Consider the following 57,671-nt stretch of genomic DNA (forward strand, 5'->3'; position numbering starts at 1 on the left):
GTCTAATCCCCGCAACCAAGTTTCTAAAGAGGCTCACAACTAGGTGGGCCTTTTTGCACAGTGGATATTGGTTTTACTGTGCAAGAATAGGGGCGATTACGCCCTTTTTTATTGGCTATCGTGTAGTGTCGATACAAGCCGTGCGCGGCCTAAAGTCAAAGTGTCATGTTTCACTACTACTATAGTTTGTATGAATGTGTAGTGGTCAAATAAGACCATTGAACCGCAGCAGAATGACGAGAGTAAATGAAGCTATCAAATAAAACTCAAGCACTTCAGGACTTAATTGCGCCAGCAGTGCAAGCATGTGATGTGGATCTTTGGGGAATCGAGTTTATTCCACAAGGTAAGCGTTCTTTGTTACGTATTTATATCGACAAAGCTGTCGATGAAAATGCAGAACCTGTCTTAAATGAAGATGGCGAATTAGAGCAAGGTCGCGGTATTGGTGTACAAGATTGTGTACGTGTAACCCAGCAAGTTGGTGCAATGCTTGATGTGCATGATCCAATTTCAGGTGAATATGCGCTTGAAGTGTCATCACCGGGTTGGGATCGTCCATTTTTCCAATTAGAGCAATTGCCTGCATATATTGGGCAAACCATTGCGTTACGTTTAATCAGTGCTGTAGAAAACCGTCGTAAATTTCAAGCGAAATTGGTTGCTGTAGATCTGGAAAATGAAACCATTCAGGTCGAAGTGGAAAAACAGCAGGTATTGGAGATTGACAGTCACAATATTGATAAAGCAAACCTGATTTACCAAGATTAATCAAATTAATAAGAATCTGAACGAATAGGTGACTTATGGCACGTGAAATTCTTACCGTCGTTGAAACGGTTAGTAACGAAAAAGGTGTAAGTCGTGAGGCAATTTTTGAGGCGCTTGAACAGGCTCTTGTTGCTGCGACGAAAAAGAAATTCTACGAAGGCACAAACTCAGAAGAAGCACGTTTACGTGTGGAAATTGATCGTAAAACAGGTGACTACAGCACTTTCCGTCAGTGGGAAGTGGTGGCAGATGAAGATCATGAAATGCCTGCATGCCAAGATGCAATTTCTGATGTAGACCCTGCAAAGTGGTCAATTGGCGATATTCGCGAACTTGAAGTTGAGTCAATTGACTTCGGTCGTATTGCTGCGCAAATTGCCAAGCAAGTGATTGTGCAAAAAATTCGTGAAGCAGAACGCGCATTGGTTGCAGATGCTTATGAAGCCAAAGTAGGCGAGCTGATTTACGGTGAAGTGAAAAAGCAAACCAAAGATGGCTTTATTATTGATTTGGGCGACAATGCAGAAGCATATTTGGCGCGTGAAGAAATGATCGCCAAAGAAATTTTGCGTCCTAAGCAGCGTGTGAATGCAATTTTGTACAGCGTGAACCGTGAAGGTCGTGGTGCACAATTGTTGTTGTCACGTGCCAAGCCTGAAATGCTGATTGCATTGATGAAAAAAGAAATTCCAGAAATTTCTGAAGAAATCATCGAAATTAAAGCAGCAGCGCGTCAGCCAGGTGTACGTGCAAAAATTGCAGTAAAAACCAACGACCATCGTATTGACCCTGTAGGTGCATGTATTGGTATGCGTGGTACACGTATCCAAGCGGTACAGCAAGAGTTAAATGGTGAGCGTATTGATGTTGTGGTGTGGTCTGATGATCCAGCACAATATATCGCCAGTGCTTTAGAGCCAGCCGATGTATCGGGTATTGTGATTGATGAAGAAGAACGTACTGCCGACATTATTTTCGCAACCAGCGATCAGTTGGCACGTGCAATTGGTTCACAAGGTCAAAACGTACGTTTAGCGTCTGAACTTACAGGTTATAAGCTGAATATGATGCTTGAAGAAGAGTATCACGCACGTCAGCAAAACGAAGCACAACAGTACTTAGATTTATTTGTTTCACGTTTAGACATTGCTGAAGACTTGGCAATGGCTTTGGTTGAAATGGGCTTCACTTCATTAGAAGAAATTGCGTATGTTCCTGCGGAAACATTTGACGAAATTGATTTAGATGAAGAAATCGTTGAAATGCTACAAAGCCGTGCCAAAGAAGTGGCATTGGCAGATGCATTGCAACAGCAAGAAAATATTCAAGATCCGAGTGACGAACTTCTGGCAATGGAAGGCATGACACAAGAGATCGCTTATGCGCTTGCCGCTCGTGGTGTCATCACAGTTGATGATTTAGCTGACCAAGCAACTGACGATATCGAAGATATTGAAGGTTTAGGTTCAGATAAAGCGGGTCAATTGATTATGAAAGCGCGCGAATCATGGTTTAACTAGGAGGTAATGTATGACGGACAAGTCGATTAAAGAGTTAGCGCTCAGTGTAGGTCGTCCAGTTGAGAAGCTCCTGGAACAGGTTCGTGACGCAGGTTTACCACAGCGTAAGGCTGACGATATTATTTCCACTGAACAACAAAATACCCTAGTGAACCACTTGAAAAAGGTTCACGGTCAAGAGGGTAATGCAGGACAAATCACGTTGAAACGTAAAACCACCAGTACGGCTAAAGTGGCAAGTACTTCGGGCAAGGCGAAAACGATTAATGTAGAAGTTCGTAAGAAACATACGTTTGTAAAGCCAGATCCTGAACAAATTAAAGCGGAAGCACTGGCAAAAGCACAGGCTGAAGCGGCTGAAAAAGCTCGTGCAGAACAGCAATCGCAAGCGACTGCAAAAGTACAAGCGAAAGCTGATGCGCCGCAAGCAGGTGCAGCAAAAGCAAAACAAGCTTTAGATGCAATGCGTGCAGCAGCCAAGCAAGAAACAGCCAAGCAAGAAGTTGCGAAAGCTGCGGTTGTGGTGAAACGTAAGTCAACCAACAAGCCAATTGTGAAGCAAGCAGTGAAGGTCACTGAAACGCCTGAGCAAAAGAAAGCACGTGAAGCGCAAGCAGCTCAGTTGAAAGCGACTGAAGAAGCAGCACGTCGTAAAGCGGCTGAAGAAGCGCAGCAACGTACGCTTGAGCAAATGCGTCAGATGGCATCTAAATACTCAAATGAAGATGCAACCGCTACCATTCGTGTGGTAGATGATTCTCCATTGGCGGCTGGTCTTGTGGGTCAGGCTTATGAAGATTCATTTGCCAAAGAAGACCGTGAAATCAAGCGTGGTACCAGCACCACCAATACACGTTCACCGAAAAAAGGTGGTCGTCGTGGTCAGGAAGAACAGTCTTTCAGCCAAAACTCACATAAACGCGGTTTGAAAACGAGCCAAGCCAACAAGCACGGCTTTGAAAAACCAGTTAAAAAACAAGTTTATGATGTTGAAATTGGTGCAACGATTGTGGTTGCGGACTTGGCTGCAAAAATGGCAGTTAAAGTACGCGAAGTTATTAAATCACTCATGAAAATGGGTGAGTTAGTTACGCAAAACCAAGCGATTGAGCAAGAAGTTGCAGCACTTGTAGTTGAGGAAATGGGCCACAACCCAGTTCTAGTATCTGATACGCAAGCTGAAGATAACTTACTCGAAGCGGCTGAAGAGGCACGTGGTGTTCAAACGACACGTCCACCAGTGGTGACCATCATGGGTCACGTTGACCATGGTAAGACATCATTACTTGACCGTATTCGTCGTGCCAAAGTGGCTGCAGGCGAAGCGGGTGGTATTACCCAGCACATTGGTGCATACCACGTACAAACCGATAAAGGCATTATCACCTTCTTAGATACACCGGGACACGCAGCGTTTACTGCAATGCGTTCACGTGGTGCGAAAGCGACAGATATCGTGGTATTGGTCGTTGCGGCAGATGATGGTGTGATGCCACAAACTGCAGAAGCCATTGACCATGCGCGTGCAGCGGGTACACCAATTATTGTTGCCATTAACAAAATGGACAAAGAATCGGCTGATCCAGACCGCGTATTGAATGAATTGACCACCAAAGAAATCGTACCTGAACAATGGGGCGGTGACGTACCTGTTGCAATGGTTTCGGCGCATTCAGGTCAAGGTATTGATGAACTTCTTGACTTAATTTCAATTCAAGCAGAAATGATGGAATTGAAAGCATCTGAAGAAGGTGCAGCGCAAGGTGTGGTGATTGAAGCGCGTGTAGATAAAGGTCGCGGTGCAGTGACGTCAATTCTGGTACAAAACGGTACTTTGAATGTAGGTGACTTGGTACTTGCAGGTTCATCTTATGGTCGCGTACGTGCCATGACTGATGAAAACGGTAAGCGTATTAAATCTGCAGGTCCTTCAATTCCAGTTGAAATTTTAGGTTTACCTGAAGCGCCAATGGCAGGTGACGAAGTTCTTGTTGTAAATGACGAGAAGAAAGCACGTGAAGTTGCCGATGCGCGTATGGATCGTGAGCGTCAAAAACGTCTTGAGCGTCAAAGCGCAATGCGTCTTGAAAACATCATGGCATCAATGGGCAAAAAAGACGTTCCATTTGTCAATGTGGTATTGAAGACCGATGTACGAGGTACTTTGGAAGCCTTGATTGTTGCATTGGGCGAGTTGTCTACCGATGAAGTACGTGTACGTGTGATTGGTTCAGGCGTAGGTGCGATCACTGAGTCTGACGTTACGCTTGCAGAATCTTCAGAAGCTGTATTACTGGGCTTTAACGTACGTGCTGACAATACTGCGCGTCAAAAAGCCGATGCCGATGGTATTGACATTCGTTACTACAGCATCATCTATCAATTAATTGATGATGTGAAAGATGCGATGAGCGGTAAGCTTGCACCTGAACACCGTGAAACTATTTTGGGTGTTGCAGAAGTGCGTGAAGTGTTCCACTCAAGTAAGTTCGGTGCAGCTGCAGGTTGTATGGTACTTGAAGGCGTACTTCACCGTAACAAACCAATTCGCGTATTACGTGATGATGTGGTGGTATTCCAAGGTGAGCTTGAGTCACTTCGTCGTTATAAAGACGTGGTGGAAGAAGTTCGCGCAGGTATGGAATGTGGTCTTGCAGTAAAAGGCTATAAAGACATCAAACCACTTGATAAGATTGAAGTGTACGATGTTCAATTGATTAAACGGAGTCTTTAATGGCGGGTAGTCAACGTCTGAAGCGTATGGCGGATACAGTACAGCGTGAGCTGTCAGAACTGATTCGCCAAGAGCTGAAAGATCCACGCTTAGGTGGTCTTGTGACCATCTCTGCAGTGAAGGTGAGCCCAGACTTAGGATATGCGGAAGTGTACGTGACCGTCATGGGACGTGAATTAGGCGATGAGCAAAGCGAAACGGCAAATAAAGAAACCTTGGATGTGTTGAATAAAGCATCAGGCTTCTTGCGCCATGAGTTAAGCCGTCGTATTAAGACACGTATTACCCCGCGTTTGCGTTTTCACTACGATAAAACCAATGCCTATGGTAACTATATGTTTGGTTTGATTGCAGAAGCGGTAAAAGATTTACCTCCTGCAGCACCTAAGCAAGATGAAGAATAAATCAGTGATGATAAAAAATGCCACCTTCGGGTGGCATTTTTTTGTCTATCATGTTTGAGCTTTTGCAATGTAAGCAAGGTTATATCGGATACGATGCTTTTTTTAATGCCTGACTAATATTCTACACCAAATCATCATTAGATTTTTTTTCGTAGCGACGTAAATTACGACGTTGGCGTTGCCACGGTAATGGACGATCTAAGGTTTCAGGCACATTACCACTCATCGAACGTAAACGTAAATGAAGTGCGGCCTGCGCCATTAAATTGGCAGAAACAGGCGCGGTAATAAACGCAAATAGGGTAATTAACACTTCAGCAAAACCAAAACGACCTTCAAATGCTGCATAAATAATTGCGGCAATTAAAAAGCTCCCTAATCCTAAAGTACTGGACTTGGTTGGTGCATGTAAGCGCATGAATAAGTCAGGCAGACGCACCATGCCAATGCCGCCGACTAGCATAAAAAACGCCCCAATAATTAAAAAGAATGACACCGAAATTTCCATGAGTAATTGCATGTGTATTCTCCTTAATCAATCACGTGGCCACTGGTGAAGTAGCGCGCAAGTGCAGCTGTCGATACAAAGCCCAACATCGCCACCAATAAAGCACCTTCGAATAATGAGGTACTGCTCCAATAAATGCCCAATACCACCACCAAGCAGGTTGCGTTTAAAAACAGGGTATCTAATGCCAAGAGTCGGTCTACAATTGAAGGGCCAAGAATCAGGCGGAACAAGCACATTAACATTGAGATGGTGATCGCAATCATACAAATCCCAAGGGCATAGGGTAGGATGCTCATACCTTCTCTCCTGTTTGTGCACCAAAAATTTCAATTAATGGTTTTTCATAACGGTTTTTAATGTCCTGAATATCCACATTTTCATCTTCAGTGCTCAGGGCATGTACCAAAATATCACCACGATCTTGATCGATACCTGCGGTAACAGTACCAGGAGTTGTGGTGATGATCATTGCCAGAATACTGTTGACTTGCTCATGTTGAGTTTCCAATGGAACACGGAACCATTTTGGCTGCATTCGGTCTGTCGGGCCAAGTACCAGTTTTGCGACGCGTACATTGGAAATAATAATATCCCATAGCACCACAAAAAATAGGTGAATAGCTGCAGTCCAGTTGATGTCTGGTGTACGCGCAATAAAGGGCTGGATCAGTTTGGGAATCAAGAGCGCCAAGACCAGTGCCATCAACAGATTCCCTGCAGAAACACTATGCGCCAACATCAGCCAACTCAGTGCCACCAAGACAGATACAAACGGGTGTGGCAGCAGGTTATCCCAAAACGAAGTTTTTGGTCTCGTTTTTTGCATGTTTAGGGCTCCGCAGGTTTGAGTTGAGTATCGCTAGGTTGCTGTGCTTCCTCACGATTTTGCTGTTGAATCTGACGTTGTTTATAGTCAGAAATATGCTCGCCTTCCAAGGTGTTTGGATCAATCACATAGGGAATTAAATGTGCATTGGTGTCAATTGCTTCGCCACCGTACTTGGTTTCAGGTAAGTACAATGGATCATAAGGTTGTACGCTAATCACATTTGCAGCACGGTCTTTTTTCAGAATCAGTGCTTCATAGGCCGCATTATGTTGAATCTGCTGTGCAGTATTCAGCATATATTGTTGAATTGGATTGGCAAATACCACGTACAGCACTAAACCCGTTAGGAGAAAATAAATGACACGGTCATTACGGGGCGGTGCAATCGCAGGTAGTGCCTGATATTCATAATAGGCTTCAGTTTGCGCATCATCTTCAGGTTTGGTCGCGCGCCAAAATAAAATAAAGCCGACACGGGTGAATGCAATAATACTCAGCAAGCTGACCAAGAGAATAATGCCAATAATCCAGCCTTGATGTGCCATATTGGCGGTGGCTTGCAAAATAAAGACCTTGCCCAAAAAGCCACTAAACGGTGGCAAACCTGCCATCATTAAGGCAATCATGAAGTATGTGATTGCCAGTACTTTGTGTTGCTTCATTTGCGGGGCAATATTGAAGTGATCTTTAAATGCGCCACGTTGTGAGGTAATCCAGCCACACAGCAAATAGAAAGCCGCTGCAATTAAGGTACTGTGTACTAAGTAATACAGTGCGGCTGACCATGCCTGTGTGTTCAGCATCGAAATGGCGATCAGGATCGTACCAATCGAAGACAGCACCATAAAACCGACAAAACGACGTAAGCGCTCTGCACCAATTGCGCCAATGACCCCATACAGTGAGGTAATTAGACCAATCGGCAGCAACCAGTCTTGTAGGATTTTATGGCTCAGCGCATCATCAAATACGGTTCCATTGACCCGCAAAATGGCATACACACCGACTTTGGTCATGATAGTGAATAAGGCTGCCACAGGGGTTGTCGCCACGGCATAGGTTTTAGGTAGCCAGAAACCGACAGGAAGCATGGCGGCTTTAATACCAAACACCACAAATAACAGTAAGCCACCTGCCACCGCAATTTTATGTGCATCAGCATCGAGTAGCGGAATCAGACGCGCCACATCGGTCATGTTTAAACTGCCGACACTGCCGTAAATCATCCCCAAACCAATTAGGAACAGGGCAGAGGCCAACAGGTTGATGGTGACGTAATGAATCCCGAGTTGAAAACGTGCTTTGCCTTGACCGTGCAATAACAACACATACGAGGCGAGCAACAAGATTTCAAAAAATACGAACAGGTTAAATAAGTCGCCTGTGAGGAATGCACCGCAAAGTCCCATGAGTAGGAAATGCACCATGGTATGAAAATAGCGACCACGTTCATCCCATTTTTTGCTGGAAAACCACAGTAATGGCAAGGCAAGTGAATAAGTCAGTACCAACATGAGGGCAGACAGTTGATCTAGCACTAAAATAATGCCAAACGGGGCGGCCCATTCGCTCAAATTATAAATAATAATTTGCCCACTGCTGACTTGAATTAAATAGCTAATTGCAGTGACTAAACCGAGTGTGGCAGAAAGATAGCTAATGCCACGACGCCATGGCTGACGCCAGTCATGTGAGAGTGAACCAAAGCCCGGATTGCCTAATAGCACTAAAATAAATGCGGTAAAGGTTGGAATCAGGATGCTAAAAATAGGTGAATGCTGTAGCCAAAATTGGAGGAAATCAGTCATTATGGCTCATCCTCACGTGGGTCAAGCAGTGGATGTTCTTCTTTGGCATCGACGTGGTCTGTCCCTGTTTCATAACGGCTACGCAGCGCCAATTGCACAATAAATGCGGTGGTGGCAAAACCAATCACAATTGCGGTTAATACCAAGGCTTGTGGTAATGGGTCGGTGACTTTTGAAGCTTCAGTCAAAATTGCAGGTGCATTGAGCTGAATACGCCCCATGCTGAATAAGAAAATATTGACGGCATAACCAATCATCGCCAAGCCCAAAACCACAGGAAAGGTACGGGCACGTAAAATTAAATAGATTCCTGTCGCGACTAACATTCCAATGGCAGACGCAATTAAAAACTCAATACTAATCATTGCATTACTCCTTTGGAAGTGGGCCAGACATGCCTGAGTGACGTGAGTCGCCCAAGACAGAAATCATCAACATTACTGCGCCAACCACTGTGACATACACGCCTACATCAAATAAGGCAGCCGAAGCGAGGTGCATTTCACCAATAATCGGAGGATTGACATAAATATGTGCACTGGTGAGGAATGGACGTCCCCAGAACCATGCGGCAAGTCCTGTCAGACCTGCAATACTTAAACCCACACCAATCCAAATTTCGTATAAACGTCCAGATTTGGCTTTGAGCATTTGTTCGGTCTGGTCTTGACCAAGCGCAATGTATTGGATAATCAGCGCCATTGCGGTAATTAAGCCTGCAATAAAGCCACCACCTGGTAAGTTATGACCGCGCAAGAAAATATACAGACTGACCACAAGGGCGATAGGTAAAATCCATGAGGCGGTAATACGTAACATCAACGGTGAAGGATTAAAACGATAAGTTAAACCCTGCGTCATGATGGTGCCGTGAGCACGCATACCATCCATTAAACACAGCGTACCAATCGCGGCAATGCCCAAGACGGTAATTTCGCCAAAGGTATCGAAACCACGGAAGTCCACCAAAATGACGTTGACCACGTTGGTTCCGCCACCGAGTGGAATGGATTGCTGATTAAAGAACCATGAAATTGAATTGTGGTTGCGAGTCATAACCAGCCACGCAATCCAGCCGATACCAATGCCGCCACCAATCGCAATGAAGGCATCTCGCCAACGACGTGAACGGCTAGATTCATACGGGGTCAATTGTGGGAGCAGCGATAGACTCATCAGCAATAAAACAGTGGTGACGACATCAACCGTGATTTGAGTTTGTGCCAAGTCGGGAGCAGACAGTCCGACAAACATCATGGTGACGACCAAGCCAACTGCACCGCTGATTAAGACAGCTTTGATGCGCTCATGGTGGAACCACAGCATCATCCAACAGGCAGAGAACAGCAATAACCATAAAACAATGGCAATCATAGGCGCATGTGTGAGTTCACGTGTGCCAGTTGTTAATCCCTGATTGAATAATGGTAGCGCGACCATGAATACCGTAAAAGCAATGATCCACACCAAATAGCTTTGCAGTGAACCATTTTCGGTTTTACGTTTGATTTTGCGTGAAACTTGTAGCAAATGTTTTAAGAATAATTCAAACAGCAGTTTGCCTTGGAATTGACCTAAATGTGGGTCGAGGTCAATTTCACGGATTTTTCCACCTTTGGCGAGCGAGAAATAGAAAATGATCCCGCCAAGCAGTGCAATAACACTCATCAGCAGGGGAAGATTAAAGCCATGCCAAATTGCCAGATGTGTGCCTTCAAACTGCGACAGTTGGGTACTGGCACGAGTCGTGCTATTGACAATATGCTCGACCAATAAGGCAGGCATCAAGCCGACTAAAATACATAAAACAGCCAATAAAGTTGCGGGTGCACGCATGCCAAACGGAGGTTCGTGAGCTTCTTTGTTTGGGACATCTTTACCAATTGGACCATCAAAGAAAACGCCGTGTACCAAACGTATTGAATAGGCCACTGCAAAAATACCCGCCAGTGTCGCAACAATTGCAGAAACCAACAGTACAGGGCCAGATAAGTTTGCTACCAGTTCAGTGAAGAACATTTCTTTGGACAAAAAGCCGTTGGTCAACGGTACGCCAGCCATAGAGGCCGCGGTAATCATAGTGAGGGTGGCGGTAAAGGGTAATAGTTGCCATAAGCCACTAAGTTTACGTAAATCACGTGTGCCTGATTCGTGGTCGATAATTCCTGCAATCATAAACAGGGCCGCTTTAAAGGTGGCGTGGTTGATGATGTGGAAAATTGCAGCAGCTACTGCTAACGGTGAACCAATGCCGAGTAAGCACATGATCAGACCTAAATGACTGATGGTGGAATACGCCAATAAGCCTTTTAAATCTTCTTTGAAAATGGCAAAGAATGCTGCCATACACAGGGTAAATAGACCAATAAAGGTGACTAGGTTGTGATATAACGCTGCGCCTGCAAAAATTGGCAATAAGCGCGCCAGCAAGAAAATCCCTGCTTTGACCATCGTTGCCGAATGTAGATAGGCAGAAACAGGCGTGGGTGCAGCCATGGCATTGGGTAGCCAGAAGTGAAACGGAAATTGCGCACTTTTGGTAAATGCACCCAATAAAATCAGCAATAAAGTTGGTACAAATAAATGATGACTTTGAATTTGTTCAGTCATCATTAAGATTTGGTCAATTTGATAGGTGCCTGTGATTTGCGCCAATAACACAAAACCACCGAGCATGGCGAGTCCGCCCATGCCTGTAATGGTCAGTGCCATACGTGAGCCGCGTTGTGCTGCCTCGTAATTGCTCCAATAACCCACCAATAAGAAAGAGGAAATACTGGTCAGTTCCCAAAAAGTCAGCAACAAAATCAGGTTATTGGAGAGCGAAATTCCCAACATGGCAGCCATAAACAGCATGAGGAGAACATAGAGTTTACTGAGCGAGTTTTGTGGACTTAAATAATAATAGGCATAAATAAAAATGAGTGTGCCGATCCCCGTGATCAGCAAGGAGAATAATAAACCAAGCGCATCTAGACGAAAGCTTAAATCAATCCCCAACTGTGGCAGCCAAGACCATGTTTGAATGATCGTTTCGCCATTAAAGACTGCTTTTGCTTGAGTCAGGAGCAGAATAAGACTGCTCAGACTGACGCCAATCGCCCCTAAAGCCGTTACCCCGCGTGAAAATTGTTTCAGCCACGAGACAAGGGTTGTGCCCAGTACTAACGGTAACAATATAATAATCGGTAGCACACTCATATCCATTGTCGTGAATAGGTTGAAAACCTAAAGGATGAATCTTATCTTCCAAGGATTACAGGACAGCAACACACCATCCAAAAGATTCAATCTTGAAAGCCAATCAGTCGTGTCAGTAAACACGTAGTCTATTGTTTTGATGAGCGTATTGTCGCAACTTAAACTCAAAACAAGATCATGCAAAAATAATTTTACATGGCTAGGCGGCTCAAGCAGCAAAAAATATGCTGATCTTTCGCTGACGATGCAGCGAATAAGGTTGTGCTTGGTTTGGTTAAAGCTGTGTTAAAAATATTTAGATGCGTCAATCTACAACCTAGTTGAACTATGGATGAAGTTGATCTGCATCTGCTGCATTTTTACAGCATTCACCGTGTTTGAAAGGTCAATAGACACTATTCAAGGTATAAAAAAAGTTGTATTGCGCAACTTTAAAAACTACAGCAAAATCGGATTTTACTATAAAAGTTCAAAATTAATCTGATTTTATTACATGAATAAAACAACATCAATTTTTTTTGCATACAGCAAAGTCATTATATACCGTCTGTTATATGCGGGATAAAGTATTTCCTTGCTTTTTGCCCAAGTATGCCTTGAAAGACTTCGGCAATTAAGATTCAGGCAATTGATCAGGTGTTGGCTCACTATCCAATTGCTGTAAGCGTTGCAGCAATTCCTGTTTTTGTTCGGCAGTTAAATGGTTTTGAATCTGCTGCAAAATTTCAGCCGTGCCTAATTGTGTTGGATTTTGTTCTTGTAGGCTGACGTCTTCTGTCGTGTGAGTGGTTTCTAGCACATCAGCATAAATTTCTGCAAACTGCGGTTGTAAACTTTGCCATGCGATGGGATGCAGCTGTTGATGTTCCAGTTTTAAACATTGAAAGCGTTCCGCTTGTTCCAAAAGTTCGCTGCGGTTGCCTGTGGCAATAATTTGTAAGCGCGGAAAAGCTTGATGTAAACGGGTCAGTATTTGTGCGGCCTGTTGTTGATCGAGCTGATGATCAATCTGGTCAATCAACAAAATACCATCTCCCTCGCGACACGGATACAAACTGTTTGGGTTTAGCAAACAGAGGCGACGTACAATATCGCCTACCAGAGCAATCCAGTTGCGCTGACTGTTCGACAATTGCTGATACAGCATATCTTTGCCCTGACAGCGCACCATGAGTTGTAATTTAGGCAGATGTTGTAGATATAGGTCTTCAATTTCAGGCAGCACGATTTGTAAGGCATCTTTCAGTGCTTGTAAACTCGGTGCATGCATTTGGGTATAGGCATGCAATAAGGACTGATTCAGGGTTTGTGCGAGTTCGCTTTGTTGTTGCTGATATAGCTTGTGTAAAAGCTGCGCACTTTGGGCATTTTCAATATCGGAAATTTCCCGCAACCATTCAAAAAAACGAGTAAATGTCGTGAATGGAATCGCAGCAATTTCGTAGGCATGTCCAGGTTGTAAAATCAGCGGATTATTTTTATTGAGTAAATTAACTTCATTCACGAAGCGTTCTGCAGGGTAGTAGGCAATCAGCGGTAGACCTTGCATCGGGTCATGTTTAATGGCGTGTTGATAGAGCTGCACCATTTTTTCAAGCTTGGCGGTTTCTGCTTTGCTTACTCCTACGCCGCTACTATTCAGGGTTTTATATAATTGCCAGTCACAATGTTGGGTGCTTTCAATTTGCGTGTTGCTTGATTCTGCCAAACTGCCTATTTCTGCTGGAATTTCCACACAAACATCAATTTTAGCTTGCAAGCGGTTGAACAAAATATCTTGATCTTGCATCACCAAACCCGCAGTGCGTAAGTCTTTATAGCGAGCGGCAAACCAAGTCAGTGCTTGATAACTAAATCGTAACAGCGAGGTTTTACCCGCGCTTTGGTTTGCCAAAATAAGCGTAATGGGCAGGTCGTGATAATTGAGTTCGAGTTTTAGGTCTGCAAAATGGGTGATGTGTCTGAAATGAACCGATGTAATTTTCATAGCGCACCTGCTGCAATTACCCCACCGCTTTGCGTAACGATGTCGGCATTTTTATTTTCAGTTGTTGTACCAAATCGTAAATATGATGAATATTTAAACTGACTTTAGCACGTGTGCATGCCACGTACAGTAATCTTAATTCTTCATCGCTAATTTTATGCTCTTTGTCGTTCAGTTTAAATTGGTAGTCGTCTTCAATATGTACCCGATTCCATTCTAAACCTTTGGCTTTATGCGCTGTCGAAATAATATAGTCGGCTTGGTCAATTGGGGTGATTTTTGCCAACGCCCGTTTGAGTGGATTAGTACCATGATCATCCACCAGTTTGACCAAAGGTTTAATGTCGCTGCCATCGTTGGTTTCACAATATTCATGTACATCATGCCAAGAGTTAAACCATGCCAGTTCCGGAACGTCGGTCACACGTTTGCCTTGTTTGAGCATCGCGGCAGCATCCACAAAACGGTTTAAGCGCACATGGTCGGCTTGCAGACTGACTTTATCGCCATGCACTAAACCTGCCAGTAGCAGTTCCATGGCACGGGCGTTGGTACGGCATAAAATCGCATCACGCATTTTGGTATGGGGTTTGTTGACCACTTTGGAATGTAATTCTGGATTGCCCAAGAGTGGCACGGTTTCATTCAGCCCACCTAAAATGGCATTGGCGGTCAGGGCAATTTCTTCACCAAAACGGAACGATGTGGTCAGTCGTGATTCAGGCAAAGGTAATTGCTGCATGGCATTGATTGCACCACGCCAAGCATAGATTTGCTGATGCGCATCGCCCACATAAATCACTTGAGTATTACGTTGCTTGAGTAAAATGCCCAGCATGAGCGGGTCGGCATCTTGAGCTTCGTCAAACAGCACATAATCGGCAGGAATGTTGGGTTCAGACAAGGCCCAAAGTTTCAGATAAATATCGTGTCCAATGCCTGCCTGATGATTCGGGTCAATTGACTCCAACCAGCGTCGTTCTACCGCAGGATAAAGATGCTTTTGTAAGGTGTCGATGTCATCTGGATGCAACCAACTGGGTGCTTGTAAGTGTCGTGGGGCAGGGTATTGCGAACTGGTCGAGCAGAAATGACTCACGGCATTGGCCACCAAACTGGCTAAACGACTTGGCATCAACACATATTTTTCATAGCGTCCGCCCATCATACGTCTAAGGGTAATCGGTTCTAAACGATACTCTTTGGCAATAAAACTTGGACTTAAACGGGGTAGGCGTAATTTGTCGGTGACTCCACGTGGAACGCTGCGATATGCAAGCGAGTGAAATGTACGACAATCGACCTGACGATGAAATTTACTTTGTGCTTCTGCGGCAATGGCTTTGTTAAATGCCAAGTACATGCCACGCCGTTCTGGCATGGCATCACTGATCATTTGCAAAGTCGTGGTTTTACCTGTGCCTGCATAGGCAATCACTTTAAAAGATTTGCCCAAACGTGCATTATCTATAGCAGTGGCTTGCTCATAGGTCGGGCGAGGCTTGGTGATTACAGACACAGATCAGAGTTAGCTTTTCACGTTAATGGCTACGGTTGGCTTTTTCAACCAAGCCTGATAAACCTTGACGACGAGCCAATTCATTCAGTACCACTTGCGGTTCAATATCGAAATAACCCAACATGACAATGCTGTGGAACCATAAATCGGCCACTTCATAAATCAGGTCATTTTTGTTGTTGGCATTGGCTTCGGTGTTGAAATCTTTGGCGGCAATAATTGCTTCCACGGTTTCTTCACCTACTTTTTCCAAAATTTTATTCAAGCCTTTATGGTATAGCTTGGCTACATAAGATGAGTCAGGATTAGCGGTTTTGCGCTCGCTCATCATTTGCCCTAAATAAGCCAAAACTTCAACTTGTTCAGCTTGTGCTTTTGATTGGCTCATGGCTAAGGTGTGAGCATTGGCGGCTTGTTCACCATAAATTTGATTCGGGTCTTTCAGCTGTGCATCTACAATTTCCCAACCATTGGCGGTGAGTTTGCGATAGAAACAAGATTCACGCCCTGTGTGGCAAGCAATTCCACCATGTTGTTCAATTTGCAGGATAATCACATCGGCATCGCAGTCTAGACGAATCTCGTGCACAGTTTGAAAGTGTCCAGATTCTTCACCCTTGTGCCACAATTTATTGCGTGAACGTGAAAAATACACCGCCTGATTTTTTTCGGCAGTCAGTGCCAAGGCTTCACGGTTCATCCACGCCACCATCAACACACGTCCTGTTTGATGATGCTGTGCAATGGCAGGCACTAATCCTTGTTCGTTAAATTTTACTTCATCGAGCCATTGCAAGTTATTCATGAGTTGTTCACCAAAATTAATTTAAATTGTATGGACGCTATTTTCTGAGCGCACGATTTTGCATCGTCCCTATAGTGTACGTGATTCAAGACAATTTACCTAAATTATCTTGCCAGATTTGTACTGTCAAAGCGTTTGCATAAATTGAGGGAAGTTTTGTTTTTCCACCATTTCCAGAAATTCATCGCCCAAACGCTGACTTTCTGCCACCGATTGTTTCCATAAGCGAATGCGCTGTGCCTGATCTAAACCTTTTAAGGTGAAGTCTTTACGATCGGGCAAACGGCCTAAAGGCAAGCTGCTTAAATATTCTGCCGAAGGTGATAGCAAGAGTGTCCGGGCCTGATTTTCAGGATTGGCTTTACGATGCTTCAACATTTTATCAAACCAGCCAGGGGTAATGCTGTCGGTAAAGTGTGGGTACAGCACAATGCCCTGACTTTGGTAAGGTAAATCTAGATGGTAGTCAATTAAGCCACCATCCCGATAACTGCCCACGGGCGCATCAGGAATGTCACGAATAGCAGACATCACCCCGGGAATAGACGCTGAGGCGAGCAGCCACGGTGCGACATTCTGCTCATTCAGGGCTTGGTAATGGGTGACAAAATCATCCTCTACCATAAACTGCTGACCTTGCGCAGGTTGGCTGATGACACGCTGCATAAATAAGCGGTTGTGTTTGCGCGCAATGGCATTGCTGCCAATAATTCCAGCCACAGATGCTAGCAAAGGCAAGGCTTGGTCACTTTGGAAAATATGTTGAGCTTTGACGGAAATGACCGTGAGGTGATAGTCAGGATGCTGAATCAGTTGTTGTTGCTGTCCCTGAATCAGTTCAAACAGCATATTTTGACAAATCTCAGCGACTTCTTGGCGCGACATTTTTTTATGAAAATACAAGTTGGTATATAAATCGGACAGGCGTTCAGTGCCTTGTTTTGCGCCCCACGCCAAAATACTGGCAAAGCGCCAACTGCCAATTGAAGAACCGACCACAGTACGACGCTTTGGGGCTTGGGCAAAAAACTCGCCAAAAATAGCTTGGTCTAAGCCTTGAATGCCAATACCTTTGGGGCCGCCTGCTGCACCTGGAATAATATCGACGTGTTGGGCATGTAAGCCTTCTTGTTCAATCAGTTGGCGTGCCAGATGTCCTGCGCGAATATTGAGTGCAGGGGCACGTTTATGCAAAATCTGAGTCATGCTTGATCTATAACGCTACAAATGTGCATTAATTGTAGGTGTGGTGATATTTACAACAATGGCGAGAGGCATCACTTGGTGACTGATGAGTCATGCGGTAGTTTTTAGGATGAGTTAGAGAAAATCAGCGTGATAAAAAAGCCTGCTTTAAAACAGGCTTTCTAATTTTTTTATCGTCTAATCAGTTTGTTATCAAGCAATGTAGCTTTATTTGGCTATACGCCAAATCGCCAAGAAACTTGCCAACGCGATTAAAACAATAGAGACATACCACGGTGCAATAATCGCAATGGAGAGGAAAATGGCCATAATGCTGCCAAAAATCCAGCTGCGTTTTTGCTGATGTTCCATTTGTAGACGCATGCTTTGTAATTCATGCAATTGTTTGGAATGCCAAGCCGATTGGTTTTTTAAACCATTTAAACTGTCAATCATTAAACTTGGTAAGTCTTGCGCACCCAGTAACAGGTCGGGAATTTGCTGCCCAATTTCTTTGACATTTTTGACTGGATTCATATTGGCTTTAATCCAATCCGTTAAAATTGGTTTTGCCAGTTTCCAGATATCCAGTTCTGGATATAAGTCTGTGCCCAAGCCTTCAACATGCACCAATGTTTTCAGGAGTAGCATCAATTGCGGTGGAATTTCCAAATGGAAACGACGTGCAATATCCATGACCTGAATCAGAATGCCTGCAAAGTCCAATTCGTGCATCGGTTTAGACACCATTGGCCCGACAGTACGGCGCATTTCACGGGCGAGAGCATCTTGATCTGTGCCCGGTGGAATCCAACCTGCTTGGTGCACCACTTGAATCAGCTGCATAAAGTTGCTGTTCATCACCGCCAGCAACATACGTGCTACGGTCATTTGGTCATGCTTGGACAGCTCGCCCATAATCGCACAATCTAGCGCAATAAAACGCGGATTATTCGGATTGATGGTTTCCACAAAGACGTTGCCAGGATGCATATCGGCATGGAAAAAGTTGTCACGGAACACTTGGGTAAAGAAAATCGTGAGGCCTTTTTCTGCCAAATCGGCACGATTCATCCCCAAACGATCAAAGGTTGCCGTGTCGGAAATTGGCACACCTGTAATGCGCTCTGCCACCATCACATCTTTACTGTCCATATAGACTTCAGGCACGTACATCATGCTTGAGCCTGTAAAGTAGTGACGCATGCGGCGGGTGTTATCCGCTTCTAAGGTCAAATCCAGTTCGTTGAGAATAATTTGACGATAGTCCTGAATAATTTCAGATAAATGTAGAGCGCGTGCCGCTTCCAGACGTTTTTCCAGTGCTGCACCGAGCCATTCCAGAATTTCAAAATCTTGTAGAATTTGCTGGCGAATATCGGGACGGGTGACTTTAACGACGACTTCACGACCATCATGCAAGGCAGCGGTATGGACTTGCGCAATGGAGGCTGCTGCTAAAGGTTGCTCATCAAAACGGGCAAACAGGGTGTTGATGTCTGCCTTGAGCGATTGCTGAATTCGCATTTGTGCCACGTCAGAACCGAATGGTTTGACACGGTCTTGTAGCAACACCAATTGCTGTAAAACCTCAGGTGGAATCAGGTCGCGACGCGTAGACAGCAATTGCCCGAGCTTAATCGCCAATGGTCCCATTTCCTCTAAAGCTTCTTTGAGCTTCAGCGGGTTTTTACGTTCTTTACTTGACCAAGCGGCAGGGTGCATGCGAATAAAACTGAGCGCATGACGTGCTTTTTCTGGTAGTTCTTCCGCAGGAAACAACGTATCGAGTCTATAGTGCGCGGCAATGCGCCAAAGTTCGAGTAAACGTGAAACATGCGGAATCATAAAGACTTATTCCTAGGGCTGAGTGGAGTTTAAGGTGTTAGACGCGGTATCTGGCTGTGCATCAAGTTGCGCTTGTAGCTGTTGAATTTTGGCTTCGGCACGATCTAAATTTTGATTGAAAATTCGGGTATCCTGCTGCAAATCATCCATTTGCCAGCGTGGAGCAAATAAGCCAGTATCTTCTTTTAACGCATCTTCAGCAAAGAATAAATAACTTTCTAAAGAACGTTTTAAATGTTTCGGTGCCAGCTGGATTTTGCCAATTTCATGCGCCAAAGCAGGGCCAATCCACGGGCTCAAGTGTGCGGCCAAGTCTGGTTCAGCCTGCTGCATAATACGCTGTATATCTTGCAAAAGATGATAATCACCTTGCAATGGGATATTACCGACATCTTCAGCCAATAGCAGTTTGATCAGCTCAACCACATTTTTAACATGCAAGGTGGCCGTTGGCTCAGTCATGCTTGACTGCTGCTCGAATGGGCGTTGTTCAAAGATGGATGCGCTTTCAGTGTGTCCTGTTGGCGTCGGCTCCAGGCGAACCTTGCCATCGTCAAAAAACACATCGACAGAGAGCTGTGGAGAGTCAATCACCACACGCAACATTTTGCCTTTCAATTCATTGATCTGAATGCGAGTAATGGCATCCAGATCAATCATATGATGAATTAATCGTTCAACTGCACCGAGTGCCAGAATCGACCACATAGCATAAAACCTTAAAGTTTAAAGCCGCGGTGAACCGCCACAATACCACCCGTAAGATTGTGGTAGTCACAGTTCTGGAAACCGGCATTTTCCATCATGCCTTTTAAAGTGCGTTGATCTGGGTGCATACGAATAGATTCAGCCAAGTATTTGTAGCTTTCTGAGTCGTTTGCGACAATTTTACCCATCAATGGCAATGCTGTGAATGAATATAAATCGTAGAGTTTTGAGAACGGTTCAAATACTGGTTTTGAAAATTCTAAAATCAATAAACGACCACCCGGCTTGAGTACGCGGTACATCGCTGCCAAAGCTGCATCTTTATCGGTCACGTTACGTAAACCAAATGAAATAGTCAGTAAGTCAAAGCTGTTGTCTTCAAATGGTTCTAAAGTTTCGGCATTCGCCAACACGAAATCGACATTGGTACAGCCTGCATCAATTAGACGGTCACGGCCAACATTCAGCATAGATTCGTTAATATCTGACAGTACCACATGACCTGTAGGGCCAACTTCACGGCTAAAGACTTTGGCTAAGTCACCCGTACCGCCTGCAATGTCCAGTACACGCTGACCACGGCGTACGCCTGACATATTAATTGCAAAACGCTTCCATAAACGGTGAATACCAAATGACATTAAGTCATTCATAATGTCGTATTTGCTTGCAACCGAATGGAAGACTTCAGCGACTTTGTGGGCTTTATCTTCACTGCTAACGGTTTGATAGCCGAAGTGTGTGGTTGCACCGACATTGCCTGTATTAGCACCGCGCGGCAAATTATATTTTGGCACTGAACCCGTAACAGGTGTATCCGTTAATTTTTGTTCTAAAGATTGTTGCTGACCTTGTGGAGCGCCTTGTGGTAGAGCTTCGGTTAAGAATGGACTCACTTTGTCTGTTGGTTGTGCCGACTCGGGAGTAGCGGTAGGCGTTTGATTTTCATTCGACATTGGAGTCACTCCTCAGGATAAAAAGGCTTAAGGCTGCAGTGTATGCATGATGACAGATTCTAAGCACTTGTACAGTAATCATCATGCAATTGTTATGAATAATATACAGAAAAAACCAAAGATAGCGTAAGTGTGCTGAATAAGTGTTGGTTATTTCACACATTGGGATTATGAAAATGGATGTAAATCACCTGCATGTACTTTGGCAATAATTTCCCGTTCTGTGGTAGTAAATTGCTTCACAAATTTCTCTGCAGACTTTAATGGTTTCATGGCTAAAAAGCCATCTTGCATAAACTCATACATAATTTGAAAACTGTATTTTTGCGCCGCGCCTTTACACATTTTAAAAGCGGTATAGACCACAAAAGAGCGCATATATTTATCTAGGTTTTTACCCAGTTCATCCAACATATTTAATTGTTTTAAGCGTGCTTCGCCCTGATCGAGCTTTAAATAAGTCAGACGCATCATCTCATCATTTAAAGGCATATTTTCAGGATAGTCCTGTAGCAATTGTATCGCGACTTGTTCATCTAACTGCACTGCCAAAATCGCCAGACTTACCCCAGAAGTCCCTGTTTTTATTGCATTTTCAGGGATGATTTTTTCAGCTTTGTGTGCATATTTCAGTAGGCGAGCAATTTGACCTGCCAAAGCGTCAAAATCTGGACCGCCATATAAGCGGTTTAAAAAATATTCAGCCATCAAGACATTGTGCTTTTCGGCAAACTGTGTGGCATGGGTGCGTTGCATACGCTGTTTTTGCCATGCTTGAACATCTTGTAAGCGTTCAAAAAGCATAGGATTTTTATGATATTTAAATTGATAATACAGTTCTAACAGCTCATCTAAAGCAGCAAGTTTAGACATAGGGTGTCTCATTATTGAGTTGAATGGGCAAATCTTAATGTGAGTTTGATCTCGTCGCTATGACAAATTACACAGAATTCCAAACGGCAAAGGTCAGTGTGTGAGATTAATCTACAAAAATACGCGAAAAGTTGTTAAAAAATGGGTCGATATTCGTATACTGATCAAAGTCTGTCGCTTATTCTAATATCGTAAATATAGACGAATGATCAGCAGAGCTTAAATAACACAACAATAGGGTAGATGATGTCACAAGCACATACTGAATTTAAACTCATGGAAGAAGAACAACTTTCAGTCGAGCTAATTGAAGCCCAATATGCTTTAAAAAATACCAAAGGTGAAAAAAATGCCAAAAGTTTGCTGATTTTAGTGAGCGGCATTGAATTGGCGGGGAAAGGAGAGTCGGTCAAACAACTTAGGGAATGGGTCGATCCGCGTTATTTAAGGGTAAAAGCCGATGCGCCACACCCGTTTAATCCCAAACAGACACTTTGGCAGCCTTATGCACGTTTTATTCCTGCCGAAGGTCAAATTATGGTGATGTTTGGCAATTGGTATAGTGACTTATTAAGCACAGCCATGCATGTGTCTAAACAAATTGATGACACCATGTTTGATAACTATGTCGAAAAAATGCGTGCCTATGAAGAAGACTTAAAAAATAACCATGTGGATGTCATTAAAATCTGGTTCGATTTATCGTGGAAATCACTACAAAAACGACTAGATGATATGGAACCGAGCGAAGTGCATTGGCATAAATTGCACGGCTTGGATTGGCGCAATAAAAAGCAATATGACAGCTTGCAAAAGCTGCGCCAACGCTTTACCGATGACTGGATTATGATTGATTGCGAAGATGAAACCATCCGCGATCAACAATTTGCACAGCATATTTTACGTGCTTTAGAGCATTGTCCTGTGCATCCGACCAGTTCGGGCATCACTTGGCAAGCTGCAGAAATTCCAGAAGTTTTGCTTAATCCTGTATCTGAATCAGTCAATGAGGATGACTATAAAGCAGAGTTAAAGAAACTCACGAAAAAAGTGGCAGATGCACTGCGTTTAGATAACCGTAATGTCAGCATTGTTTTTGAAGGAATGGACGCAGCAGGCAAAGGCGGCGCGATTAAACGGATTGTAAAAAAACTGGATCCGCGTGAATACGAAATTTACACCATTAGTGCACCTGAAGCCTTTGAAATCAGTCGTCCTTATTTGTGGCGTTTTTGGACGAAAATTCTGCCTGAAGAAAAAATCAATATTTTTGACCGTTCTTGGTATGGTCGGGTATTGGTAGAACGTGTAGAAGGTTTGATTAGCCCACTGGAATGGCAGCGTTCTTATGACGAAATCAACCGTTTTGAAAAAGACTTAAATGATCATCAAACTGTCGTCATCAAATTTTGGTTAGCCATTAGTAAAGATGAGCAGGAGCTGCGTTTTAAAGCACGTCAGGAAACCGCACATAAGCGTTTTAAAATTACAGATGAAGACTGGCGCAACCGTAGCCGTTGGGATGATTATTTGGTGGCAGCGGCAGATATGCTGCAACGTACCAGTACCGAATATGCACCGTGGCACATCATTCCGAGTAATGATAAAAATGCAGCACGTTTGGAAATTTTAAGAACCATCTTGAAACAACTCAAGGCAGAATAATCTGCCTCGAGGATGCAAAGACTGCGTGTTAAGTTAGCTGAATTTGAGTCTGTTTAGTTTAAAAATTAAGCATTCACAACTTTGGCTTGTTTAAGCTGAATGCTTTTTGCCAGTTTATAGCTTTCTTCAACATGCGTTTCGGCAATTTTTTTCATAATAAAATAACCCAAACCTGCTGCCACCATTTGTCCACCCAATGGAATAAACTTGGTGACTTGTTTGGTGATGTACTTGGCTGCGACATTATTCAGGGATTTTTTTACTGCAGTACGCGCCACGACTAAGCCTGAAAATTCCACACCGCGTTTACGCAATTCGCTCCAGTGGACTTTTCGGGTTTCAGGATCATACACGCTGACTTCCTCAGGAGATAAGCCAAAACGTGCATTAATTTCTGGAATCAGTTGCGACAAGATGCCCACATCAATGACAACGTCTAAGAACGGCACAGGAATGACGGCTGCACCTGCAGAAAAATAGGCACGTTTTTTGACCAGTTTTAGGCATTCTGCACGAATCATTTCCAAGTCTAGGCTTGGATCAATACTGTCTGGAATTGTCTCTCTTTTTATCATAAGTACAACCTTAAAATGGCGGATAATCGTATGCTGTTTGGTAAATTAAACCACTTTATTCAAAGCACTTTTTGAATAAAGTAGGCAATAAAAGTATGCTTGTAAAGTGGCATACACCGTTGTAAGTGTATAGCCAATAATCTTTATTCTTTTGTTGTGCTTGAGGCAAATGATAGATCAACGGCCTTCTAGTACATTTAATACATTCTTATTCAAAATAAATTAAAGGATACCTTATGGCGATTCATGTCATACAAAGCCAACGTATAGAAGTTTTAGTCAATGAAATGCTGAAAACCATACGTCAACCGACATCGAATCCGCTTCAGGTGCTACAAACCCAGCATTTTATTGTGCCTTCAGTGGCAGTAGAAAAGTGGCTGACGGAAAAAATAGCCGAGCAAAAAGGCATTAGTGCCAATACTGAATTTCATCATCGTATTCGTGCCTTTCAATGGGCCGCTTATCAGGCAGTTTTAGACGATAAAGATCGGGTGCGTCAGGCAAATATTCCGCGTATTGTGATGCAATGGCGTGTGTTTTATGACTTACAACCGTGGATACAACACAAACAAAACCCACTTCCTGCCGAGCATGCTTTACATCGTTTGATTCAGCGAATTTATGACAGCGCAGAGCAATTGTCACAGGGTTTAGAAAAGCAGCTCAAAAAGCAAAACATGCTGTATTGGGTGGCAGATAAAGTTTCACGTTTATTTAGCAATTACATGGTTTATCGTGGTTTTTGCCAAAAAGGCTGCGAGGGTGTCTGCCAATGTCAAAGCAATTGGTTAGCGGTTTGGGGACAGCAGAAACGCCTGAACTTAAAGCAGCAAATTTATATCCCTAAAAACTTTGAGAGCGAAGAAGAAAAACAAGCGGCATTGGAAATAGCCGCATTTACTCAAGAGCAAGCCGAAGAATTAGAGCAATGGCAAAGTTGGTTGTGGTTGCATATTTTTCATGCAGATTTTGAAAAAATGCAGGAGATTGATCTGCAATTTTGGCAAGCTTTGGGCGAGCCTGAAAATCCAAATTCGTGTATTAACAAATTACCCAAACAGTTGGTGATTTTTACCTTATTGGATTTGCCGCCAAGTCAGTTGCTGTTTATCCGCCGTTTGGCGCAGTATATGGATATTTTTATTCTGCATTACAACCCATCGCAAGAATATTGGGCAGACATGGTCGATCCTAAGTGGAAATTAAACATGGATGCGCGAATCAAAAGTCGCTTTATTCGCGAGATGGAAAGTCAAAATAAAACTGTAAGCGATGATGATATTGCTGCGTATATCAAAAAATATAATGGTGAATTTAATGCCGATATGCGCGAGTCACATCATCCCTTGCTGACACGCTTTGGTAAACAGGCACGTGATCACTTTTCTTTATTGGCGGCGTTGTCGAGTGGTGATGAAGGCGAGTGGTATGATCTTTTCCCTGAAGAAGAGCCGCAACATTTACTTGGCAAAATTCAATCGGATGTATTGAATTTGGTTGAGCCAGTCGCGCAAGCGTATGACTTAGACCCTGCCGATGAGTCATTGCAAATTCATGTGTGTCATTCAAGTTTACGTCAGCTTGAGGTACTTAAAGATCGTTTAATTGCATGGCTAGGACAAGATGACAGCCGCCAAGCCAGTGATATTTTGGTGTTGAGTCCGAAACTCAAAGAACAAGAATCTTTAATTCGCAGCGTATTTGCTGCACCGCCAAGTGAACGTGATCTCTATCAGAAAGGACAACAAAAAGCACAGCAGAATCAAGCTACTTTAGGGCATCAACTCAGTCAAGATAGTGTGTATTTGCCTATTCAAATAGCAGGTATCAGCTCTTTAGATATTCACAATGCTTGGCGTGCGGTGGTTGGGCGTATAGCGTTGGTACAAGGACGTTTTAGCTTTGAGGAGTTTGGTGACTGGTTGAGTTTAGCTGCCACACAACAGCGTTATGCCTTGAATTTAAACAATATTGAGCGCATGAATGAGTTGTTGGCCAATGCAGGTTTTAAACGTGGTTTAGATGCCGAGCATTTAAAACGCAGCCTGAGTGCAGATGATCAAGATTATCGGTTCAGCTTAAAGTTTGCTTTAGATCGTTTGGCTTTGGGCGTTGCAGTGCCAGAGCATTGCGTGGTTCAGCACACTTTAAGTTATGCCGATGTGCAAAGTAGCGATTTTGAATTGATTTTTAAACTGGTTCAAATTTATCAGGATTTTGCACAGCGCCGTGATTGGCTAATTCAGCATGAATTGGGGCAAGCCAAAACGGTGGAATATTGGCTTAAACAACTGATGCAAGACCTGAGTGAGTTTCAGGATGCAGGGGTAGATGTGTTGGCATCGGTGTTTAGTTTGGTGCAAAAACATGACCGTATGCTGACCTTAGCCAGTTATTTTGATGTGCAGTCGGGTCAAGATTTGCGTCATTTAAGCTTACCGCTGGATTATATTCTGCAAGAAATTTCAGCCCAGCTCGAAACCCAACTCGAACAAGCCAGTCCATCGGGCGCCATTACCTTTAGCCAAATTGGTGCAATTCGTCCACTGCCGTATAAGCTGATTGTGATGCTGAATTTGGACAATGGCGTGTTCCCAAGTCGTGACCAGCAATTGGCTTTTGATTTGATGCAATTATTAAAACCACAACTCGGAGATCGTTCACGCATTGAGGATGATCAAGGGGCATTTTTAGATAGTTTATTGTTGGCGCAAGACAGTGTTTGGTTATTTTATAACGGTTTTGATGTCAGTGATGGCGAGGTGCGCGATCCATCCGTGCTGGTGCAGGAATTTGTGCAGCATTTGGAGTTGATTGTGAAACATCCCGATGAAGCTAGCGATTCACGCTTAAATTTGAATGGTGTCGAGATTCCCGCACAATTGAAATCTCTTTATCACTTACATAGTTTGCAACCTTTTGATCAACTGCGTTTTGCCGAAAGCCGTGAAGTTCGCTTTAAAGATCAATGGTATCGGGTTGCCAAACAAATGCAGCAAGAAACCACACCACGCGAAGCATGGTTTGGTGAATATCCATTATTGCCACAAGACGTGGTGGTACTCGACAGTATGCAATGGATTCGAGATGTATGTTTCCCTGCACGTGCCTATTTAAAAGCGATTGGAGTCGAAAATTTACAATCCGACACTGCTGCAATGAACCATGAGCCACTGATTTTAAATGGCTTGGAAAAATATAGTGTGCGTGATTTTTTACTCCAACATGGCACGCAAGATGCAGAAAGCTTGTTGCAAGATACTTTACCTGTGGGCAAAACTTTAAATGCCACGTTTAAAACGGGACTGCAAGAACAGCAATATTTACGTGACATACTGCAGCAGTTTGCAGATGAGGCAACCGCAACAACGCAACAGCTTTGGAAAATGAATCCGCATTTGCATATCCGTATTCAAGTGCCTGAACAGCCTACAAAGCTTTGGTGTAGCGTGGTGGCAGCGAGTGCCAGACCAAAAAAATATGCCGAAGTATGGTTGGAATATCTGTTCTGGGTGGCTTATCAGAACACAGAACAGCAAGATTTAGAGCGGATTGTGGTGTGTAAAGATGCGGTGATTCATTTTGCCAATATCCATGCACAGCAAGCACACGAGTATTTAGCCCAGTGGTTTGAGTTCTGGAAACACGCACAGCAATATCCTGTGTTATTGCCTGCGGCTTTGGTTTTAAAAATGAAAGATAAAAAAGAATTTGAAATTCAGTGGGATGAAGCTCAGTCCGATCAAGTTTTGAATATGGAAAGCTTCGTAAAACATTGGCATGACGGTGCTAGGAGGAGCTTTATTGATGAAAGTGAGAAAAATCACCCAGACTGGTCATTTATTTTTCAAGACAGTGAAACTGAACCGTTGTTGATTGAGGCATTTCAGCAATATAGCCATCGACTGTATCAGCCCATCATTGAAAATTATGAATCTGCGAAAAATCTTCAAAAACAAGGGGAATCTGCGTGAACTCATCTAGCCCATTCCCAATTTGTTATGACCCAATTCAAGAGATGCAATTTAAAGGCTTGCATTGGATTGAAGCATCGGCAGGTACAGGCAAAACCTATACTTTATCTAGTTTGATGGTGCGGATTTTCCTGAAAGATTATTTGCCTAATCAGGTGATTGCGACCACATTTACCCGTGCCGCAGCAGCCGAGCTAAAAAGTCGTATTCGTGCACGTTTGCTTGAAACCCAACAATATATCGATCAGTGTTTAAACCAGTCTTTAGATCAGCGTGCCCTTGCAGAGAAAATTACACAACTACAAGACCCTTTACTCAAACATATTTTGCAGAAATATCGTTTAAAACTGGACTATGCCAGTTCACGTTTGAAGTTGGTGAGTGCGCAACTGGATGAGCTATTTGTAGGAACATTAGATAGCTTTAGCCAAAAATTATTGCGTGAATTTTCCTTTGAAAGTGGCAAAATTGAGCGCGCCAATATTACTGACCAAGCATCGGTCTATACCGAACAATTGGTGCATGATGTGCTGCGTGAATGGATTCAGGCACAGCCTCAGCATGTTGTGGACTATATGCTGTTATGTGGGCGGTTGAAATCGGCAGCCGATTATGAGGGTTTGGTCAATACCAGTTTAAATTTTGCATCGGCAGAGATTCAAGGCATAGATCAGGCACAGTTGGAGGTTCAGGATTTAGCAGAGGCGTTGCAGAATTTAGCCAGTATCACCATGACGCAAATTGAAGAATTAAAAGAATATTATGATGGTGAATATAGCTTTAATTTTTCCCATTATGTCGCGGGGAGTGATAAGAAGGGGTTGCAGCCACTATTTACAGTGACTTTGCCAAAACTGATTGAAAAAATTAAGCACAGCCCTTTAGAACATTATTTTAATTCACATCTTGCCGCATTGTTTAATGCGGTCTTTGCACTATATTTGAACCAAGACGGTAAGCTCAGAAAATCAATTTTTAACAAAGCGAAAGCACCATGTACGCAAGAGGTGCAAGATGCTTTTTTTGATCATCCTGTGATCCGAAAAATCAAAGCAGTGGTGGATGCCAAACTTAATTTTGAGCGTCAAATTGAATTGGTGGAGACCAATTTAAAATTCTATTTGGTACAACACGTCAAGCAGCGTTTACCGCAACTTTTACAGCAAAAAGGGGAAACCACTTTTGCCCAACAAATTCGCAGCTTAGCCGAAGCGTTGCAGGGCGAACGTGGGCAGCGTTTTGCGCAGTTTGTGCATACCCGTTATCCACTGATTTTGGTGGATGAGTTTCAGGACACCAACCAAGATCAAGACGACATGCTGGCGCAAATTTGGCGTAATCCGAAGTGGTATGCGCGCGGTTGCATGATTATGGTGGGCGATCCTAAGCAGGCGATTTATGGTTTTCGCGGTGGCGATATGCTGACCTATAACAATGCCCGTGATGACGTGCTGAAAAAGCAAGGTCGCATTTATTCACTCAGACAAAATCATCGTTCAGTGAAAGAGTTGGTCTGTGTGGTGGACGAGCTATTTCAACGCCAACCCGCTTTTGGTGAGAAAGTGATTTATGAACCTGTCATTGCAGGTTCACGTCCTCATCCTGCTTTAATGGATCGGCAACAGGCCAATCCCGCACCGCTGCGTTGGGTAACGGTGGAACATGATCAGGATGAGTCCATTCAAATTGCACGAAAAATTCGCGAGTTATTAAATCAAGGCATTGCAGGCGATTTATATTTTGATCACTCTTCAGGCAAAGTCGCTTTACAAGCCGATGATATTGCGATTTTATCGACCAGTCATCAAAAGCTTGATCAAGCCCAATATGAGCTTGAGCGAATTGGAGTTCAGGTCAATAGAAGTAGCCAGCGCAGTGTTTTTACAGGCTTTTTGGCCAAAGATGTGGCAGCAATTTTAACTGCAATTTTACATCCTTATGATGAAGCCAAGGTCAAACGCGCCTTGTTGACACGTTTGTTGGGTTATAACCTGCAACAGTTGATTGAGCTTGAGCAACAAGGTTTGGGTCAGTTTATTTATGACTTCGATTGCATTCGTGAAATGTGGGTGAATAAAGGCTTTTTAACCGCATGGAATTACTGCCTGAACTTATTTAAAGTTTGGGAAAACTTGGTGGCAAAACGCAGTTTTGACAATGAACGGCATGTGGTGAATTTACGCCATTTAACCGAATTACTGAGTCGTCAAAGTGAGCGTCATCAAGGGGCTTATATGCTGTATTACTGGTATTTACAGCAAGTCGAATCTCCTGCTAAACGCGACTGGGAAATTGAGCGAAAGCTTTCCAATGCGGCAGGCGTGAAACTGATGAGCATTCACCAGTCCAAAGGCTTAGAATTTAAAGTCGTGTTTTTGATGTCGGTAGATCAGTCCCCCAAATCTGACAAGTCTGCTTTGGTGTTTGCAACGCAGGAAGAGCAAGGCATTGAGCAACGTGTCATTGCTATTAAACATAAAGACATAGATGCCACAGCAACGCAGCAGCACAGTGAGCGCCGTTTGGCAGAGTTGAATCGGCTTTGGTATGTGGCACTCACCCGTGCCAGTTATAGGGTCTATGCGATGCTAAAACAGCCTACGCCTGCAAAAGAAGGTAAAAAAGAGGCTGCACCAAAATCTGCTGGTTTAAATGTCTGGCGTTTACAAGCGCCAAGTTCAGCAGAAATTGCAGCAGCATGGAGCTGTGATGAAGCACCTCTGACACAATTGGCGGCAGCATTACAACTTGAACAAGTGCAAGAAATTAAGATTGAAGCTGCAGATTTTCCGCAGCGTCGTTTTTATCCACGAACCAAAACCAGTTTTAGTGGCTTGGCACAACATTTACCTGCCGCCATGCGTAGCGATACTTTGGCATTGGCAAGCGAGGAGCAGGCTGCTGCTGCCGACGAAATCAATCAGGAACCTGTCGAAACGGAACAGGAAATCGTACAGGTGGCTCAACCGATTGCATGGATCAAAGCTAATTTTCAGCGTGGTACTCAAGCGGGGAGTTTTTTACATAAACTCTTTGAATATATCGACTTTCAAGCCAGTCATGATGACATTTTTGAAGAAGTCAAACGCCGTTTTCATAACGACAAAGAGTTTAATTCCGATGTGTTATTGGCAGACTTGATGGCAAAACTCGACACTGCCAAAGGCAGCGCGACTGTGCAGGAACCAGATATTTTTGCGCACATGACCGAGTGGCTGAAGGATGTGTTGAATACTCCTTTGCACGATACTTTCCAGCTTTCCGCCTTATCTACTGCACATTATTTATCAGAGTTTCCATTCTATTTGGCGTTGGCAGATCAGCGCTTATTTATTCAAGCAATTCAGCAATTGTTTGAAGATGCGGGACATCCTATTCAAGATTTAAATGAAGCCGCTACTGCGCGTTATCTGACAGGCTCAATTGACTTGGTTTATTTTGATGGGCAGTGTTATCACATTGCCGACTATAAGAGTAATTATTTGGGTGCCGATCAGCGCGATTATGAAAAAACCAACCTTGAACACAACATGACCCAATCGAGTTATTGGTTACAAGCGGCCTTGTATTTGGTGGCGTTGCACCGTTATTTGGGCAGTCGTTTGCAAGATTATGATATTCGGCAACATTTGGGTGGAGCCAGTTATTTGTATTTGCGTGGTATGCAGGGGCAAGCAGGGCAAGGGGTTTGTCATTGGCGGCCAGATGCGGAATTTATTCTGCAACTAGATCAAATATTGGGTTACTTTGAACTTAAAAAATAACGCTAAGTCAGCTTATCGACTTAATAAAACAATTGCTTATCCTGTGGATAACTTTGAGGATAACTGTGTGGAAAACAAGCATATTCACTTAAATTCAGCTCAAACGCCAATGCAGGCGTGGATGGATTACCTATGTCAGCCGCCATTTAGCAATGTCACTTTTGATGCTTCAGCGCAAATTTTGATGCAACAGGTACTCGATGCTATTCAGCAAGGGGATAGCTGTATTCCTGCAACCGCAGAACAAGTGGCGGCATTGCAACATTTGCACATGAACTTGCAGCGTAGCGCTTTAAATCCTGATCCACAAATTGCACCGTTTGTATTTGATGGGCAGCGTTTGTATTTGTATCGCTACTGGAAACTGGAACATCAGGTCGCCAGCGATATTTTACGGATTCAGGCGCAGCTGCCATTGTCCTTTGAATTACAAGCCGAACAGCTTAATTTATTACAAGATCCTCAGCAGCAAAAAGCGTTACAGACTGCGGCAACTCAAAGTTTGAGCATTATCACAGGTGGGCCAGGTACAGGAAAAACCTATACTTTGGCGCATATTATTGCGGTGCTCAATCAAGCTTTACCAAATATTCGGATTGCGATGGCGGCACCGACAGGCAAGGCAGCACAGCGGATGCAGGAAGCCTTGCAAAATGCTTTGAATAGTCAAGCTTTACAAGCGTTTAATGTCGATGCCTTGCGTCAATTACAACCTGTGACGTTGCATCGTTTATTGGGTCTGGGCAATACAGGCAAGCCACGTTTTCACGCTAAACAACCTCTACCTTATGACGTGATTGTGGTCGATGAAGCTTCGATGCTGGATTTAAACCTGTCACAGATGTTATTGGCCGCTATTCCTGCGCAGGCGCGTTTAATTCTGTTGGGCGATGCTAATCAATTGGCTTCAGTCGATGTCGGTACGGTATTGGCTGATTTACAGCAAGTGCCTGAGTTGGCAAATAACCGTGTCAATTTAGTGACTACACGCCGTTTTGCCGAAGGTGCAAAAATTGGTGCAATGGCGAAGTTTATTCAGCAAGAACATTCTCCTGCACAGGTTTTGGCTGAGTTTGAACAGCAAGTCGTGGCAGCGGGCGAATTAAAGCCAATTCAATTTAAGCAAGTCGAAATAGATGCCCTACAACTGCAATATTTACCTCAGCAAAATGGGCAAATTTCAGCGGAAGATTTAGCACATTATTATGATCAGCTGATGTATGGTTATCAGGCTTATGTAGCGGTATTAAAAGCACATACTTTAGGCTTGGAACAATCCAGTACAGCATTTCAAGCGCATGTTGAGAATGTGGTGAATGTATTTGATGATTACCGTATTTTAACCGCAATTCGTCATGGTCATTTGGGCTTGCAACAACTGAATTTGCAGATTGAAAAACGCTTGTTGCAACAGTTAAAACAAACCAAACATGGCGATTGGTATGCAGGACGCCCCGTCATGATGACCTATAACGATTATCAACTGGGATTGTCGAATGGTGATATTGGCATCTGTTTTATGCGAGAGCAGCATGATCAGCGTCAGTTTGAAGTATATTTTCCAAGTTTAAATAAGTGGGTGCCTGCAACACGCTTACCTAAAAATATTGAAACCGCATTTGCACTTACTATTCATAAATCGCAAGGTTCTGAATTTACGCATACAGCTGTGGTGTTAGATGCTTCGGCAAAAAACTTGCTGAGCAAGGAGCTAATTTACACTGCCATTACTCGTGCTAAAAAAGTTGTAAGTTTGTTGGTGGATGCGCAAGCTTTGCAGCAAGCCTTGACGATTCGTACCCGCCGCAGCAGTGGTTTATTAGCCAGAATTAATGACGTTTTAGATTGTTAAGAAAAACTGAATAAGAAGCAGTTTTGTACGAAATGGCTTACATTGATTCGAGAAATTTGCGCATAGAGATTTCAAGATCTTTTTGAGAAGATGACTTCACATAAAAAGCTCAATAGGGATAGTTGAGCATAATCGCAGAATAATAACGATAAATGTCGAAAGACAGCGAACTGACAGGACGTGAGTGAGAAGAGGAAACTTACAGCCGCTAAGCCTTGTAGTTTTGGGAGAGACTACAGGGCTTTTTTATGCCTGTAAGTTTGGGTGATTTGCAAAATGCTGACAATGCTTACCTGTTGTAAGAAAAAGCTTACAAACAGATACGAGAAACACGACTTCTTTCACTTTAGTATTGTGGCAAAATCTACCACACAAGGATGTGAAAGCAAGAACAGGAATGTTCAGAGAATAAGACGCGAAAACGCGCAAATAACCACAATAAACAAAACAATAAGAATAATAAGACAAGAAACTACAGCGCAAAAACAGCCCGAGCTATGCTCGGGCTGTTTTATTTTAACGGCAAAATATTCCAGTGGATGAAAAGCAGTTGGCAAAATATTACATATTATCAATCATATACAATTGTATATTTATTTTCCTTAGACACTTTATACCTAACATGATGTGTATACCCTTAGCATAAATCATACTTTTATTGGTACATCTCAAAATTAAAAGTGCTTGTTTGTCGTTCTGTTTTGCAATCGGCACGTTTTTGCCTTAAAATAATGCCCTTGCTGTAGTGATGCACGGCAGTCAATTGAGCAATCAGTTGATCGGTATCAAATCTTTTTATTAAGCATCTCGGAGAAATCGAATGGCTTTAACAAACGCAGATCGCGCAGAGATCATCGCTAAATTTGCTCGTGCTGAAAACGACACTGGTTCACCAGAAGTTCAAGTAGCGCTTTTAACTGCTCAAATCAATGACTTACAAGGTCACTTCAAAGAGCACAAACACGACCACCATAGCCGTCGCGGTCTAATCCGTATGGTTAACCAACGTCGTAAGTTACTTGACTACCTTAAAGGCAAAGATGTGACTCGTTACAGCGCATTGATTGCTGCTTTAGGTTTACGTCGTTAATTCGATTTAAGCTTTTATTTTCGGACTATTGCATGTTGAATGCTGTATTACTGAAAACTAAAGTATATCTAGCCTTGGCTAGATCAGTGGAAGGGGCGAATGATTCGCTCCTTCTTTGTGTTTAAAAATCGTGTTTCATTCGAGTGAGGTCGGCTTCTAAGCTTTGTCATTTACCTAAACAATTGTATTGTGAATGCCAAACCTTAGGGGTCTCCACGAGAATAATTGTTCACAAGAACTAGGAAAAAATAAAACATGTCGATGTTTAATATTATTCGTAAAGAATTCCAATTTGGTCAGCACCAAGTTGTACTTGAAACTGGTCGTGTAGCGCGTCAAGCCAACACGGTAATGATTACTATGGGTGGCGTGACTGTATTGGTTGCAGTGGTTGCTCAACCAACAGCAAAAGCGGGTCAAGATTTCTTCCCACTGACTGTTAACTATCAAGAAAAACAATATGCTGCAGGTCGTATCCCAGGTGGTTATGGTAAGCGTGAAGGCCGTGCTTCTGAAGCAGAAACTTTAATTTCACGTTTAATTGACCGTCCAATTCGTCCGTTGTTCCCAGAAGGTTACTACAACGAAATTCAAGTTACTGCGACTGTTGTATCTTCTGACAAAACCATGGAAGCTGACATTGCTGCAATGTTAGGTACGTCTGCTGCACTTGCAATTGCAGGTACACCGTTCCGTGGCCCAATTGGTGCGGCGCGTGTGGGTTTAATCAACGGCGAATACGTGCTTAACCCGAACTTTGAGCAAATGGCGCAATCTGACCTTGACCTTGTGGTTGCAGGTACAGAATCTGCTGTATTGATGGTTGAGTCTGAAGCAAAAGAACTTTCAGAAGACCAAATGTTAGGCGCAGTGCTTTACGGTCATGACGAAATGCAAATCGCGATTCAAGCGATCAAAGAATTTGCTGCGGCTGCAGGTGCAACTGAGTCAACTTGGACTGCTCCAGAGAAAAACGAAGACCTTCGTGCAAAACTAAAAGAAGCGTTTGAAGCAAAAATTTCTGAAGCGTACACCATTGCGATCAAACAAGACCGTTATGCTGCATTAGATGCACTTCAAGCAGAAGCAGTTGCGCAATTCGTTCCTGAAAATGACGAAACTGGCATTGCAGATGACTTGAACGAACTCTTTGAAGATCTTAAATACCGTACCGTACGTGACAACATCTTGTCTGGTAAACCACGTATTGATGGTCGTGACACCAAAACCGTTCGTGCGCTTGACGTACAGGTTGGCGTTCTAGACCGTGCGCACGGTTCTGCATTGTTTACCCGTGGTGAAACTCAGGCTTTGGTTACCACCACTTTAGGTAATACACGTGATGCCTTGATGGTTGATACCTTATCGGGTACTAAAACTGACAACTTCATGTTGCACTACAACTTCCCTGCATATTCAGTAGGTGAAACAGGTCGTGAATCTGGCCCTAAACGTCGTGAAATTGGTCATGGTCGTTTGGCACGTCGTGGTGTGCAAGCAGTTCTTCCTGCAGCAGATCGCTTCCCGTATGTGATTCGTATCGTATCGGACATCACTGAATCGAACGGTTCATCTTCTATGGCGTCTGTTTGTGGTGCATCGTTATCACTTATGGATGCAGGTGTTCCATTGAAAGCACCAGTTGCGGGTATCGCAATGGGCTTAGTGAAAGAAGGCGAGCGTTTCGCTGTACTTTCTGACATTTTGGGTGATGAAGACCACCTTGGCGACATGGACTTTAAAGTTGCGGGTTCTGCCAACGGTATTACTGCATTGCAAATGGACATCAAAATTGAAGGCATCACTGAAGAAATCATGGAAGTTGCATTAAACCAAGCTTATGCAGGTCGTATGCATATCTTAAATGCAATGAACCAAGTGATTTCACGTGCGCGTCCAGAAATTTCAATGCATGCACCAACTTTCCAAGTGATTAACATCAACCCAGACAAGATTCGTGACGTGATTGGTAAAGGTGGTGCTACCATCCGCCAAATTACTGAAGAAACTAAAGCGGCAATTGATATTGAAGACAACGGTACAGTACGCGTATTTGGTGAAACCAAAGCTGCTGCACAAGCTGCTGTTGCAAAAATTCAGGCTTTAACTGCTGAAATTGAACCAGGTACAATTTACACAGGTAAAGTCATCCGTATTGTTGAATTCGGTGCGTTCGTAAATATCCTTCCGGGTACTGACGGTTTACTTCACATTTCTCAAATTTCAAATGAGCGTATTGCCAACGTTGCAGACGTGTTGAAAGAAGGTCAGGAAGTGAAAGTACAGGTTGCTGATGTAGACAACCGTGGTCGTATCAAATTAACTATGAAAGATATCGAACAAGCGTAATGCTGTGTTGATGATCTGAAATGGTCAAAAAACCCGTATTCAATCTGAATGCGGGTTTTTTTATGCTAAAAATTTTGTTGCATCGTACAAACCATCTTTGTTGTATGAAAAGCGGCATAAATTACAGCATGTATTTGAAAAGAAGCCTGATCCATGCTTAAACTGAGTACATCTTAAAATCTCAAAAAACCGTACAAGAAAACTGAAATAGAGTGCCCGTTCTATGCAAAGTTATTATTTTTATCTGCATACTAATCATAAAACCAATATTTATGTGCAAAAACAGCCAATTGAAGGGCTTGAGCCTGAATTTATCTGGATTGATTGCACCCGTGATGATGTGCTTAACCGTGCAGAACAGTGGCAACAAGAGATTTTTCAGTACAGTCAATTATCGCTCAATGAATATCATGTGCGCGATATTTTAAATATAGAGCATCCATGTGCGTTTGATACTTTAGATGATTATGACTTATTGATTTTCCGTAAACTGATCACACCCGAAGACCGTATTGCAACAGGGCAACAAGTCGGGGAGAAACATGAACGGATTTTTGGACTGGCCACTACGCCGATGAGCTTTATTATGACACCGCAGATTTTGATTAGTGTGCGGGAACAGGGCAATAAAGTCATGGAAAGCTATTTGTCACGTGTGGAAGCAGCGGTACAACGCCCGATTGAAGAACAGAATAAAGCACGCAAACTGGCAGCAACACCATTAGATTTAACGTTGCGTTTACTGAATTTGGTAGCGGATGATTACTTGGATATTCGCATGCCGCTAACCCGCCGTGTGGAATATTGGCAACAAGAGTTGTTGCAGGGACATCGCCGTTTTACCCGTTGGCATCAATTGCTGCAAGAAAATATGGCGTTTCAGCAAGTTGAAAATTTATGTGAAGAGCAAATAGAAGCCTTGCAGGAATTGCGTGATGAAATTGTCGATAACTACCCACATTTACGTGGCAAAAAACGTAGTGAACGGCAGGATATTATTTTGGTACGTTTGGATGATTTGACCAGTCACATTGAACGAATTCAAAAGCATACCATTCGCTTACGCTCTGCAGTGCAAACCGCAATTGATCTGCATTTTTCTGCTATTGCCAACCAGACCAATGAAAACATGCGGATTTTAGCCATCATTACCGCAGTTTTTGCACCTTTGACTTTATTTACAGGGGTGTATGGTATGAACTTTGAGTTTATGCCGGGGCTGAAACACGCACAGGCCTTTTGGATCATGCTTGGGGTAATGGTGATGACTACTTTGTTGTTGCTGTATTATTTTTATCGTAGGCACCTTGTCGGTCTGGGTGAAAAAAGTGTGATTGATATGTTGGCACAGCAACATAATGACCAACCCATGAATTTATTTTGGTTTTTAGACTATGAACCCATTAAGCAAACCGTGAAAGGCACCATTAAAGAAGTCGAAAAACTGACTAAAATTAAATAATCCAGAAGATAGACTTGCAGATGTGGTGATAAATTGAGTTCCACATCCAATATATGTCACAAGATAATTCGTTGATAAAAGTTGTCCACAGACCTCAAAAGTTATCCATAGGACTGATAAGCTTATCCACAGATTGAACCAGATAGCCAGACACTTAGCTCAAGATGGCAGTTTTTTGAATGCTGTTTTCAGACTTGAATACGCCATCTTGTTTTGCTTTTTGTCTTTTCTTGCTGTGTCCTGCATTTGATCGTATGAGGATTTGCAGTTCAGACTTGTATGTATTTTTAAGCCAATTGATCATTTTGTGCATTACGCAGCAAGTGGTACATTTCATCTTTAAGCTTGAGTTTCTTACGCTTCAGCGCTTCAATGTCATCATTAATTTGATGCACAGGATCAAGCTCAAGTTGGATAATCTCACGATCAAGCTGTTCATGGTCTTCAAAAATTTTTGAAAAATGTGGATTGCTGTCACGTAATACCTGAATTAAATCACGAAATTCAGGGAACATGTTTTTAATCTTTTTGTTGCAGTCTTTGGTCTTCATTGTGGCAATCATTCTCAAGAAACAATTAATAGGGCATACAAAGAAAAACGCTCTAGCAAGCTTAAATGGACTTGGCTAGAGCGTTGGCTTAGCTATGTTGAAAATTCAGATGTTTAACTTCTTTGCGTAATTTTTGAACTTCATCAATCAGGTCTAGCATCAAGGCTACAGCTGAAAAGCTGGCTTCAAAATCGCGTTGTAGACGATAGGCCTGACGAGCGCGAGTCACATCTTCACCAAAAAATTGATGGATACGTTCTGCAGGGCGGGAAGGCAAGATGTCATATTCTAGAAGTTGTAAGACCCATTCTGGGCTTTGCCCACAGGCAGCAGCAAAATTTTTTAAATCAAGTTGGGTAAACTCTTCTATGAGTTCTGTATGTTGTCCGTCTAAAGTAGTTTCACGATATAGAATAGTGGTCATAGCATACTCCTTCTAGTTTATTTCAAGTTGAATCATCAACCTGAAATGAGGGATTGTATTTGCATCTGATTGCTTTATATCAAAGTGGATGATCCTTTAATTTAGCGCCTATAGCATGCAATTGAGTCTATTATTTGTATTGCTTTGGTGAATTTGTGGCCTATCCATGCCGTTGAGTTATTCTGCTTAGAATTAAAATGCACAACCAATATAGATTATTTTTTGTGCAATGTGTTTAATTATTCAAGCATTTCATCAGAAGTGATAGCCTAAAGTTTAAGCTTATTGTTTCAAAGTATGACAATAAAAAAGACCCTTGAAAGGGTCTTTGGGATCAGCAGCTTATTCTGAATGGCGATGGAACTTAGTATTTCACCCAAGTCACGCTTCGGCCAATTACAGAAACACCAACATAACCACGTAAGGTTAAGCGTTTACCATTTGCACTTAAGCGAGCTTTGCCTTTATAAACCTTACCGCCAATTGGGTCTAGCACGTGGCCTTGGTTAAATTCACGTGGGTTTTTCGGGTCTTGTTTAAAGCCCCAAATAAAAGGTAAACCAAGGAAAGGTTTATTTTTGAGTGTGCCTGGACATTTGGTGCAGGTCACCATTTTTTCTGCGCCAGGAACATTGCGGGTTTCAACAATAATACCTTCATAGGTACCATCTGCTTTTTTGCGAATTTCTACATCCGCACGTGAATACCCTGTACGGTCATCAATGGTTTTCCATTTGCCAATTAGAGGATCACTTTCAGCAAAACTTAAACTAGAAAGTGTGGCGAAAATCAGACCTGCAAAAATCCCTTTATAATTTTTTTTCATCAATGTGTCCCCAAATGTATTAAAAATCTTAAAAATAGAGTAAAAATTCTATTTTGAGCTTTATAGCAAGAAAATACTGATGACGCAAATTGATCATGGTAAATTTAGAAAGAAATACCTAAGAAAAACGTGAAAATTAAAACTTTGGTTTGCTTTTGAAGCTATTGTTTTGATGAGTGCGATAAAAGTCCAATTGAGGATATATCAATCATTTCAGACTTTTATCGCTTAAAAAGAGATGGGGAAAGAACAGCGATTAGTATTTAATCCAAGTCATTTTACGGCTGGCATTGGTAGAAATATCTACATTGTAGAGGGTTAAATGTTTGCCGTTACTGCTTAGGCGTGCGCGCGTTTTATATTGCTTACCCGTACGTGGGTCTAAATAATCACCTTCATAAAATTCAATTTGATTGCTTGGTGTTGCTTTTAAGTGGCTTAATGGCACAAAACCCATAAGTGGCTTATCTTTATTTTTACCAGTGCACAGTGTGCAGCTTTCCAGACGTGGTGCGCCAGGTACAGCACGGAGTTCTACAATCTTGGCGGCATAAGCACCTTGTTTGTCTTTGCTCATGACAACATCTGACAATGAAAAACCTGTGCGGTAATCTAAAGTTTTCCATTTGCCCAAGAGGGGGTCAGCATTGGCAGCATAAGCCAGACTTGAACAGCAGATTGCGCTTATGAAAGCTAAACGAGAGAAGAACAGTGTGTTCATAAAATTAACATCCAACAATGAAGACAGCCAAAACATAAAGGCATAAAAAAAATATGGGATTATTTATACCCAATTTTTGCGGTATTTTCTAGTAATTACATGAAAGTTTTGTGAAATAAATCACATGAAAAATAAAGGGATGATAGCTTTTAACGATGCTCAAAGCAGAAATAAAAAATGAGCAGTCAAGGCTGCTCATTTTTTATGGTTTTCATGGTTTGGATCACAAAATTTAGCTTAAGTGTTCTCCAAATAAGCCAAGTGCTTCTTCGGCACTGAAGGTATATTGTGCGCTACAGAATTGGCAATCCATAGTAATTGGATTTTGATATTCTAGCGTTTCACGTACTGCAGCGACACCAATTTGAATTAACGCATTAGCACAGCGTTCTTTAGAACAGGTACAACCAAAACGCAGTGCTTCTACTTCAGGTAAACGCACCTGTTCTTCATTGTATAAACGGTACAGAATTTCATTGACTTCTAAATCTGTCAATTCTTCGGCCTTTAAGGTTTCCGTGAGCATAGTCACACGTGGCCATAAATCTTCATCAACTCGTTGTTGTTCTTCTTCACTGTTACGTGGCAACAGTTGAATTAGTAAGCCGCCCGCACGTTCTGCATTGCTGGCTAACACAATACGGGTAGGAATTTGTGCAGATAAGTCATAATACTGCATTAAACATTCGGCTAAATTGGCTTTATCTAACGGTACAATCCCTTGATAACGTTCACCAAATTCTGGCTCAATGTTAATAAACAACACAGGGCTGACCAGACTTTTCAGTACGGTGCTGCTGTCTTCTGCAGTTAAAAAGTGTGGATCTGGTTCGTAGTCTGCCAACGCACGGACTTCACCCAAGTGGTTACATTCAGCCATGGCCCACTTAAACGTGCCAGATGCCTGAATTTGTAGGCTGATGCGACCCTTAATTTTTAGGGTACTGGCCAACAATGCAGTGGCGCAAAGCATTTCGCCCAACAATACTTGTACCGCTGGCACATAGTCACGTTGTTTTAGAATGGTTTGCAAAGCATCTTCGAGATGAACTACCTCACCACGAACAGGGCTATCTTCAATAAAAAAGCGTTGGCGTAAATCAGACATAAAATTCTCCATAACCCTGTTTTAATGGTGGCATTATTGTAAAACACAAGTCAGTTTGCTGCATCACGTGTTACATCAATATGACCACTATGTAAGCCACGTTTTAAATCGACCCCGAGTGGCATTTCACGGTTTTGTGCATCACTTTCAAACAGGTGTTCTAATTCGGCCAAGGCATTACGATGGGTTTCATAAATTTTTTGTTCATCGGTATAAATATGTTGCTGCTGTGCCAATAGCTTTTCATCATAATCACGGAACAATTCAATACTTTTATAGGCATCATCTTCATTAATACCCAAATCACGCAAAGCCTGATAGGCCATGCCCAAGGAGGATAAATAGGTTTCCCGCCAAATATGGGTCACGCCTAAATCACGTAATAAATGCACGTGATGGCGGTCACGGGCACGTACCAATAATTTCAATTCAGGATAATTCAGGCGAATATGTCGTGCGACATTCATTGAATCTTCAATATCATCAATGGCTAAAATAAAAATTTGGGCATGTTGAATGCCTGCGGCACGTAAAATTTCAGGTTGGGTGGCATCGCCATAATAGACTTTGCCGCCATAATTACGCACAAAATCAATTTTGTCGATATTACTGTCAATTGCGGTAAAGTGCTGATGCTGTAAATGCGCCACACGGGCAATGATTTGTCCAAAACGGCCAAATCCTGCAATGATCATAGGCGGATGCGCATCGGGAATCTCATCATACACAGGTATTTTTTCCCGCTCCAAACGCGGGATAATTTGACTGCTCATCAACCAATATAAAATTGGGGTCAGTACCATCGACAACGTCACAATCAAAGTCAGCGGTTGCAGCATGGCTTGACTGAGCACACTTTCACTTTGCGCAACGCTCAGCACCACAAAGGCAAACTCACCGCCTTGAGCCAAGCACGTTGCCAAGAGCAAACTATTGCGCCAAGAATATTCAAAATAACGTGCAATGGCCGTTAGGGTTAGCAGTTTGATGAGCATTAAGCCCAACGCACCGCCAATAATCAACCATGGCTGTTCCACCAACAAGGAAAGCTGGGTGCTCATACCTACAGTCATAAAGAATAGGCCCAGTAACAGACCCTTAAAGGGTGCAATGCTGGCTTCGAGTTCATGACGAAATTCAGAGTCGGCCAACAAGACACCCGTTAAAAATGCGCCTAAAGTGGTGCTAATGCCCAGCACATCCATAATGCTGACCACGCCGAGCACAATGAATAGACCTACTGCCGTGATCAGTTCATGTGCACCACTTTTGGCCACAAAACGGAAGAAGGGACGCATTAGATAACGGCTAAATAAAAACAGTCCGCTAAAGGTGGCAATAATGGCTGCAAAGTAGGCAATACCATGGTGGGTAGATTCAGCACCTGCCAGCATGGGAATCATGGCAATTAAAGGAATTGCGGCGATATCTTGAAACAGTAAGATTGAAAAGGATTGCTGCCCATAACTGCTATTGAGTTGTTGCTTTTCTTGCAGCATTTGCAGCACAAATGCGGTGGAGGACAGCGCTAATGCAAAACCAATTACCACGCTTGCAGCAATGCCTTGCTGTAAGGCAAAAAATGCCAACACAGCCAGTAAAACGCCTGTAATGCCGACCTGTAAACTGCCTAAAACAAAAATGGGTTTACGCATATCCCATAGTCGTTGTGGACGTAGTTCCAAGCCAATAATAAACATCAGGAAGACCACGCCGTACTCTGCCAATTCCTGAATGGCATCCGGGTCGCTGGCAATATTGAAAACACTTGGGCCAAGTAAGATGCCTGTAAACAAATAGCCCAGCACTGTGGCAATGCCAAAGCGTTTTAGTAAGGGCACTAGTAGCAAAGAAGCACCCAAAAAAATGGTCATTTGTAACAATAAGGACATGTGGGCATCCAAAGTTTAAAGCGGTGGATTATTGCAATACAGGGTTTTGCAGCCAAAACAGCAATTTACTGGGTTAGCTAAATTCTTGTGGATCTATATCTAAACTTAGTTTCATGCTGGATGGCTTTTCATGCAACATATTTTGCCACCAGTTCCTGATATAAAAATGTAAGCGCGCCCGATCTTTAGACAATAGCACCATGTGCGCTTGGAAACGACCTGCCTTACGTTCCATTGGCGCAGGAATAGGCCCCCAAATATCAATTAATTGTTCGGAATGTTCCCTGAGCCATTGCGCATGTTGTTGTAAAAACTGTTGGTTTAATTCCTGACTTTTGGACTCACAGCGAATCAGCGCAGTATAACGATATGGCGGCAGTTGCGCGGCTTTGCGCTCTTTTAAACTTTGTTTGGCAAACTTGCGGTAATCTCCCTCGACCAAGGTGGTGAGTAAAGGATGATCAGGACGTAAACTTTGCAAATAAACATCGCCTTTATGTTCACCACGCCCTGCACGTCCTGCCACTTGCACAATCAGTTGGGCGGTACGTTCAGGTGCGCGAATATCAACACTGAGCAAGCCTGAATCGATATCTAAAATAGCCACCAAGGTTACATAAGGAAAGTGATGTCCTTTGGCTAGCATTTGTGTGCCCAGTAAAATTAGGGGTTCACTGCGTTGAATACGGTCATAAATTTTTTGCCAGCTGCCGACACGACTAGTTGAGTCACGATCTACCCGAATCACATCTATATCTGGGAACAGTTCATTTAAACTGTCTTCCACTTTGGCGGTGCCCATGCCCACAGGTTTGAGTTCTTCATGGTTGCAGGCAGGGCATTGCTCAGGTTTGCGGTGAATTGTCCCACAATGGTGGCAGTGTAAATGCACATAAGGTTGATGATGCAGGGTAAAGTTGGCATCACAATGTGGGCATTTGGCTTGCCATGCACAATTTTCACAAATCAGGACTGGGGCATAGCCACGTCGGTTTAAAAACACCAAGACTTGTTCTTTTTTTGCCAGACGTTTTTTCATTTCATCAATCAATTGTTGACTGATGCCATGCTGTTTTTTTGCAATTTTTAAGTCAATCAGGTGGATTTTAGGCATAAGCGCGGTGCCTGCCCGTTGATTCAGCTCCAAACATTGCATTTTGCCTTGATCGACCAAGGCATAACTGTCAATACTGGGTGTAGCTGAACCTAAAATAACAGGGCAATTTTCCAGATGGGCACGGTAAAGGGCGACATCTCGGGCATGATAGCGAAAACCTTCTTGTTGTTTAAAAGACAGGTCGTGTTCTTCATCTAAAATAATCAAGCCCAAATTTGGCAATGGAGTATAAATCGCAGAGCGTGTGCCTAAAATAATAGACGCTTTGCCTGTTTGTGCTGCCTGCCATGCCTGCAAACGTTTGGAATCATTTAAACCTGAATGTAAGAGGGCAATATGGCAGTGAAAACGTGACTGAAAACGACTGATAGTTTGCGGGGTCAGTCCAATTTCTGGGACTAACACCAGCACTTGTTTGCCCTGCTTTAGTACCTCATGCATGATGTGCAAATACACTTCCGTTTTGCCGCTGCCTGTTAAGCCATCTAGTAAAAAAGCTTTATATTGCTGCCGTACTTTAAGTACGCTGTCGATGGCTTTTTTCTGATCGGGATTGGGCGTTAAAGGCATTTGTGCCAAAGTGACAGGCATTGGGCTGAAATCTTGGGTTTCCAAAACACATTCACAAATTTCTTTGCTTGCTAAGGCTTTTAGGGTGGCGGTTTCAATGCCTGCTAAATTTAAAATATTTTCAGAAGTACTCGTTGGATGCAGCTTTAAAATTTTATAGGCTTCTTGTTGTTTCTCGGAGCGTTTAATTTTAGCCTCGGCCTGTGCATCTAGCAGTTTCCAAGTTCGAGCCAGCAAATTATAGGGCTTGGCTTGACGTAATAAACTTGGCAAAGCGCTGTGCATCACTTCACCAATGGGAAATTGGTAATATTGTGATGCCCATGTCAACAAAGTTAAAACTTTAGCGTCTAAAATCGCTTGTTCATCTAACAGTTCGGTAATGGCTTTGAGTTTAAAACGTGGGTTAATTGGGGTGTCGAGCGCCAGTTTTTCGACAATAATCCCAACCAAGTTTTGCCGACCAAAGGACACCAACACCCGTGCGCCAACGGCTGCTTGCTGATATTGTGCTGCACTGAGCATGTAATCGAAGCAGTCATAAAGATATACGGGTACAGCCACTCGAATACGGTAAATGGGCTGCGGGTCTAAAGTCGAATCTGGCATAAAAAAGTCGTACCGTCCTGTGAAAATTGGCATCGTGCTCTGTGTTGGCTTGTGATAGAGTGAGCACAGAATTTATATCTAAGAATATGAATGATTTTAGTGGTCAGACGCAACTGCGCTGCAAGAAATTTTGGAAAATTAGAGCATTACAATGCCAGCATATCAATTTACTGCCATTGACGCTTCAGGGAAGCAGCAAAAAGGTGTTTTAGAGGGCGATTCTGCACGTCAAATTCGTCAGCAATTGCGGGACAAAGAATGGATTCCTGTCAGTGTCGATGCCGTTGAACAGAAAGATAAGCACAGCGGCAGACAGTGGTTTCAGAAAAAAATTACCGCCTATGATTTGGCTTTGCTGACCCGACAATTGTCAGTATTGGTGGCAGCCTCAATTCCATTGGAAGAAGCGGTTCGTGCAGTGGGCAAGCAAAGTGAAAAAGCGCACGTGCAAAATTTGCTGATGTCGGTGCGCTCCAAAGTACTAGAAGGCTATTCACTGGCCAATGCTTTACAGCAATCGGGACGTTTTCCAGACTTATATATTGCGACCATTGCCGCAGGTGAGCGTTCAGGGCATCTGGATTTAATTCTGGAACAATTGGCAGACTACACCGAAAATCGTTTTGCCATGCAGAAAAAAATTCAAGGCGCCATGATTTATCCCATCATTTTAATGCTGATGTCCTTTGCGATTGTAATGGGCTTAATGACCTATGTGGTGCCCGACATTGTTAAAACCTTTGACCAAAGTAAAGATGCTTTGCCGTGGATTACCGTAGCTTTAATGAAAGCCAGTGATTTTATCCGTGCAGCATGGCCATTTTTACTGGTGGCATCGGTGATTGGGGTTTTATTGCTGGCTCGTTTTTTACGTACTCAGGCAGGGCATTATGCCTTTGACCGTTTAACCTTAAAATTGCCGTTATTTGGCAAGTTATCACGCGGTATTAATGCAGCACGTTTTGCCAGTACCTTGTCTATTCTGACTCAGTCAGGTGTGCCGTTGGTCGACGCGCTGAAAATAGGAGCGGCAGTTAGCAATAATTGGGTGATTCGTGATTCTGTCAATTTGGCAGCAGAAAAAGTGACCGAAGGTGGTAACTTGGCGACTCAATTGGAGCGGAGTGGTTATTTTCCACCGATGATGGTACAAATGATCAAAAGTGGCGAAGCCTCGGGTGAGTTAGACCGCATGTTGTCACGTGCCTCGGTGATGCAGGATCGTGAAGTGACCACGCTGATTTCAACCTTGTTGGCACTGTTGGAACCGCTCATGTTAGTGTTGATGGCCAGTATTGTATTGGTGATTGTAATTGCGGTGATGCTGCCAATTGTGAATATGAACAATATGATTTAAATCGTTTTGAAGCATCCTTCTTCAAACTGAACTTAAAATAAATGTCGAATTGATATAAATACATGAGAGAAATTGAATGAAACGGAATCAACTCAATAAGCAATCTGGTTTTACCCTGATTGAAGTGATGGTGGTGATTGTCATTTTAGGGGTGTTGGCTGCCTTAATCGTACCGAATGTGATGGGACGTGGTGAAAAAGCCAAAGTGGATACCACTGCCATTACTTTAAAAGGAGTAGCAGGGGCGCTGGATCAATATAAACTCGACAATGGTAAATATCCATCTATGCAAGATGGCGGTTTAGATGCTTTGGTGAATCAGCCTGCATCGGCTAAAAACTGGTTGCCTGGCGGTTATGTGAAAGGGGGCTATCCGAAAGACAGTTGGGATAATGACATTCAATATGTGATTCCAGGTGCGGAAGGACGTACGTTTGATTTGTATTCATTTGGTGCAGATGGTCAGCAAGGTGGTGAAGGCACCGATGCCGATATTTATTATCAGCCTTAATGTTTATTGAATGTGGTATACGCTGCATTTATAAAGCAAATAGATTCAACATCTATAGCCGTTGTTATCGATATGATGAAATAAAAAACCGAGCATAGCTCGGTTTTTTAAGTTATTTTGCCTGAGCTGCATCATTAGCGCCGTGATTTAAACGATACATCTACCTGATGTGGACGATAAATCCAGCCCAGAATTAATAACAGCAAAGAGAAAATCAGCACAGGCCAATCGCTGAGTCGAGTATACAGTGTTTCACCTTGCATGGCAGGCAACTCACCGCGTAGCACAAACTCTTGATCCATTGGTGCTTGTTTTACAATACGACCATGATGATCAATAAATGCAGTCACCCCTGTATTGGTGGCACGAATGAACCAGCGTCCATTTTCTTTGGCACGCATTTGCACCATTTGTAAGTGTTGCAGCGGCCCTGCGGTACCAGTAAACCACGCATCATTAGATACGGTTACCAAAAAGTCACTTTGGCTGGCATTTCTGCGGGTCAGGTTTGGATAGGCTACTTCATAACAAATGGCTGCACCCAAATCATGCTGCTTAATCGAAAGCGGCTTTTGATCTGATGCACCCCGTGAAAAACCACTCATCGATGGGTCATTTTGCATGGCAGGTAGAACCCAGCTCAGTAAACCTGAAAGTGGAATGTATTCACCAAAAGGTACCAAACGTTGTTTTTTATACAAACCTTCTGCGGCGTCACCCGTTGCCATAATACTGTTGTAATACATTGGATGTTGCTGCATTTGTGATTCAGGCAAGTCCCAGTACGGAATACCTGTGACCCATGAACTACCTGTTTTTTCTGCCTGTGTTTTCATGGCATCTAAAAACGGTTCAATATCGGTCTGGAACATTGGAATTGAAGACTCCGGCCAGACAATAATGTCTCGTCCCCATTCGGTCCGGGTCAGGCGAGTATAAATTTCCAGTGTCTTGATTTGGTATTCTGTGAGCCATTTTAAGTCTTGTGGAATGTTGCCCTGAATCAGAGAAACCGACAGCGGCTTTTCTGCTTTTTCAGTCACAAAACTGAGTTGCGCTGCACCCCATGCGCCCAAGAGTAAAATTGCAGATGGAATAAGCCAAAAGATTCGTTTTTTCAGGATTTCTACCAGTGCACAGGCCAGTAGAATGACCACAAAAGACACCCCGAAAATACCAAACAGCGGTGCATAGCTATCTAAAAAGCGTTCGGTGAAGGCATAGCCTGCAAATAGCCATGGAAAACCTGTAAATACCCAAGTTTTCGCCCATTCAAAAAATACCCACAGTGGAGCGAAGGTCAGAGGTGTTTCAGGGAAAAACCGCCGATACAACCACGTCTGCACGGCAGTAAACAGCCCCATGAGCAAGGCCATAATCGCAATCATCACCACGCTTAAAAAAGCGTTGGTATCGCCGTAGACATGAATAGATGTATAGAGCCAGAAAGCACCAACAAACCAAAGCCCGATCCCGTAAGACCAACCAATAAAGAAAGCCTGTTTAGGGTTGCGTTTGCTTAAGCTGGCATACAGTAAAGCTGGTGACAGCAGGGCAATCCACCAGTAATGATAAGGGGCAAGTGCCAGACTAAATACGGCACCTGCTAACAGCGCAATGATGAGTGGATAAATCAGAGGCAGTTGTTGATGTTCTGAAGCATTGGACAGCTTGGAAAAAAAAGACCTCATTGACGTACGGCTCGAATCAGATGAATAGTGCGGGCATCTGCTTCAAGAATGGTGAACTCCCAATTGCCAATCACAATCACTTGTCCTTGCAAGTCACTCACTAAACCAATTTCTTGAAGCAATAAACCGCCCACAGTTTCTACTTCATCGTCAGAAAAATCTGCATCTAAAACATTGTTAAAATGTTCGATTGGTGTAAGTGCTTGTACCAGCCAAGTGTTTGCAGTTTTCGGGTCATTATCTGGAATAATGTATTCTGCTTCTTCGTCTATATTGTCGTGTTCATCTTCAATTTCACCGACAATCTCTTCCAAAATGTCTTCTAGCGTGACCAAACCTGAAGTGGTGCCGTATTCATCAATCACAACCGCAATATGGGTTTGAGTGTTTTTAAGCATGCGCAATACTTGGTCTGAACGTGCACTTTCAGGCACAAACAATGGCTGACGCATGAGGGCACGAATATCGACTTTAGTTCTTTGTTCGGTCAGTAATGGCAATAAATCTTTTGCCAATAAAATTCCCACCACATTGTCTGGTTGGTCAGATGAAAACACAGGAAAACGTGAATGTGCCGATTCGACCAAAACGTGCAGAATGTCGAGTAACTCGTCATCTTCCTGCAAGCTAATCATCGCGGTACGTGGGGTCATCACTTCACGAATTTTGGTGGCAGGTAAATCCAGAACACCTTCGAGCATTGCCACCGTATCGGGTTCTAAAAAACGACGTGAATCTTGTACTAATTTTAGCAATTCATCGCGGGTTTCTGGCGCGGTGCCTAACCATTTTCTTAAGCCACGCATACCCCACGATGGGCCTGATTCCTCGTGCATGATCTTTCCTAAAGACTCTTTATATCTAAAAAACTTAGCTTAATCATACCTTAGAAAACACAGTTGTCTATTGCTAATCTTGGGAGAAAATGACGGCAATTACGTCACGAGATGTGTTGCTGTGCGTAGCGGGAACACATAAAACAAGGCTGCGCTTTATGCTAAACTAGCCCGATGTTTTAATATCGAGTCTGTGCATGTCTGAACTTCCTGTCACACCTAGTATTCAACTGAATACCCGTGGTTTGCGTTGCCCTGAACCTGTGATGATGCTGCATCAAGCCATTCGCAAATCTAAGTCTGGCGATGTGGTTGAAGTGTTTGCAACTGACAATTCGACGTCTTGGGATATTCCAAAATTTTGCATGCATTTGGGGCATGAGTTGTTATTGCAAGAAGAACGCTTAGATGAGCAAGGCAATAAAGAATTTCATTATTTGGTGAAAAAAGGCTAATAGGCAAAAATTAGCCTCAGCACTTTTAGAACACTATAATTTAAACACGATAAAATAGTCATGTGATCCATATAGGCATATTTCATTTGCAATTCATGCAAGTTGAAATATGCCTTTTGTGTTTTTAGCCATGACGTTCAACTTTATTTTTAATTTTTCATCAATTTTGCATCAATCCAACCTGCTTCACAGTTTGAGTTAAAAAATGGCGAAACGATCCACGAGTTGCGTTATCTGCTACACATTTTTTAAGGGACTTTTCAACTTTTCTGCATTTATAGGGCAAGTTGTGTGCTTGTGCAAAATCTAACAAAGCTCTGTGTGTTGTATAAGAAATAATTTTTAGAGTGTGAGTTTAGTCTATTGTTTAGTATTGATTTTTAACAAAATTATTTTAAATATTTTTTAATATATGGAAAAATTAGCCTATAATGCGATCAGTTTATTGAGTTCGATTGCAGAACATTTGGGGATAAAATTAAGCAGATTTGGGGTTTTGCTTGGTTTGAATGTTATATGGCAGTGTTTATGTTTTCTCTGTACACGACAAATTTCACAGAACCCTTATCCTATCAGGATTCTGCTTTCTTAAAATTGCCAAAATTTCCTTAAACTCTTCTTTTTTCCCAAAACAAATTAAACGCTGAATCGCCATTTGAACATAGTCTAAACCATAGCGAAATAAACTCATTGAGAGTCGTCCATGCTTCTTTATTTTTATCGCTTTTTTTTGATTATGTTGCCATTCACCCGTTAAGTAACACCAACAGAAGCTTATAGCTAACACCGCAATCAATTTTTTCACTCGTCTAGGGTCTGTCAAGCGCGTATTTTCAAGATTAAACCCGCGTCCTTTGAGACAACTGAATAAGGTTTCAATTTCCCAGCGTAATGCATAATCCTGAATAGCATTGGCATTAAACTGAGGAGAAACGACGAGTAAAAGCTCTCCATTTTCTAACTGTAGTGCACTTATATATAGTTTCACCCGACCAACCAAAATCCGTCGTTTACGACATTCAATTTGACCAACTTTAAGATGGCGAAATAAATCACTAATTTTATGATTCTTTCCTAAATGATTGGTGACAATGAAGTTTTTTTAACACGAATGCAGAAGTTGATGTCTTGTTCAATTAACCATGTAAACCACTGCTCACCGATAAACTCTCTGTCTGCGAACACATTCACAATACGGTCTTTACCAAAAATGGCTATAAAGCGTTGAATCAAAGCAATACGCTCTTTCGTATCTGAATTTCCACGTTTATTAAGCAATGTCCAAAGGATAGGTATCGCTATTCCACGATAAACGATTGCGAGCATCAGGATATTAATATTTCGTTTTCCCCATTTCCAATTGGTTCTATCTAAAGTCAGTTGCACTTGGTCGAATGAAAACATATTGAAAATCAACTGAGAAATTTGACGATAATCAAAATACTGACCTGCAAAGAAGCGCTGCATACGTCGATAAAATGATTGTGGTAAACACTTGATGGGCAAGGCTTTAGATGCAGAAGAAAGATTACATGTTTGCTTTAAAATAATCACAAGCATGATGAGCGCAAAGCACTTTAAATGTGACTTGTTCCATTTTAGAGATTTGTTTAAGATAAGATATAACTCATTGAGATGTGTCATAGTATTCGTCGTTAGAAAACAATTATTGTGACATTATTTCAATGAGTTATCTATTTTTGTCGTGTACAGAGTTATGTTTTATAAGGCTGAAAAAGCTGATTAAGCTGTCGCATTAAAGTAGTCAAGTTAAGAAAAATAATTTTGGGGGGCTTAACTGATTGTCTTTATCTTAAAAAAATATGCCATTTAGACTGAGCAAAATCTGCTTAATTTTTTACGTGATCAATCATCAATAAATCTTGCGTTATCATCATTTTGATTGAGTACGGTATGATTTTAGATAAAAAGCAAAACTTTTCTTTAAAGCCACTGAGTGTGGCGTGTTTATTGGCCATGAGTATCTCAGGCTGTTCATCGGGTTCAGGCTCTCAGCCAAGCACAGTTCAAGTCACTGATGTGTTGGGGGCAGAAAATGTCAGCCAAGAAGATCAACCGACTACAAATGAAGGCATTGGCAGCGGAGTAGAGCAACCTGTCGCACCATCTGCACCCATTACCGATCAACCTCCTGTGAATTTAGAGCTAGATCATGGCGATGTATCATCCAATGGTGGTGGTTTGAGTGGTGGCAGTACAGATCATGGCAATACATCACCAACTGAAGATTCACTTTTAGACAGCAATGATGCTGTACCTAGCGATGATGCTACCGTTTTAGAAAATAATGATGTCAATCAGCCTGATACGATACCTACACTTGAATCACCTCCGTCAGAAGTAGAGCAACCAGTCGATGTGGTAGCTCCACCAGTAGCCGAGCCTGTTTTAACCGACACCGTCTTGGTCGATAGTGCGATTCAAGATATTGAAGTACCACAAGATACATCTGAAGTTGAGATGGGTAGTACGATTCAAGAACTTGAACCCTCACAAAACACTTTAGAAGTCGAAACAGGCAGTGCATTTCTTGAAACGAAGGCAATTTAACCATCACAGGCAACTATTCGATGCAGATTGCTGCAGATCAGCAGCAACATGCGGGTTTTAAAGCACGTTTTGGCAATTTGCTGACGGTAACGGGAACCGCCAATTTGGCAGGGACTTTGAACCTGTTTGATGAAGTGCCACTTGATCAGCCACTTATTACTGCACAAGGTTCACAAACTACCGTATTACGTGCGCAACAAGGCGTACAGCGTGAGTTCGATGCTTATCGCTCAAGCAATCCATTATTTGAGTTGACACAAGTTAGTTATCGTCCTGAACTGAATGCAACGGGCGAGCCTGTACGTGCGGCAGATACAATCAATACCGATGTGGTGATTACGGCAAAGCGTAAATCGACTGAAACGGTGGCGGCTCTTGCTGCTGAACTTGAAGGACGTACTCAGGTTGCCCGTAATTTAGATGTAGTTTTAGCAAGTCTTGATCAGAAACAACAGTTAGAAACGCTGGAAGATGCTGAAAAAGTTTTTGCCAATCGCTTATTTAACAATTTTGCTCAAACTATACGTTATAGCAATGCTGCTGAAAGTACAGTTTCTACGCAGGCATTGAATCAACTGTTTCATCAACTTGATCCAAGTTTTTATGCCAATACCGTTTTAAATGTCGCAGAAGAAAGCAGCAAGCAAGAACGTCAGTTTGCACAGCGTTTGGCAACCGCACAACCCAAACAACTTTGGTTTTCGGGTGATTACCAAAGTTATGATATGGATTATGTCGGCTTAAATAGTGAGCGCCGTAGTCATCATCAAGGTGTTGGTGTGGCAACAAAACTAGCAGGGATGACCTTGGCAGCGCAGGCCGATTTCAGTCAACTGAACTTAGATGATGCCGTACAAACAGGCTCAAAAAATAGCAGTCAGAGCAAAGCCTATGCACTAACTATGGGGACAGCACAGCAGCTTAATCGTGATTTAAGTGTCGCGGCATGGTTAAAGGCATGCAGGTGGATGTTGACGCGCAGCGTGGTCATGCTCAAGCACAAAAAATACAGTTTGATGGACAAATGTATGCCGCAGGTTTGCGTCTAGATTATAGCTATCCACTCAGTCAAAAAATGCAGATTCAACCGTATTTAGACGCTTCGTTCCAACATTATGTTCATGCCGAACAAACTCAGCAGGATGGTGTCAACAGCTTAGATGATTTGGTGATGCAGCGCTGGAATTTTGGTGCAGGTTTGCAAGCCAATTACCAGTTGAATCCAGCATGGCAATTGCAAGGCAGCTTGTATTACAGCCAACCGATTCAGGAAAAAGCATATTTAGATACCCATTATGTAGGCACAGCGGAGAAACTGAAGTTTGATGCATGGCATGCCGATCAAGGTCAATATCATGCTGCCTTAGGTTCACAACTTCACTTTGGACAACATAGTTTTCTCAATTTGAATTATGAATATAGCGGGCGATCACATAGCGACAGTCATCGGGTACAGTTGGCGGTAACGACTCGATTCTAATTGATCGTTTTATTCATGAGAAAGTCATGAAAAAGCGTAGATTTGCGTATGAATGAGAAGTTTGAATCTTGATTGAAACAGCCATGTAGATAAATCTGCATGGCTGTTTTTTAGATCACAGTCAAATGGACTGAGTTTTAGACCGCATAGCGACTCATTAAAGTCAGTGGTGCTTTGGACTGTAAATAATCGGCAGGAATAAATACGATATTGGCAGCGTGTTGCTGTGCTGCATCAATAATATGGTTGATCACATCGTCTGTGGCTTGTGCGCTGTCAGGTGCGTGCGCTTGATCTAGATAAATTCGTTGCTGGTCGGTATCGACCCAACCTGTCTGCATGTAGCCTTGTTGAACATATAAAGTATCGACATTATTTTGCAACACTGCCTGATAAATTTGCTGCAGATCGGTCACAACACGGTCACTGGCATAGAGTTCATCCAGTTGCTGCGCATGTTGCTGATGCAATTGTTGTTGATGGCTTTTTAGCTCGGTCTGAATACTGTCAATAATGTGTTGTGCGCTGCCTTGTTCTAGCTGAGTGACGTTATCTACACTGAAAATAATGGCATTGGGTTGGTCGCAAATAGATTCATAAAAACTGATATTGCGTCGATCACCCACAATGACCAAGCCCAATGGCTCACTGGCACGTACAGTTTGCACATTTTTATCGACACGGTTTAAAAACTCTTTGAGTAAACGGTCTTCATTGGCGGCTGTGGCACGTTCTGCACCGCTGGTGCTATATAAGTTATCATTTTGAACAGGAAATGCACCATGTGGCAGTCGTTCATTCAAGTCGCTGTCATCTACAGAAAACTCATGGATTACACGATCATTGGAGGCCTTAATCAGACGTCCAACTTCACGACTGATCACTACCACATAGTATTGCACTGCATAAGATAGCTCACGAATAAAATCACGCACTGAAAATTGTTGATCAATCACAATACGTTCTTGGGTAGGGAATGGCAGACGCAGTACTTGTGCACTGTCGGCTGTGGCAAAAATAGCCAGACTGTCTAAATGGTAGTTGGGATTCAAATCTTTGGTTTGATGATGAATCTGTTCTAAAATTTGTGCCACCAGACGTTTGTCATAGTCTGCCAACAGGCGTTCTTCGAGTTGTTTAAGTTGGTTTTTAAGAGCAATCACATCTTGCTGATTGTCTGGAAAGGTACGATGTGTGGGTAGAAATAAGCTGACTGCAGGTTGTGCCTGCACATTTTTAAGTTGGTTGAGGGTGTCTGTTAAATTAAGCATGTTGGAATTCCTCTTCTAATGAAAATAAGAACAACCAAATGCTTGAGCAAGATAAAACTCAAAGTACTGCTTTATACTCCACTCCAGTCAGTTTTAGTCAGCATCTACAACATTTTGCTACCGTGCTAAGTGCTGCATAAAATGCCGAATAGCATTGTATAAAAGCTGACAAAACAACATTTTCGGTTGTTCAAGTCTGAAAAAAACGAAATAAAAAACTAAAAATAGAAAAGATAAAAAATAAGCAAAAACAGCATAACAAGGAAAGTTATTCAATCGCCTGCTTTTGAATAGAGAAATACCTGAAAAATGTAAGGGATTATGAGACCTTGGTAATTTTGTAAACTGTGTATAAAAAAGCAGTGCCGAGGCACTGCTTTTGGGTTTCTCAATTGCGATTCGCAATTACATATTCGGGTAATTCGGACCACCGCCACCTTCAGGTGTTACCCAAGTGATGTTCTGTGATGGGTCTTTAATGTCACAAGTCTTACAGTGAACACAGTTGGCTGCGTTAATCTGGAAGCGTTTTGAACCATCATCATTTTCCATGATTTCATAAACACCCGCAGGGCAGTAGCGCTGTGCAGGCTCATCCCATTTAGGTAAGTTTACGTTCACTGGAATAGAGGTATCTGTCAACTTTAAGTGTGCTGGCTGATTTTCTTCATGTACGGTATTCGATACGAACACTGAAGATAAACGGTCAAAAGTCAGCTTGCCATCTGGTTTTGGATAGTTCGGTTTAAAGCTGGTTGCATCTACAGTTTTGAGTGCGCTGAAATCAGGCACTAAATCATGCAAAGTAAATGGTACTTTAAACACGTTCTGGTCGATAAAGTTAAACGCACCACCCATCCATTGACCAAACTTATGCATTGCAGGGCCAAAGTTACGTGCGCTATAAAGTTCTTCTTTCAGCCAGCTGTTGTTGAATTTTTCAGTGTAAGCCGTTAGCTCTTTCACAAAGAAATCTTCGCCTTCAGTTACGCGAGCAATCGCCAAGTCACCGCCTTTTGCGACACCTGCAGCAATCGCTTCAAATACTGCTTCACCGCAAAGCATGCCAGACTTCATGGCGGTATGAGAGCCTTTGATTTTGGCAAAGTTTAAGAAGCCTGCATCATCACCAATTAAAGAACCACCTGGGAAGGTGAATTTTGGCAATGAGTTAAAGCCACCTTTGGTCACAGCACGTGCACCATAAGAAATACGCTTGCCGCCTTCTAGATACTGTTTAATTAGAGGGTGAGTTTTCCAGCGCTGCATTTCCATAAATGGATACATG

At 42.8% G+C, this 57,671-nt stretch carries 44 protein-coding genes (1 of these 44 cut by a window edge); 17 read left to right on the plus strand and 27 right to left on the minus strand.

Annotated elements, in window-relative coordinates; translation table 11 throughout:
* The first annotated feature begins 246 nt into the window (after window positions 1-246).
* The 4 genes from rimP to C3Y93_RS11395 are packed head-to-tail and all read left to right on the plus strand — an operon-like array spanning window position 247 to window position 5,429.
* A complete protein-coding gene (gene rimP, locus C3Y93_RS11380; protein ID WP_004975871.1) occupies window positions 247-771 on the plus strand; it encodes a ribosome maturation factor RimP in 525 nt (174 codons plus the stop codon).
* Between the two features lie 35 nt (window positions 772-806).
* Window positions 807-2,291 (plus strand): transcription termination factor NusA, encoded by a 1,485-nt coding sequence (gene nusA, locus C3Y93_RS11385; RefSeq protein WP_104852955.1) that lies wholly within the window; start codon window positions 807-809, stop codon window positions 2,289-2,291.
* Between the two features lie 10 nt (window positions 2,292-2,301).
* The gene (gene infB / locus C3Y93_RS11390; RefSeq protein WP_104852956.1) at window positions 2,302-5,025 is read left to right on the plus strand and encodes a translation initiation factor IF-2; all 2,724 of its coding nucleotides are present in this window, start codon (window positions 2,302-2,304) and stop codon (window positions 5,023-5,025) included.
* The gene (locus C3Y93_RS11395) at window positions 5,025-5,429 is read left to right on the plus strand and encodes a ribosome-binding factor A (protein ID WP_004975876.1); all 405 of its coding nucleotides are present in this window, start codon (window positions 5,025-5,027) and stop codon (window positions 5,427-5,429) included. Before infB ends, C3Y93_RS11395 begins: the two co-directional genes overlap by 1 nt.
* Before the next feature lie 121 nt (window positions 5,430-5,550).
* On the opposite strand, the gene C3Y93_RS11400 is transcribed toward C3Y93_RS11395, so the two are convergent.
* The 14 genes from C3Y93_RS11400 to C3Y93_RS11465 form a co-directional block, all read right to left on the minus strand.
* A complete protein-coding gene (locus C3Y93_RS11400) occupies window positions 5,551-5,949 on the minus strand; it encodes a Na+/H+ antiporter subunit G (protein WP_104852957.1) in 399 nt (132 codons plus the stop codon).
* Window positions 5,950-5,960: 11 nt separating this feature from the next.
* Window positions 5,961-6,236, minus strand: a complete 276-nt coding sequence (locus tag C3Y93_RS11405) for a monovalent cation/H+ antiporter subunit F (protein WP_104852958.1) — start codon at window positions 6,234-6,236, stop codon at window positions 5,961-5,963.
* Window positions 6,233-6,766, minus strand: coding sequence for a Na+/H+ antiporter subunit E (locus C3Y93_RS11410; protein WP_104852959.1), 534 nt, complete (start codon window positions 6,764-6,766; stop codon window positions 6,233-6,235). The genes C3Y93_RS11405 and C3Y93_RS11410 overlap by 4 nt, the downstream gene beginning before the upstream one ends.
* 2 nt (window positions 6,767-6,768) lie before the next feature.
* Window positions 6,769-8,577, minus strand: coding sequence for a monovalent cation/H+ antiporter subunit D (locus C3Y93_RS11415; protein WP_104852960.1), 1,809 nt, complete (start codon window positions 8,575-8,577; stop codon window positions 6,769-6,771).
* Window positions 8,577-8,942, minus strand: a complete 366-nt coding sequence (locus tag C3Y93_RS11420; RefSeq protein WP_004975886.1) for a Na+/H+ antiporter subunit C — start codon at window positions 8,940-8,942, stop codon at window positions 8,577-8,579. Before C3Y93_RS11420 ends, C3Y93_RS11415 begins: the two co-directional genes overlap by 1 nt.
* 4 nt (window positions 8,943-8,946) lie before the next feature.
* A complete protein-coding gene (locus C3Y93_RS11425; RefSeq protein WP_104852961.1) occupies window positions 8,947-11,784 on the minus strand; it encodes a monovalent cation/H+ antiporter subunit A in 2,838 nt (945 codons plus the stop codon).
* 607 nt (window positions 11,785-12,391) lie between these two features.
* Window positions 12,392-13,765, minus strand: coding sequence for an AAA family ATPase (locus C3Y93_RS11430; protein ID WP_104852962.1), 1,374 nt, complete (start codon window positions 13,763-13,765; stop codon window positions 12,392-12,394).
* A 16-nt stretch (window positions 13,766-13,781) separates the two neighbouring features.
* Window positions 13,782-15,284: a UvrD-helicase domain-containing protein gene (locus tag C3Y93_RS11435; RefSeq protein WP_004975892.1), complete on the minus strand. Its 1,503-nt coding sequence runs from the start codon at window positions 15,282-15,284 to the stop codon at window positions 13,782-13,784.
* 22 nt (window positions 15,285-15,306) lie between these two features.
* Window positions 15,307-16,089 (minus strand): bifunctional phosphoribosyl-AMP cyclohydrolase/phosphoribosyl-ATP diphosphatase HisIE, encoded by a 783-nt coding sequence (hisIE, locus tag C3Y93_RS11440; protein WP_004975893.1) that lies wholly within the window; start codon window positions 16,087-16,089, stop codon window positions 15,307-15,309.
* Between the two features lie 126 nt (window positions 16,090-16,215).
* The gene (locus tag C3Y93_RS11445; RefSeq protein ID WP_004975897.1) at window positions 16,216-17,295 is read right to left on the minus strand and encodes a patatin-like phospholipase family protein; all 1,080 of its coding nucleotides are present in this window, start codon (window positions 17,293-17,295) and stop codon (window positions 16,216-16,218) included.
* Window positions 17,296-17,502: 207 nt separating this feature from the next.
* Window positions 17,503-19,122, minus strand: coding sequence for an ABC1 kinase family protein (locus tag C3Y93_RS11450; RefSeq protein WP_096901336.1), 1,620 nt, complete (start codon window positions 19,120-19,122; stop codon window positions 17,503-17,505).
* A gap of 12 nt (window positions 19,123-19,134) precedes the next feature.
* Window positions 19,135-19,830, minus strand: a complete 696-nt coding sequence (locus C3Y93_RS11455; RefSeq protein ID WP_104852963.1) for a ubiquinone biosynthesis accessory factor UbiJ — start codon at window positions 19,828-19,830, stop codon at window positions 19,135-19,137.
* An 11-nt stretch (window positions 19,831-19,841) separates the two neighbouring features.
* Window positions 19,842-20,786 (minus strand): bifunctional demethylmenaquinone methyltransferase/2-methoxy-6-polyprenyl-1,4-benzoquinol methylase UbiE, encoded by a 945-nt coding sequence (gene ubiE, locus C3Y93_RS11460; RefSeq protein WP_104852964.1) that lies wholly within the window; start codon window positions 20,784-20,786, stop codon window positions 19,842-19,844.
* 168 nt (window positions 20,787-20,954) lie between these two features.
* Window positions 20,955-21,659, minus strand: coding sequence for an FFLEELY motif protein (locus tag C3Y93_RS11465; protein WP_104852965.1), 705 nt, complete (start codon window positions 21,657-21,659; stop codon window positions 20,955-20,957).
* A gap of 246 nt (window positions 21,660-21,905) precedes the next feature.
* On the opposite strand from C3Y93_RS11465, the gene C3Y93_RS11470 reads away from it, so the two are divergent.
* Window positions 21,906-23,324, plus strand: a complete 1,419-nt coding sequence (locus C3Y93_RS11470; protein ID WP_104852966.1) for a phosphate--AMP phosphotransferase — start codon at window positions 21,906-21,908, stop codon at window positions 23,322-23,324.
* A gap of 65 nt (window positions 23,325-23,389) precedes the next feature.
* Here C3Y93_RS11470 and C3Y93_RS11475 read toward each other — a convergent pair whose 3' ends face one another.
* A complete protein-coding gene (locus tag C3Y93_RS11475) occupies window positions 23,390-23,899 on the minus strand; it encodes a hypothetical protein (RefSeq protein ID WP_416224606.1) in 510 nt (169 codons plus the stop codon).
* Between the two features lie 236 nt (window positions 23,900-24,135).
* Between C3Y93_RS11475 and C3Y93_RS11480 the strand changes: the two genes are divergently transcribed.
* From C3Y93_RS11480 to C3Y93_RS11505, 6 genes are all read left to right on the plus strand, one after another.
* Complete coding sequence (locus C3Y93_RS11480; protein WP_104852967.1) at window positions 24,136-27,876, plus strand: exodeoxyribonuclease V subunit gamma; 3,741 nt, start codon at window positions 24,136-24,138, stop codon at window positions 27,874-27,876.
* Between the two features lie 44 nt (window positions 27,877-27,920).
* Complete coding sequence (locus C3Y93_RS11485) at window positions 27,921-31,640, plus strand: UvrD-helicase domain-containing protein (protein ID WP_104853288.1); 3,720 nt, start codon at window positions 27,921-27,923, stop codon at window positions 31,638-31,640.
* A gap of 109 nt (window positions 31,641-31,749) precedes the next feature.
* Window positions 31,750-33,492: an exodeoxyribonuclease V subunit alpha gene (gene recD, locus C3Y93_RS11490; protein ID WP_416224614.1), complete on the plus strand. Its 1,743-nt coding sequence runs from the start codon at window positions 31,750-31,752 to the stop codon at window positions 33,490-33,492.
* A gap of 820 nt (window positions 33,493-34,312) precedes the next feature.
* On the plus strand, window positions 34,313-34,582 hold the full coding sequence (gene rpsO / locus C3Y93_RS11495; RefSeq protein WP_004975922.1) for a 30S ribosomal protein S15: 270 nt from the start codon (window positions 34,313-34,315) through the stop codon (window positions 34,580-34,582).
* Window positions 34,583-34,843: 261 nt separating this feature from the next.
* Window positions 34,844-36,931 (plus strand): polyribonucleotide nucleotidyltransferase, encoded by a 2,088-nt coding sequence (gene pnp / locus C3Y93_RS11500; protein ID WP_171257431.1) that lies wholly within the window; start codon window positions 34,844-34,846, stop codon window positions 36,929-36,931.
* Window positions 36,932-37,154: 223 nt separating this feature from the next.
* Window positions 37,155-38,393, plus strand: a complete 1,239-nt coding sequence (locus tag C3Y93_RS11505; protein WP_004975927.1) for a magnesium transporter CorA family protein — start codon at window positions 37,155-37,157, stop codon at window positions 38,391-38,393.
* Window positions 38,394-38,680: 287 nt separating this feature from the next.
* Here the strand turns inward: C3Y93_RS11505 and C3Y93_RS11510 are convergent, their stop codons facing one another.
* The 7 genes from C3Y93_RS11510 to C3Y93_RS11540 form a co-directional block, all read right to left on the minus strand.
* Window positions 38,681-38,944: a YdcH family protein gene (locus C3Y93_RS11510; protein ID WP_104853289.1), complete on the minus strand. Its 264-nt coding sequence runs from the start codon at window positions 38,942-38,944 to the stop codon at window positions 38,681-38,683.
* An 88-nt stretch (window positions 38,945-39,032) separates the two neighbouring features.
* Complete coding sequence (locus C3Y93_RS11515) at window positions 39,033-39,368, minus strand: chaperone modulator CbpM (RefSeq protein WP_104852968.1); 336 nt, start codon at window positions 39,366-39,368, stop codon at window positions 39,033-39,035.
* A 364-nt stretch (window positions 39,369-39,732) separates the two neighbouring features.
* A complete protein-coding gene (locus tag C3Y93_RS11520) occupies window positions 39,733-40,194 on the minus strand; it encodes a DUF2147 domain-containing protein (protein ID WP_104852969.1) in 462 nt (153 codons plus the stop codon).
* A gap of 256 nt (window positions 40,195-40,450) precedes the next feature.
* Entirely contained in the window at window positions 40,451-40,915 is a 465-nt protein-coding gene (locus C3Y93_RS11525; RefSeq protein WP_104852970.1) for a DUF2147 domain-containing protein, read from the minus strand.
* Window positions 40,916-41,147: 232 nt separating this feature from the next.
* Window positions 41,148-42,023 (minus strand): Hsp33 family molecular chaperone HslO, encoded by an 876-nt coding sequence (locus tag C3Y93_RS11530; RefSeq protein ID WP_104852971.1) that lies wholly within the window; start codon window positions 42,021-42,023, stop codon window positions 41,148-41,150.
* A 50-nt stretch (window positions 42,024-42,073) separates the two neighbouring features.
* A complete protein-coding gene (locus C3Y93_RS11535) occupies window positions 42,074-43,915 on the minus strand; it encodes a monovalent cation:proton antiporter-2 (CPA2) family protein (protein WP_104852972.1) in 1,842 nt (613 codons plus the stop codon).
* A gap of 73 nt (window positions 43,916-43,988) precedes the next feature.
* Window positions 43,989-46,211 carry a primosomal protein N' gene (locus C3Y93_RS11540; protein WP_104852973.1) on the minus strand — a complete coding sequence of 741 codons (2,223 nt, stop codon included), beginning with the start codon at window positions 46,209-46,211 and terminating at the stop codon, window positions 43,989-43,991.
* Window positions 46,212-46,362: 151 nt separating this feature from the next.
* Here C3Y93_RS11540 and gspF point away from each other — a divergent pair, with 151 nt between their 5' ends.
* Together gspF and gspG are read left to right on the plus strand one after the other, a co-directional pair.
* Window positions 46,363-47,568 carry a type II secretion system inner membrane protein GspF gene (gspF, locus tag C3Y93_RS11545; protein ID WP_104852974.1) on the plus strand — a complete coding sequence of 402 codons (1,206 nt, stop codon included), beginning with the start codon at window positions 46,363-46,365 and terminating at the stop codon, window positions 47,566-47,568.
* A gap of 76 nt (window positions 47,569-47,644) precedes the next feature.
* Complete coding sequence (gene gspG, locus C3Y93_RS11550) at window positions 47,645-48,079, plus strand: type II secretion system major pseudopilin GspG (RefSeq protein ID WP_104852975.1); 435 nt, start codon at window positions 47,645-47,647, stop codon at window positions 48,077-48,079.
* Between the two features lie 134 nt (window positions 48,080-48,213).
* On the opposite strand, the gene lnt is transcribed toward gspG, so the two are convergent.
* Together lnt and C3Y93_RS11560 are read right to left on the minus strand one after the other, a co-directional pair.
* Window positions 48,214-49,770 (minus strand): apolipoprotein N-acyltransferase, encoded by a 1,557-nt coding sequence (gene lnt, locus C3Y93_RS11555; protein WP_104852976.1) that lies wholly within the window; start codon window positions 49,768-49,770, stop codon window positions 48,214-48,216.
* Entirely contained in the window at window positions 49,767-50,606 is an 840-nt protein-coding gene (locus C3Y93_RS11560; protein WP_104852977.1) for a CBS domain-containing protein, read from the minus strand. The genes lnt and C3Y93_RS11560 overlap by 4 nt, the downstream gene beginning before the upstream one ends.
* Window positions 50,607-50,803: 197 nt before the next feature.
* Here C3Y93_RS11560 and tusA point away from each other — a divergent pair, with 197 nt between their 5' ends.
* Complete coding sequence (gene tusA, locus C3Y93_RS11565; RefSeq protein ID WP_004975955.1) at window positions 50,804-51,061, plus strand: sulfurtransferase TusA; 258 nt, start codon at window positions 50,804-50,806, stop codon at window positions 51,059-51,061.
* A gap of 553 nt (window positions 51,062-51,614) precedes the next feature.
* Here tusA and C3Y93_RS11570 read toward each other — a convergent pair.
* Window positions 51,615-52,705, minus strand: a protein-coding gene (locus C3Y93_RS11570) for an IS4-like element ISAba1 family transposase (RefSeq protein ID WP_104852978.1) whose coding sequence is annotated in 2 segments (ribosomal slippage) — window positions 51,615-52,165 and window positions 52,165-52,705 — 1,092 coding nt in all. Because the reading frame shifts where the segments join, the coding sequence is not laid out codon by codon here.
* Between the two features lie 270 nt (window positions 52,706-52,975).
* Here C3Y93_RS11570 and C3Y93_RS11575 point away from each other — a divergent pair.
* Genes C3Y93_RS11575 through C3Y93_RS11585 form a run of 3 tightly spaced genes read left to right on the plus strand, consistent with a single transcriptional unit; the run spans window position 52,976 to window position 55,112 of the window.
* Window positions 52,976-53,632 (plus strand): hypothetical protein, encoded by a 657-nt coding sequence (locus C3Y93_RS11575; RefSeq protein ID WP_104852979.1) that lies wholly within the window; start codon window positions 52,976-52,978, stop codon window positions 53,630-53,632.
* A 20-nt stretch (window positions 53,633-53,652) separates the two neighbouring features.
* Entirely contained in the window at window positions 53,653-54,681 is a 1,029-nt protein-coding gene (locus C3Y93_RS11580) for a hypothetical protein (protein WP_104852980.1), read from the plus strand.
* Window positions 54,591-55,112, plus strand: a complete 522-nt coding sequence (locus C3Y93_RS11585) for an autotransporter domain-containing protein (RefSeq protein ID WP_158660401.1) — start codon at window positions 54,591-54,593, stop codon at window positions 55,110-55,112. The genes C3Y93_RS11580 and C3Y93_RS11585 overlap by 91 nt, the downstream gene beginning before the upstream one ends.
* Before the next feature lie 137 nt (window positions 55,113-55,249).
* On the opposite strand, the gene C3Y93_RS11590 is transcribed toward C3Y93_RS11585, so the two are convergent.
* Both C3Y93_RS11590 and C3Y93_RS11595 read right to left on the minus strand, forming a co-directional pair.
* Window positions 55,250-56,383, minus strand: a complete 1,134-nt coding sequence (locus tag C3Y93_RS11590; RefSeq protein ID WP_104852982.1) for a hypothetical protein — start codon at window positions 56,381-56,383, stop codon at window positions 55,250-55,252.
* Window positions 56,384-56,788: 405 nt separating this feature from the next.
* Window positions 56,789-57,671: the 3' portion of an electron transfer flavoprotein-ubiquinone oxidoreductase gene (locus tag C3Y93_RS11595; protein WP_004975965.1), read on the minus strand. It continues 830 nt past the right edge of the window; only the last 883 of its 1,713 coding nucleotides appear in the window; the start codon falls outside the window, past its right edge; the stop codon is at window positions 56,789-56,791.

Origin of the sequence: Acinetobacter sp. SWBY1 (assembly GCF_002946595.1) — a bacterium.
GTDB classification, from domain to species: Bacteria; Pseudomonadota; Gammaproteobacteria; order Pseudomonadales; family Moraxellaceae; genus Acinetobacter; species Acinetobacter towneri.

Excerpts from the sequence above, each read along its gene's own strand:
- gspG (WP_104852975.1), top strand. The coding sequence starts at position 47,645 with ATGAAACGGAATCAACTCAATAAGCAATCTGGTTTTACCCTGATTGAA.
- lnt (WP_104852976.1), bottom strand. The coding sequence starts at position 49,770 with ATGAGGTCTTTTTTTTCCAAGCTGTCCAATGCTTCAGAACATCAACAA.
- C3Y93_RS11465 (WP_104852965.1), bottom strand. The coding sequence starts at position 21,659 with ATGTCTAAACTTGCTGCTTTAGATGAGCTGTTAGAACTGTATTATCAA.
- C3Y93_RS11515 (WP_104852968.1), bottom strand. The coding sequence starts at position 39,368 with ATGACCACTATTCTATATCGTGAAACTACTTTAGACGGACAACATACA.
- C3Y93_RS11525 (WP_104852970.1), bottom strand. The coding sequence starts at position 40,915 with ATGAACACACTGTTCTTCTCTCGTTTAGCTTTCATAAGCGCAATCTGC.
- C3Y93_RS11540 (WP_104852973.1), bottom strand. The coding sequence starts at position 46,211 with ATGCCAGATTCGACTTTAGACCCGCAGCCCATTTACCGTATTCGAGTG.
- tusA (WP_004975955.1), top strand. The coding sequence starts at position 50,804 with ATGTCTGAACTTCCTGTCACACCTAGTATTCAACTGAATACCCGTGGT.
- hisIE (WP_004975893.1), bottom strand. The coding sequence starts at position 16,089 with ATGAATAACTTGCAATGGCTCGATGAAGTAAAATTTAACGAACAAGGA.
- C3Y93_RS11445 (WP_004975897.1), bottom strand. The coding sequence starts at position 17,295 with ATGACTCAGATTTTGCATAAACGTGCCCCTGCACTCAATATTCGCGCA.
- C3Y93_RS11470 (WP_104852966.1), top strand. The coding sequence starts at position 21,906 with ATGTCACAAGCACATACTGAATTTAAACTCATGGAAGAAGAACAACTT.
- recD (WP_416224614.1), top strand. The coding sequence starts at position 31,750 with ATGCAGGCGTGGATGGATTACCTATGTCAGCCGCCATTTAGCAATGTC.
- C3Y93_RS11520 (WP_104852969.1), bottom strand. The coding sequence starts at position 40,194 with ATGAAAAAAAATTATAAAGGGATTTTTGCAGGTCTGATTTTCGCCACA.
- infB (WP_104852956.1), top strand. The coding sequence starts at position 2,302 with ATGACGGACAAGTCGATTAAAGAGTTAGCGCTCAGTGTAGGTCGTCCA.
- C3Y93_RS11400 (WP_104852957.1), bottom strand. The coding sequence starts at position 5,949 with ATGCAATTACTCATGGAAATTTCGGTGTCATTCTTTTTAATTATTGGG.
- C3Y93_RS11455 (WP_104852963.1), bottom strand. The coding sequence starts at position 19,830 with ATGTGGTCGATTCTGGCACTCGGTGCAGTTGAACGATTAATTCATCAT.
- C3Y93_RS11590 (WP_104852982.1), bottom strand. The coding sequence starts at position 56,383 with ATGCTTAATTTAACAGACACCCTCAACCAACTTAAAAATGTGCAGGCA.
- C3Y93_RS11425 (WP_104852961.1), bottom strand. The coding sequence starts at position 11,784 with ATGGATATGAGTGTGCTACCGATTATTATATTGTTACCGTTAGTACTG.
- C3Y93_RS11580 (WP_104852980.1), top strand. The coding sequence starts at position 53,653 with ATGCAGATTGCTGCAGATCAGCAGCAACATGCGGGTTTTAAAGCACGT.
- rpsO (WP_004975922.1), top strand. The coding sequence starts at position 34,313 with ATGGCTTTAACAAACGCAGATCGCGCAGAGATCATCGCTAAATTTGCT.
- C3Y93_RS11405 (WP_104852958.1), bottom strand. The coding sequence starts at position 6,236 with ATGAGCATCCTACCCTATGCCCTTGGGATTTGTATGATTGCGATCACC.
- C3Y93_RS11510 (WP_104853289.1), bottom strand. The coding sequence starts at position 38,944 with ATGAAGACCAAAGACTGCAACAAAAAGATTAAAAACATGTTCCCTGAA.
- C3Y93_RS11420 (WP_004975886.1), bottom strand. The coding sequence starts at position 8,942 with ATGATTAGTATTGAGTTTTTAATTGCGTCTGCCATTGGAATGTTAGTC.
- C3Y93_RS11585 (WP_158660401.1), top strand. The coding sequence starts at position 54,591 with ATGCAGGTGGATGTTGACGCGCAGCGTGGTCATGCTCAAGCACAAAAA.
- C3Y93_RS11450 (WP_096901336.1), bottom strand. The coding sequence starts at position 19,122 with ATGATTCCGCATGTTTCACGTTTACTCGAACTTTGGCGCATTGCCGCG.
- C3Y93_RS11535 (WP_104852972.1), bottom strand. The coding sequence starts at position 43,915 with ATGTCCTTATTGTTACAAATGACCATTTTTTTGGGTGCTTCTTTGCTA.
- C3Y93_RS11395 (WP_004975876.1), top strand. The coding sequence starts at position 5,025 with ATGGCGGGTAGTCAACGTCTGAAGCGTATGGCGGATACAGTACAGCGT.
- C3Y93_RS11430 (WP_104852962.1), bottom strand. The coding sequence starts at position 13,765 with ATGAAAATTACATCGGTTCATTTCAGACACATCACCCATTTTGCAGAC.
- C3Y93_RS11560 (WP_104852977.1), bottom strand. The coding sequence starts at position 50,606 with ATGCACGAGGAATCAGGCCCATCGTGGGGTATGCGTGGCTTAAGAAAA.
- C3Y93_RS11415 (WP_104852960.1), bottom strand. The coding sequence starts at position 8,577 with ATGACTGATTTCCTCCAATTTTGGCTACAGCATTCACCTATTTTTAGC.
- C3Y93_RS11505 (WP_004975927.1), top strand. The coding sequence starts at position 37,155 with ATGCAAAGTTATTATTTTTATCTGCATACTAATCATAAAACCAATATT.
- gspF (WP_104852974.1), top strand. The coding sequence starts at position 46,363 with ATGCCAGCATATCAATTTACTGCCATTGACGCTTCAGGGAAGCAGCAA.
- pnp (WP_171257431.1), top strand. The coding sequence starts at position 34,844 with ATGTTTAATATTATTCGTAAAGAATTCCAATTTGGTCAGCACCAAGTT.
- C3Y93_RS11475 (WP_416224606.1), bottom strand. The coding sequence starts at position 23,899 with ATGATAAAAAGAGAGACAATTCCAGACAGTATTGATCCAAGCCTAGAC.
- C3Y93_RS11530 (WP_104852971.1), bottom strand. The coding sequence starts at position 42,023 with ATGTCTGATTTACGCCAACGCTTTTTTATTGAAGATAGCCCTGTTCGT.
- nusA (WP_104852955.1), top strand. The coding sequence starts at position 807 with ATGGCACGTGAAATTCTTACCGTCGTTGAAACGGTTAGTAACGAAAAA.
- ubiE (WP_104852964.1), bottom strand. The coding sequence starts at position 20,786 with ATGTCGAATGAAAATCAAACGCCTACCGCTACTCCCGAGTCGGCACAA.
- C3Y93_RS11485 (WP_104853288.1), top strand. The coding sequence starts at position 27,921 with ATGCAATTTAAAGGCTTGCATTGGATTGAAGCATCGGCAGGTACAGGC.
- rimP (WP_004975871.1), top strand. The coding sequence starts at position 247 with ATGAAGCTATCAAATAAAACTCAAGCACTTCAGGACTTAATTGCGCCA.
- C3Y93_RS11480 (WP_104852967.1), top strand. The coding sequence starts at position 24,136 with ATGGCGATTCATGTCATACAAAGCCAACGTATAGAAGTTTTAGTCAAT.
- C3Y93_RS11410 (WP_104852959.1), bottom strand. The coding sequence starts at position 6,766 with ATGCAAAAAACGAGACCAAAAACTTCGTTTTGGGATAACCTGCTGCCA.
- C3Y93_RS11575 (WP_104852979.1), top strand. The coding sequence starts at position 52,976 with ATGATTTTAGATAAAAAGCAAAACTTTTCTTTAAAGCCACTGAGTGTG.